Source organism: Cellulomonas composti, assembly GCF_007990245.1.
Lineage (GTDB): Bacteria > Actinomycetota > Actinomycetes > Actinomycetales > Cellulomonadaceae > Cellulomonas > Cellulomonas composti.
This window is the reverse complement of record NZ_BJWG01000012.1, coordinates 1-57,025: the sequence shown is the minus strand read 5'-3', so window position 1 is coordinate 57,025 and position 57,025 is coordinate 1. Positions and strand designations below refer to the sequence as shown.

The window sequence follows — 57,025 nt, the reverse complement described above, 5'->3', positions numbered from 1 at the left end:
CCCGAGCTGGAGCAACCCACCCCAGGCCGCGCCGCCGAGCGTCACTCCGGTCACCGCGGGGGCGTCGCCGCGCAGGGCGATGGCGGGGACCGCCGTCCGCCACAGCGTGGTGCCGTCGACGGGATCCAGCGCGAGCACGTTCGCAGCGGTCACCGCGACGACGTGGTCGCCGTCGGTCGACAGCCGTGGGTACACGTCGGTGTCGACGCTCCAGCGCTCCTCGCCGGTGCGGGCGTCGCGCGCCGTCACCCTGGTCGACGACGCGCTCACGAAGAGCCCGTCGAGCACCATCGCGGAGGTGATGACGTCGGGGCTGGTCCACAGCTCGTTGCCGGTCGCGAGGTCGCGCGCGACGGCACCGCCCGTGCCGCCGGAGTCGGTCAGCAGCAGCACCTCGGGCGCCGACCCGTCGTCGACGACGATCGTCGCGGGGTACTCGTCGGCGTCGCGGACCGTCCCGTCCGGGAGCAGCAGCAGACCGGACGCGTCCTTGTCCCCACGCCGCTCGGCGAACGCCCACATCACGACGCCGGAGCGCACCGGCACGGCCCACCCGGGCGCGGACGGCGTGAGCTGACGCACGACGGTGCCGGTCGCGTCGAGCAGCCACAGCTTGCTGTAGGTGGAGGCCAGGACCAGGTCGCCGACGGCCTGGGTGGAGACCCAGCCCGAGGTCGCGTCGGCTCCTGAGCCGGGGCCGGACTCGAGCGACCGGCGCCAGCGGGTGTCGCCCGTGGCGACGTCGACGAGCACGACCGACGGTGCGGCTCGCGACGAACGCTGGGTGGTGAGCAGCAGCCCGGCGGGCGAGGTGGTCCAGGATCGACCGCTGCCGGCCCCGAAGGTGCGCACGACGGTCCCGTCCCGCGCATCGATCACGCGCACGCCGTCGGGGTCCCAGCGCTCGCCGGTCGACTCCTCGCACACCACGTGCACCGCGTCGAGGGTGTCGGCGCAGGAGATCCACGGTGCCTGCGTCCCGCTCACGGCCGGGTACGGCCGGCGCCAGAGCACCGCGCCGGTCGCGGGGTCGTGGCCCACGACCACGTGCTGGACGACACCGGTCTCGCCCACCACGAGGTAGGGGTTGTCGCCCTGCACGGTGACGGCCACGCCGCCGATCGGTCCCTCACCCACGAGCCACTCGTCGGACGTGGTGCGCCACCGCTCGCCGAGCCTCGGACCGAGTGGTTGCAGCGTCCCGGGCAGTGCCGCGATGGCGGAGCGGCGGGCCTGTTCGCGCCGGTCCAGCACGGACTGCCCGACGACGAGCGCGAGCACCGCGGCCACCGCGACGAACGCGGCCACCCACCGTGCGCGGCGGCGCCACCGGGGGCTCTCGACGGGGCCGTCGAGGGCGTGAGCATCAGGGGCCGGATCGGCGTCGCGGGCGGTGCGCTCGCGGTCGTTCGCGGGCAGCGGCTCGTCCAGGGCGATGATCTGCAGGCCGCCGTTGCCGCGCACACCTTCACGGTACGACGCGTGCGGGCGCGCCGGGAGGCTAACGGGGGGTGAGGGTGGTCAGCGCGTGGACCAGCGACGCCGGGTCGGGGACGCGGTAGCGCGCGCTCGTCGGGCCCGGTCCGACCTTGATCGTCAGGTCGTCGGGGCCCAGCGCGTCGAACGCGTGCTCGTCGGTCACGTCGTCACCCGCGCAGACCACCACGCGGCTGCCGAGCTCGTCGCGCAGTGCGCGCAGCGCCTCACCCTTGCTCGCGTGCAGCACGGAGATCTCGACGACGTCCTTGCCGTGCAGCACGTTGGTGCCCAGGCGTGCGCCGAGGTCGAGCGCGGCGGTCTCGGCGGCGGACGCGTCGGGGCGTTCGGCGAGCCGCGTGTGCACGACGACCGCGGTCGGCTTGGTCTCGACCCACACGCCGTCGCGGCCGCGGGCGATCGCGAGCGCCTGCGCGCCGAGCTCCGCGAGACGGTCCGCCTGCGCGTCGGTGAGCCGGACGACGTCGCGGTCGAGCCCGTGCCGCGTGACCCGGGCGCGTTCGGCGCCGTGCGAGCCGATCAGGTACGTGCCCTCGGGCACCTCGGCGAGCTGGTGCAGGTCGTGCAGCGCGCGCCCCGAGACGAGCGCGAGCGCGACCCCGTCGGCGGCGGCGAGCGCGCGCAGCGTGACCACGCCCGCGGGCAGGATGCGTGACTGCGACGGATCGTCCTGCAGCGGCGCGAGGGTGCCGTCGAAGTCGAGCGCGACGAGCAGCGGGCGTGCGCGGTCGTCCTGCGCGAGCGCGACGAGCGCGGCCTCCAAGGGCTCGGCTCCGAGGGGCTCGGCTGCGAGGGGGTCGGCGCCGAAGTGATCAGCCATGGTCGCTCCGGTGCGGGACGGCCTGCAGCGCCGCGAGGAACTCGCGCGACCAGGCGGCGACGTCGTGACCCAGGACCCGGCGGCGCAGCCGGCGCATGCGCTTGCGCGCCTCGCGGTCGTCCATGTGCACCGCGTACGTGATCGCGTCCTTCATGCCGTCGATGTCGTGCGGGTTCACCAGGACCGCGCCGTGCAGCTCGTCGGCCGCGCCGGTGAACTCCGAGAGCACGAGTGCGCCGCGGTCGTCGGACCGGGCCGCGACGTACTCCTTGGCGACGAGGTTCATGCCGTCACGCAGCGCGGTGACGAGCATGACGTCGGCCGCCAGGTAGAGCGCGGCCATCTCCTCCATGGGGAACGACTGGTGCAGGTACTGCACGGGTGCATGACCGACCTGGCCGTGGTCGCCGTTGATGCGCCCGACGAGCTGCTCGACCTCGTCGCGCAGCTGCACGTACGCGTCGACGTTCTCCCGGCTCGGGCTCGCGACCTGCACGAGCGTGGTCTCCTGCGCCGACAGCCGCCCCTCGGCGAGCAGCTCGCCGTACGCCTTGATGCGGTGCCGGATGCCCTTGGTGTAGTCGAGCCGGTCGACGCCCAGCAGCAGCGTCCTCGGGTCGCCGAGCTCGCGCCGGATGTCGTGCGCGCGCTGCTGGACGGCATCCGTGCGGGCCAGCTCGTCGAACGCGCCCGAGTCGATCGAGATGGGGAACGGGGCCGCGCGCACGTGCCGCTCGACCTTGCCGTGCCGTGTGATCGTCACGACCTGGCCGCGCGTGGTCAGGTCCGTGAGGCGGCGGACCACACGCACGAAGTTCGCCGCGTCACCCGCGCGCTGGAACCCGACGAGGTCCGCGCCGAGTAGCCCCTCGACGACCTGACGCCGCCACGGGAGCTGCGTGAAGATCTCGAGCGGCGGGAACGGGATGTGGTGGAAGTAGCCGATCCGCACGTCGGGCCGCAGCTCGCGCACCAGCCGGGGGACGAGCTGGAGCTGGTAGTCGTGCACCCAGACGGTCCCGCCGTGCGCGACCTGCGCGGCCGCCGCCTCGGCGAACCGGAGGTTGACCCGCTGGTAGGCCTCCCACCAAGCGCGGTGGAACGCCGGCGCGGAGATCACGTCGTGGTAGAGCGGCCACAGGGTGTCGTTCGAGAAGCCCTCGTAGAACGACTCCACGTCGTCGGCGCACAGCGGCACCGGCACGAGCAGGGTGCCGTCGACCTCGAACGGATCCAGGTCGAGGTCGGGCGAACCGCCCCACCCCACCCATGCTCCCTGGGCGCCCGACATCACGGGCGCCATGGCCGTGACGAGCCCGCCCGGCGAACGACTCCAGGTGACCTCCCCGTCGTCGCCGGTGGAGACGTCCACCGGCAGGCGGTTCGCGACGACCACGAGGTCGTAGCCGGTTCGAGGCACGGCGGAGGGCAAGTCGACTCCAGAGGAAGGGTGCCCCCGACCCTAGCCCGTGGGTTCTCGGCCCGCGCCACGAGCCGTGAACGAGCCGCGTCGGGCCGCGGTGGGCGCTACGGTCGGGTCGCATGGAGCGCATCGGTCTGGAACCGGGCGCGCAGATCGGCGGGTACACCGTGGTCGCGCCGCTCGGGTCCGGGGGCATGGGGACCGTCTACCGCGCCGTCGACGACGGCGGTACCGCGGTCGCGCTCAAGCTGCTGCACCCGCAGGTCGGCGCCGACGCGGCCGCACGCGAACGCCTGCGCCGCGAGGTCGTCGCGCTGCAGCGGCTGCGGCACCCTGCCGTGGCGTCGGTGCTCGACGCGGAGGCCGACTCGACCGAGGCGTTCATCGTCACCGAGCTCGTCCACGGCGACACGCTCGCCGAGCACGTGCGCGACCGCGGCGAGCTCGCCCCCGCCGACCTGGCCGAGCTCGCCGCGGGCCTCGCCGACGCGCTCGAGGCCGTGCACGCCGCGGGCGTCGTGCACCGCGACCTCAAGCCCTCGAACGTGCTGGTCACCGACGACGGCCCCGTGCTCATCGACTTCGGGATCGCGCAGGCCGCCGACGACGAGGCGGTCACGTCCACCGGGTTCGTCGTCGGGACGCCCGGCTACCTGGCGCCCGAGCTGCTCGACGGCGCTGACCCGACCGCGGCGACCGACATGTGGGGGTGGGCCGCGCTCGTCGCGTTCGCCGCGACCGGCCGTGCGCCGTTCGGCACGCGTCCGCTCGAGGCCGTGCTCGCGCGGGCCCGGTCCGGCGAACCCGATCTCGCGGGCCTCGGGCCGCTCACCGCGGGCGCCCTGCGCCGCGCGCTCGACCCCGACCCTGCCACGCGGCTCGCACCCGCCGACCTCGTCGCCGCGTTGCGGGTCGCGGCGCTCGACGGCGACCCGCTCGACGGCGACGACTCCGACGACGCCTCCGACGATGCGCCCGACGAGGTGGACGACGATGCCGCGCCCGCGGAGACCGTCGCGATCGCCGCGGGCGGCGCCGCGACCACGGTCGCCGCGGTCTCGGCGCACGACGGCCGGACCGCGGTCATGCCCGTCGACGGACCCGACGAGACCGAGCTGCTTCCCGAGCCCGTTCCCGGCGAACCCGACGAGGCCGACGGGCCCGACGAGACGGCGGTGCTGCCCGCCGACGACCTCGACGCCGAGCTCACCGCTCTCGTCGCCGAGCCGCTGGGCGAGCCGGACGGCGACCTCGACGTCGACCTCGACGACCTCGACGACGAGACGGGCGTCGAGTGGATCGAGGAGGACCTCGACGCCTCCGAGCTCACGGACGAGGGATCGGGATACCAGCGCCCGCCGGCCCGCCGCCGGTGGGGCTCCATGCTCGCGCTCGCGGGTGTGGTCGGGGTCGCCGGCGCGCTCGCGCCGCTGGTGACGCTGATCGTCGTCGGGGTGGTGATCGTGGCCGTGCGCACGTTCGGGACGGCGGTCGAGGCGATGCATGGCCGGCGCGAACGGTCCGGGGTCCGGCCGAGCGACGTGTGGCGGACCGTCGTCGCGTCGCCGTGGTACTTCGTGCGCGCCGTCGTCGCGCAGGTGCCCTCGCTCGTCGTGAGCGCGTGCGTGATGCTCGTCGTCGGTGGCGCGATCGTGTGGCTGGTCGACAACGAGACGTGGACGATCGGCGAGCTCGAGAGCGGCGATCCCATCCAGGGGACGACCGCCGCGGTCGTCGTGGGAGCGCTCGTGCTGCTGGGCGTGTGCGTGGTGTGGTGGGGCCCGCTGTCGGGCATGACCCGCACGGGCGCCCGTCGCGTGCTCGCGATCGTGGCGCCGGGCCGCACGGGTGCGCTCGTGCTGGTGTGCGTGTGCCTGGCGGCGATGTTCGTGATCGTCGCGGTGATCGCGAACGGCGCGCCGATCGTCTGGGCGCCTGTGTCGACACCGACCGTGCCGTAGGCCGTAGGCCGTAGGCCGTAGGTCGTAGGCGCCGCCTGCCGAACCCCCAGGTCCGACCCGTACGCTGTGCACAGCCGACCACCGATCGAGGAGAGCCGTCGTGCCCACGAACGACCCGCGTCCCACCAAGTCGCAGCGCCGCGAGGACGCCCGCATCCAGGCCAAGCTCATGCGCGAGCAGGCCGAGAAGCGCGCGAGGCGCAACCGCATCATCGCCGTCAGTGTCATCGTCGTGGCAGTCCTGGGCGTGGTTGCTGCGGTCTTCTTCACCATGAAGGGGCAGGCCGACCGCGAGGCCGCGAACAGCTCGGTCGCGTACGGCGGCGGTGCCGACGACGTCGTGCCGCCCGCGCTGGCCGACGTCACCGCGCCGTCCACGGCCAACGACTCCGGCGGCATCCCCGTGAGCAACGACGGCACCGGCGTGGCCGGCGACGGCGACGTCGTCGTCACCATCTACTTCGACCCGATGTGCCCCTACTGCGGTCAGTTCGACCAGGCCAACTCGGCCGACCTCGACGCGCTCGTGCAGGAGGACGGCGTCACGATCGACTACCGCCCGCTGTCGTTCCTCGACGGCAACTCGAAGGGCACGCACTACTCGACCCGTGCCGGCAACGCGCTCGCGGTCGTCGCGGACCAGGACGGCGAGCACTTCACCGCGTTCCTCACCGCGCTGTACGCGAACCAGCCCGCCGAGGGCAGCGAGGGCCTGACCGACGACGAGATCGCGGACCTCGCCGTGGGCGTGGGCGTCCCGCAGGACGTCGCCGACCAGTTCCTCTCCGTGGTGGACGGCACGTTCACGACGAGCGGGTCCGACGAGGAGAAGACCGGCACCTGGCGCACCTTCGCACCGTGGATCATGGCCGCGACGAGCCAGGCAGACACCGACCTCGGCGGGATCTCGACGCCGACGGTCCTCATCGACGGCCAGGACTGGCCGGCCGACGGCGAGGACAAGTCGCAGCTCTACGTCGCCGGCCCCCTCAAGGAGGCCGTCGAGGCTGCCCTGGCCGCCCAGGGCTGACCTGATCGACGAACGCCCCGGACCGCACCTGCGGGACCGGGGCGTTCGTCGTTCCAGGGAGCCCCCTGTCGGATTCGAACCGACGACCTGCTGTTTACAAGACAGCTGCTCTGGCCGACTGAGCTAAGGAGGCGTGCGGCGGTCAGCCTACCGATCATCGACCGCGTGGCGGAGTCGTCGTCACGTGGCCGGGCCGGTCCCCTCCAGGAGGCGCAGCGCCGCGCTCACGCGGGGGTTGCGTGCCGGATCGACGTCGATGCCGAGCGTCGAGTAGACGGCGTTCACGTGGTTCTGCACCGACTTCTCGGTGATGCCCAGCCGCTGGCCGATGCCGGCGTTCGACAGGCCGCTGGCCAGCAGGCGCAGCACCTCGTACTGCCGGGCGGTGAGGCGGGCCACGTCGGAACCCGCCCGCGGCGTCACCCGGTCGAGCAGCGCGGGGTCGAGGACGGTCTCGCCCGCCGCAGCGGCGCGCACGGCCGTGAGCAGCGTCTCCTCGCTCGTCGACGAGTTCTTCGACAGGTAGCCCCAGCCGGCGGCGACGTCGAGCGGCAGGTCGAGCAGGAGGTCCATCGCGTCGTGCGCCGAGAGCAGCAGGATGCCGAGATCCGGCTGTCGTCGGCGCAGGCTCACGCCGAGGGCGATGCCGTTGCCGTCCGGCAGGTCGATGTCGAGCAGAGCGACGTCCGCGACGCCCGGCTGCAGTGCCCGGGCGGCCTCGGTGACGGTGCCGACCGACGCGACGACGACCAGGCCGGTGCTCTCGTCGAGCATGCGCTCGAGCATCGACCGAAAGAGCGGCTGGTCCTCGACGACCGCCACGCGCAGAGGGTCGGGCAGTGGGGTGCTCATCATGGCCAGTATCGTCGGGCGCGGCGGATGGCGCGTACCGACGTGGCGCGTGTCGTGCAGGCACGCCGCCGTGGGCGTGCCGTCGGGCGCCCGCCCGTCGGCAGCATGCTCGTCGGGACTGACGCTGTGAACTGCGCCGGAGGAGGGACGTGACCGAGGCCGCGAACGACCGCGAGCTGCGGCCGGGCGACGCAGCGAGAGATCGGCGCGTGCTGACCCGGGCCACGGCGATCGTTGCGCTCGGGTATGCGCTCGGCGCCTCGACGCAGGCCGCCTACATCTACGCGCGGTTCGTGCCGGAGTGGGACACGGTGGACCTGTGGCGTCGGATCGCGGCCAACTTCGCGGGCGTGCTGCTGCTCGTGCTGGCCCTGGCCGTGCTGCGCGTGCACCTGGCGCGGCGCGCGGTCGCCGTCGTCGGCGGGATCGTCGCGGCAGCGCTCGCGTGCACCGTGGCGCGCTATCTCGCGCAGGTCGCGCTGGGGATCTACGCCGCGTCGGATCCGAGCTCGCGCGACTCCGAGCTCATCAGCGGATTCGTCGTCGGCGTGATCTCGACCGCGATCGGCTGGTGGGCCCTGACCTCGCGCCGCCGCACGCGGGTCGCGCTGCGCCGGGCCGAGCGAGAGGCGGTGCACGTCGAGATCGCGGCACGGGCGATCGAGGCCGAGGAGATCCGCGTCCGGCGCGAGGTCGCCGAGGGCCTGCACGGCACGCTGCAGAGCCGGATCGTGCTGCTGGAGGCGAGGATCACCGACCTGATCGCGCGCGGCGAGAGGTCCGGGTGGGAGGGCGCCGGGCTCGACTCGCTGCGCGAGATCCGCGCCGAGCTCGACGAGGTCCGCGAGATCGACGTCCGGCACATGAGCCGACTGCTCTACCCTGACCGGCTCGAGCACGGCGTCGTGCCCGCCGTGCGCGCGCTGCTGGGCCGCGTGCCGGCGTCGATCGCGACGCGGTTCGACGTCGACCCCGCGGTCCGCGAACGTGACGACCCGGAGCGCGGCACGATCGACGTCGCGACGCGACTGCTCGCGGTACGGGTCGTCGAGGAGGGCGTCACCAACGGGCTCAAGAACGGTCCGGCGTCGACCGTCACCGTGGCGCTGCGGCTCGACGGCGAGATTCTCGTCGTGCTCGTCGAGAACGACGGCCCGCTGTACGACGCGGCCACCGCCGGAGCGCTCTCCGGGACGGCGCGGCTGCGCGACCGGGTCGAGCTCGTCGGGGGGACCCTCACGCTCGGGCCCGGCGACGGGGTCGGTGCGCGACTTCAGGCGCGGATCCCGCTGCTGCGGCCCGTGGATCCGGCGGTCGACGACGAATTGTGACTCGCGTCACCCGTTTGCTGTGTCGTCGCAGGTGGGAGGCAGTGGGTCCATTTCTTGGCGAATCTCCGAAATGCGCGTTCCTGGACGGGGTGAAAAAAACGGGCGATTCGGATCGAGGGGGGGCCTGCACCCAAGGGGCCCAGCCTATGCACAGGGAAATTGCTTATGTTCGAACCGCGGCCCGCTTCTTCGGGCCCGGTGCCGCCGGTCGACCGGCGGACGCGACCCCGACACAAGGAGCCCACCATGACCACCAACGTCACGGTCGAGACCGACCGCAAGGACGAGCGCAAGCGTAAGCGCGGCGCGATCGTCAAGTTCTCCCTCGCCGGCGCTGCCCTGCTGGGCATCGCCGCCGCCGCCACCTCCGCCAACTGGTCCGACGACGCGTGGTTCACGGCCGACGCGACCGCCGCCGACGGCATCGAGCTCCAGGGCAGCGTCGATGGCGGCACCACGTGGGAGCTCGCTGACACCGCTCCCGGCATCACCTTCTCGCCCACCGAGCTGGTGAACATGGTCCCGGACAGCACGTACACGTTCGAGGTCCAGCTCTGGAACGACTCGGACGTCCCGCTCGACGTCGTCGCCGCGACCGTCGTCGGCGGGGGGATCCTCGCCGACGTCCAGGACGTCACGGTCTCCGCCGACGACCCCGGCGTGATCGCCGCCGGCGACGACTCGACGGTCGTCGAGGTCACCGTCGTCACCCCCGTCGACTGGGACGAGGTGAACATCGGCGGCACCGGGACGGTCACGCTGCAGTTCACCGGCACGACCCTCTCGAACCCCTGACCAGCCGCACTCCCTCCTGAGGTGACAGACACCCCGTGCGAGTACTGAAGTTCGTCGGCAACACCGTCCTGTGGCTCGTCGCCGCGGTCGGTGTGCTGAGCGTGCTCGCATGGGGTGCCACCCAGCTCGGCTACATCAAGCCGCTGGTCGTCATCTCGGGCTCGATGGAGCCGGGGATCATGACGGGCGACCTGCTGATCGACGTCCGCGCGGACACGGCGGACGTCGAGGTCGGCGAGGTCTCGTCGATCTACAGCGACATGACGGGCAACCTCGTCTCGCACCGCGTCGTGGGGATCGAGCCGGCCGGTGACGGCCGCTGGGCGATCCGCATGAAGGGCGACGCGAACGACAGCGAGGACGGCGGCGAGTACATCGTCGGCGACCACGTCTGGCAGCCCGCGCTGCAGGTCTCGGGCGGCGGCTACGCGGTCGTCTGGCTCACCCGTCCGTCCGTGGCCGTCCCGCTCGGCTTCACGCTCCTGTGCCTGCTGGCTCTCTCGCTCCTGCCGCCGGCCCCGCCGCGCACGGCACGGCGCGAGTCACGGCGGCAGGGCAGGCACGCGCTCGAGGCGGCGCCCGTCGAGGCGGGTGCGGCTCCGTGACGCGCACGCGTGGCGGCAGGTTCGCGGCGCTCGCCCTCGCGTTCGCGGCCCTGCTCGGCCTCGCGTCGGTGGTCGGGGCGACCCGCGCCCAGGCGCTCCCGCTCTCGATCCCGCTCGAGGTGACGTTCCGGGACATGATGCCCGGCGAGTCGGCGAGCCACACCTGGCAGGTCACCGTCCCGGAGCGGGCCGTGGTCTCCGAGGCCCGGCTCGAGGAGTCGGGCCCGGGCGAGGCCACCTGGACCACCGAGCTCTGCCCGGGCGCGGGTGCGTGCCTCGACCTCGGCACCTTGAAGGTCGGGACGCCGCTGCCGGCAGGGTCGTACGACCTGCGGGTCGGCGTCACCGTCCACGAGCTCGACCCGGGCCAGACGCAGTCCATCGAGGGCCGGTACACGCTGGTCGGCGCACCCGGCGACGACGGGCTGGCGAGCACGGGTCTGGGCGCGGGACCGCTGGCGGCCGCAGCCCTCGCGTTCGCGCTGCTCGGCCTGCTCCTGCTGGTCGTCGGCCGTCGTCGTCGGACCGAGCACGACGAGGAACCCGCATGAGCGCCCGCCGGAAGCCGGCTCACCCGCACGACCCCGACTGCCCGACCTCGACCGGAGGATCTCCGATGACGACCCCCGACTCACGCCGCGACCTGCGCGCGCGACCCGCGCGTCGACGCGGCACCGTCCTCAAGCTCGTGCTCGCCTCCGGCGCGCTGCTGGGCATCGGCGCGGCCGCGACGTCGGCGGCCTGGACCAACTCGGCGTTCTTCACGAGCACGGCGAGCTCGGGGAGCGTCGATCTCAAGGCGTGCTCGAGCGCCAACCCGGCCGCGACCACGCCGACGTGGACCTGCGCGGCGGCCGACACCTCCGGCACCGCGCACGCGATCCTGTCCAGCAGCGCATTCGCGCTGATGGTGCCGGGCAACACGTACACGACGACCGTGCGGATCCAGAACGACGGCAACGTGCCGCTGTCGGTGACCAGCACCATCACCGCGCTCGCCCAGCCCCTCACGGGCACCGCCCCCAACGCGACGCTCGGCGTCTCGCCGGCCGGCCCGATCACGCTCGCCGCGGGTGCGAGCCAGAACCTCACGGTCACCGTCACCACACCGGCCAACTGGGACGTGAGCCACGCGAACCAGACCAGCTCCGCCGCGTTGCAGGTCGCAGCCGTCGGGAGCACGGTGCCGTGACCCGATCCCGTCGGCTGCTCACCGCGATCGTCGCGCTTGCGGCGGCGGTGCTCGTCGTCGCGCCCGCGGCACTGCGTGCGGACGAGACGAGCGCGGCGTGGACGAACTCGGCGTACGCGGTGAGCGGTGCGAGCAGCGGGAGCTGGTCGTCGGGCCCGACCTCGTCGTGCGTCGTGCTCACCGCCGCCGGGGTCGAGAAGCCGGGCGCGACGTGCACCGTGACGGGCGTGACGGGGCAGGACTGGGGCGACGGGGCCGTCCGGCCACACCGGCGGAGCCACGTGACCGTGAGCTACACCCTGACCGGCTACGTGTGGACCGACTACGTCCGGTTCACGGGGTCGCTCGCGCCGGCCGTCGCGGCCGACTGGCTGTGGTCCACGACCGCGGTCACCAACGAGTCCGGCGCGGTCTCGGTCGACGCGACGGCCCGACCGGTCGTCACGTTGCGCTCGGAGTCGTGGGCGACTGCGTCGATGATGGTCGTCGTCGACGAGGACGGCTGACCGAGGCGACGTTCGGTCGCGTCGTCAGTCGGCGGACGTCGGGACCAGCTCGACGGGAGTCGGCTCGGGTCGCTTCGGCATGCGCAGGTCGCCCGACGAGCGACCGTGCAGCCGCCGCGTCGCCCACGGGTACACGTGGTCGCGCAGCCACTGCGCGTCGCCGCGCCAGCGCTCGATCCGCGGCGCGGGGGGCAGCGGTGCGAGCGGGTCGTCCCAGTTCTCCTGGTCGGGCTGCAGGCCCAGCCCGACGAGCGCCGCCTGCGCGACGCGCGTGTGGCCGTCGGTGGTCAGGTGGATGCGGTCCTCGGACCACATCCGCCAGTCGCCGAGCGAGCGCACGCCCCAGACGTCGACGACGGACGCCCCGTGACGCCGCGCCATCGACCAGATGTGGTTGTTGTAGACCGCGATGCGGGCGCGCGTGGCGCGCACGAGCGGGCTTCCGGCGGTGTCGTAGCCCGTCGAGAGCAGCACGTCGATGCCGGCCGTGCGCAGCCGTACGAGCGCGGCCTCGAGGTTGCGGGCCAGTCGGTCCACGTCGGCGGTCGGGCGCAGGATGTCGTTCCCGCCGCCGGCCAGGCTGACCAGGTCGGGTTGCATCGCGAGCGCGGCCGGGACCTGCTCGGCGAGGATCGGGCGCAGCCGCCGCCCGCGGATCGCGAGGTTCGCGTACTCCAGTGGCGTCCCACCGGCGGCGACCCGCCGGGCGGACAGGTGCGCGGCGAGCTGGTCCGCCCAACCACGCTGGGGTGCCGTCGGGTCGTGCAGCCCGTCGGGCGAGTCCCACAGCCCTTCGGTGAAGGAGTCGCCGATCGCGACGTAGCGGGTCCAGGGCACAGAGTTCGAGCGTTCGGTCACCCGAGCATTCTGGCCGACGAGCGCCGTGCCTTCCGGTCGACGAGCGCAACGCGTTCCGGCCGACGAGCGTCGCGTCCGGCCGATGCCGTCACAGCCGCCAGTCGACGGGTTCGGCGCCCTGCTGCTCGAGCAGCGCGTTGACGCGCGAGAAGGGCCGCGAGCCGAAGAACCCCCGGCTCGCGGACAGCGGGCTGGGATGCACCGACTCGACGACCGGCACCGCGCCGAGCGCCGGCTTGAGGGACTGCGCGTCGCGCCCCCATAGCACCGCGACCAGCGGGCCGCCGCGCTCGACGAGCGCCTCGATCGCGCGCGCCGTGACGACCTCCCAGCCCTTGCCGCGGTGCGACGCCGGCGCACCCGGGCGCACGGTGAGGACCCTGTTGAGCAGCATGACCCCCTGGTCCGCCCACGGCGTCAGGTCGCCGTTCGTCGGGACCGGGACGCCCACGTCCGCGACGAGCTCGCGGAAGATGTTGTCGAGCGAGCGCGGCAGCGGGCGCACGTCGGGCTGCACCGAGAACGACAGGCCCATCGCGTGCCCGGGCGTCGGGTACGGGTCCTGCCCGACGACGAGCACGCGGACCTCCGCGAGCGGGCGCCGGAAGGCGCGCAGGACCGCATCACCGGCCGGGAGGTAGCCGCGGCCGGCTGCGAGCTCGTCGCGCAGGAACCGGCCGGTGGCGTGCACCTGCTCCTCGACGGGGGCCAGGGCGCGGGCCCAGTCCGGGGCGACGAGGTCGACGAGCGGGGCGGCGGTCACGGGAGCCGAGACTAGCGACGGAACGGAATGACACGGGTGTCATTCCGGGCCTACGATGACTGCCGTCGGCCACCGGTCGGCACGCCCGCAGCAGGACCCCGCCGTTGGACCAGGAGGACGCATGGACGCCGCCACGATGTCGCTGGCACCGCAGCCCGGCGCCCCGGTCGACGGTCTGACCGAGCGGGACGCGGCGATCCTCGCGTTCGAGCGGCAGTGGTGGAAGTACGCCGGCGCCAAGGAGCAGGCGATCCGCGAGCTGTTCGACCTGTCGGCCACGCGCTACTACCAGGTGGTCAACGCGCTCATCGACGAGCCCGCGGCCCTCGCGCACGACCCGATGCTCGTCAAGCGCCTGCGCCGGATGCGCACGTCGCGCCAACGTGCGCGCACGGCTCGTCGCCTCGGCGTGGACGCCTGATCTGCCCCAGGACGGGCGCGCCGCGCGCCGCGCTGGCGTGGATCGCGGGTTGCGCCAGATAGCCTTCGTGCCGTGAGCAAGGCCGACTACCCCTACCCCGACGACGAGTTCGACGCCGCCGCCGACCCGAGCGCACCCCGTGGCGTGCACCGGTCGCCGCGTTCCGCATGGAGCCGTTGGTGGCCGTTCCTCGCCGTGCTCGTCCTCGCGCCGTTGCTGGCGTACTCGCTCGTGACGTACATGTCGCGGGACACCGGGTCGTCGGGCGACGACGACGTCACGACGTCGAGCGCGACGCCTACTCCTGGCTCGAGCGCCACGGCCGCCCCGACGGACGGTGCCACCGAGCCGACGGGTGAGGCCACCCAGGCGGAGTCGCCGACGCCCACGGCCGAGCCGACGATCGCCCCGGTCATGTCGACGCCGGTCGCGGTGCTCAACGGCGCCGGCATCCAGGGGCTGGCCGGCCAGGGTGCCGAGAAGCTCACGGACGCGGGCTTCACGTCCGTGACGAGCGACAACTTCTCCGGCACGAAGCCCGCGTCGTCGACCGTCTACTACGCGTCCGACGACCTGCGCAGCACGGCCGACCTCGTCGCCGCAACGCTCGGCCTGACCACCGTGACGCTCGACGCCGGCCAGGCCGGTGACGGCATCACGGTCGTCCTCGTGTCCGCCCTGCCCTGATCGTCGGACCTGGTCGTCGGCAGGATCCGTCGCGCATCGCCCCTGGTGGCGGTGGTGCGCAGGCCGTTAGGCTCGCCCCACCTCGCCACCTCGTGCGGGGATCCCGATCGAGGAGCGACGGCATGGCTCAGGGCACGGTGAAGTGGTTCAACGCGGAGAAGGGCTACGGGTTCATCACGCCGGACAACGGCGGCGCGGACCTGTTCGTGCACTTCAGCGCCATCCAGACGGACGGCTACCGCTCCCTCGAGGAGGGCCAGCAGGTCGAGTTCGAGGTCGGTCAGGGTCAGAAGGGCCCGCAGGCCGAGCAGGTACGTCCGGCCTGATCCCGGGCCGTCAGCCCTCGAGCGCGTCGAGGGCGAGCAGGACGTTCGCCGCACTCCACGTCAGCGGGGCGACCGCGGCGGGCCGACCGTCGGCCAGCACCTTCTCCGGGATCGCACCCGTCGTCGTGCGGTGCGCGTCGATCGTCGCGAGCCAGGCGAGTGCAGCATCGTCGTCGCCGTTCTCTGCGGCGACCCACGCGTACAGGGACGTCTGCGGCGTCCAGGCGATGCCGTCGTCGCGCCACGCGCCCGCGGGCGCGAGGCCGGCGGGGCGGCGCATCGCCGTCACCGACTGCTCCCACGCCTGTCGGCCACCCTGGGGAGCGCGGGACCAGAACGGCGCGAGGACGAACGCGCTCGCCGCGTCGTGCGAACCGCCCTCCGCGTAGCGCGTCCAGCCGACCGGGGCGAACCGCCGAACGGCGGCGGTCCGCAGGTCGGCGGCGGCCTGTGCGAGCTCGTCGGCCCGGGTGCCCGTCCGGGGCTCGTCGGACGGCGCCTGCTCGCCCGCCGTGCGCAGGACGACGGCCGCCTGCTCGAGGCCGGCGACGATCGGGGCGACCGTGCCGAGCGTGAGGTCGTCCTCGTCGCGCTCCCAGAAGTCGGGCGAGGCGGGCGGCAGCCCGTCCGCGTCGAGCTGTGCGAGGACGCCGTCGGCCGCCGCGGTGACGAGCGGCACGAGCTGCTGCGCGGCGGCCTCGCGCTGCGCCCCGGCCGGCAGGCGTTCCAGGACGAGCCCGGAGGCCCACATGACCCACCCGCCGCCGTCGAGCTGGCGCCCGCGGTCGTCGGGCGGTCCGGAGCCGTCGGGGAGGTAGCGGGCCTCGAACGTGCCGTCGGGTTCCTGGACCGACGCGAGGAAGTCGAGCACCGCCAGCCCGTCGCGCGCGTGCCCAGTCCGGGCGAGTGCGACCGCGACGAACGACGCGTCGCGCGGCCAGACGTACCGCCAGTACGACGACCAGCCCGCGACCGTGGCGCCGCCGTCCAGGGTGAGGGTGTGCAGGTCGAGCAGCGCGGTGCGGGCCATGTCCTCGTACGGTCCGCCCGCGCCGGGCACCGAACCGCTCGCGAGCCAGCGGCGTTGTTCGTCGGCCAGGCGCTGGGCGGCCGGGGAGCCGCCGACCGCGGCGTCGCCACGCAGGACGGCCGCGACGTCCCGCGCGACGGGGTCGATCACGCGGGTGCCGGGCAGCAGGGTCACGTCACTGCCGGTCGGCAGCTCGACGAGTGAGCCGTCGGGTGCGAGCGCGACGCCCTCCTGCTGGAGCGGGACGTCCGTCTCGCTCGTCGCGACCGGGGCGGGGCGGGCGGCGGCGGGTGCCGTCGGGCCGACCGTCGGCATGAGCACGAGCGCGGCGGTGACCGTGGCGGAAGCGAGCGTGACGAGCACCACCCGTCGACGCTGACGGGTGGTGCGGGCGTCGTCACCGGGCACGGCGGCACTGTACGCCGGACGTGAACCTGACGGGGCTCGCTTGCACTCGGGGGGGTCGAGTGCTAACCATTGGCTTAGCACTCTCCGGTGGAGAGTGACAGAAGTTCCTCAGGCCGTCCGGGTGAGGCTTCGAGCGCGCGGGACATGACCGCGGGCTCGTCGTCGGCCGTCGCGGGCGCTCGACGGCCGACCCGAACCGAGTGAAGGATCGCTAGCCACATGGCCAAGATCATTGCCTTCAACGAGGAGGCCCGTCGCGGCATCGAGCGGGGCCTGAACGTCCTCGCCGACACCGTCAAGGTCACCCTCGGCCCGAAGGGCCGCAACGTCGTGCTGGACAAGAAGTGGGGCGCCCCCACGATCACCAACGACGGCGTCTCCATCGCCAAGGAGATCGACCTCGAGGACCCCTTCGAGAAGATCGGCGCGGAGCTCGTCAAGGAGGTCGCCAAGAAGACCGACGACGTCGCGGGTGACGGCACCACGACCGCCACCGTGCTCGCCCAGGCGCTCGTGCGCGAGGGCCTGCGCAACGTCGCCGCCGGCGCCAACCCGATCGCGCTCAAGCGCGGCATCGAGAAGGCCGTCGAGGCGGTCACCGTCGCGCTGCTCGCGCAGGCGAAGGACGTCGAGACGAAGGAGGAGATCGCCGCCACGGCCGCCATCTCCGCCGGCGACCAGGCGATCGGCGACCTCATCGCCGAGGCGCTCGACAAGGTCGGCAAGGAAGGCGTCATCACCGTCGAGGAGTCCAACGCGCTCGGCCTCGAGCTCGAGCTCACCGAGGGCATGCGCTTCGACAAGGGCTTCCTGTCGGCGTACTTCGTGACCGACCCGGAGCGTCAGGAGGCCGTCCTCGAGGACGCGTACGTCCTGCTCGTCGAGTCGAAGATCTCGAACGTCAAGGACCTGCTGCCGCTGCTGGAGAAGGTCATCCAGTCCGGCAAGCCGCTGTTCATCGTCGCCGAGGACGTCGAGGGTGAGGCCCTCGCGACCCTCGTCGTGAACAAGATCCGTGGCCTGTTCAAGTCCGTCGCCGTCAAGGCGCCGGGCTTCGGCGACCGCCGCAAGGCGATGCTGCAGGACATGGCGATCCTCACGGGTGGCCAGGTCGTCAGCGAGACCGTCGGCCTCAAGCTCGACACGGTGGGCCTCGAGGTCCTCGGCACGGCGCGCAAGATCGTCGTGACGAAGGACGAGACCACGATCGTCGAGGGTTCCGGCGACGCCGCGCAGATCGCCGGTCGCGTCTCGCAGATCCGTGCCGAGATCGAGAACTCCGACTCGGACTACGACCGCGAGAAGCTGCAGGAGCGCCTCGCCAAGCTCGCCGGCGGCGTGGCCGTCATCAAGGCGGGCGCGGCCACCGAGGTCGAGCTCAAGGAGCGCAAGCACCGCATCGAGGACGCCGTTCGCAACGCGAAGGCGGCCGTCGAGGAGGGCATCGTCGCCGGTGGCGGCGTGGCGCTCATCCAGGCCGGCAAGACGGCGTTCGAGAACCTCGTGCTCGAGGGTGACGAGGCCACCGGTGCCGCGATCGTCAAGCTCGCGATCGAGGCTCCGCTCAAGCAGATCGCGATCAACGCCGGTCTCGAGGGCGGCGTCGTGGCCGAGAAGGTGCGCAACCTGCCGACGGGCCACGGCCTGAACGCGGCGACGAACACCTACGAGGACCTGCTGGCCGCCGGCGTCAACGACCCGGTCAAGGTCACGCGCTCGGCGCTGCAGAACGCCGCGTCGATCGCGGCGCTGTTCCTCACCACCGAGGCCGTTGTGGCCGACAAGCCGGAGAAGGCCTCCGCGGCCCCCGCCGGCGGTGGCGACGACTTCGGCGGCGGTTTCTGACCCGCTGACGTGAGTCACGCGGCCTGACCGCCGCATCAGCTGGACGGTGAGGGCCGGTCACCACTCGGTGACCGGCCCTCACCGCGTCCTGTGCACGTCTGCGTCCCGCGTCGCGCATCCGTGTCGAGCGTCTCGTGTCGAGACGGCGTCGCTGTCGCCGGCTCAGTAGCCGCGGATCACGATGTCCGGGCCTGGGTCGTGGACCTCGTCCGGGTCGGGGACCAGCCTGGTCTCGACCCCGACCGTCGTGTCCGCCAGCCGCACAGGCTCCGGCAGCACGGCGTACTCGCCACCGGCCTCCCGGTTCACGCCGCCCGCGGCGTCCCCCGCACCTGCCTCCGCGCCCTCCACGCCCTCCACAGCCTCCACGCCGCCATCCTCACCCACGCCCTCCCGTCCCGCCACCCTCGCCACCCGCGTCGATGCACCGATCGATGCAGCTCTCGCCGGGTCCACCCGCCCACACCTGCCTTCATCCCTGCATCGACGCTGAGCCCCGTCGGGTCCGCCACCCCCGGCTCCGGCGCCCATCCCCACGGAGCCTCCGCCCGGCGATGCAGGAGTCGATGCAGGTCTTGGCGGGTCCACCCGCCCGGACCTGCTTTCATCCCTGCATCGCCGCTGATCCCGGTCGGGTCGGCCACTCCCGGCTTCGGCGCCCATCCCCACGGGGCCTCCGCCCGGCGATGCAGGAGTCGATGCAGGTCTTGGCGGGTCTGGCCGCCGAGACCTGCACTCATCGCTGCATCGACGCCGGGAGGGGGCGTTGGTGGCGGCCGGCCGGTCGAGGGTCCGTGCGGCAGCGGTGGGTGTGCCGGGGCGGGGTGCCGTGGCGGCGGGTGCCCCGGCGGCCGCCTCGACCTGCGTTGGCGGCAGGGATGGGTGCAGGGGTCGGCGGGTCGAGCCGCCGGGAGCTGCATCCACGGCTGCGTTCAGGGGGAGTTACTGGTGGTAGGTGGTGAGGAAGGTGCCTAGGCGGGTGATGGCTTCGGCCAGGACGCGGGACTCGGGGAGGGTGACGATGCGCAGGTGGTCGGGCGACGGCCAGTTGAAGCCCGTGCCCTGGACCAGCAGGATGTGCTCGCTGACCAGGAGGTCGTAGACGAGCTTGGCGTCGTCGCGGATCTCGTACACGTCCGGGTCGAGGCGCGGGAACATGTAGAGCGCACCGGCGGGCTTCACGCAGGTCACGCCGGGGATCGCGGTCAGCGCCTGCCACGCGACCTCGCGCTGGTCGTGGAGCCGGCCGCCGGGGGCGACGAGGCCCTCGATGGACTGCACGCCGCCGAGTGCGGCCTGCAGCGCGTGCTGCGCGGGGACGTTGGCGCACAGGCGGGTCGACGCGAGCAGCTGGATGCCCTCGAGGAACCCGGTCGCATGGTCGCGCGGACCGGTGATGACCATCCAGCCCGAGCGGTAGCCGGCGACGCGGTAGGTCTTCGAGAGGCCGTTGAAGGTGAGGCACAGCAGGTCCGGGGCGACGGTCGCCATCGGGATGTGGACCGCGCCGTCGAACAGGATCCGGTCGTAGATCTCGTCGGCCAGCAGCAGGAGCGAGTGCCGCCGCGCGATGTCCGCGAGCGCGGTGAGCGTCTCGTGCGAGTAGACGGCGCCGGTCGGGTTGTTCGGGTTGATCACGACGAGCGCCTTGGTGCGCGGGGTGATCAGGGACTCGAGGTGCTCGAGGTCGGGCTGCCAGCCGTTCGACTCGTCGCACCGGTAGTGCACCGGGCGGCCGTCGGACAGCGACGTCATCGCGGTCCACAGCGGGTAGTCCGGGGACGGGATGAGCACCTCGTCGCCCTCGTCGAGCAGGGCCTGCATGACCATCGTGATGAGCTCGGAGACGCCGTTGCCGAGGTAGACGTCCTCGACGTCGAACACGGGGAAGCCGGGCGAGGTCTCGTAGCGCGTGACGACGGCCCGTCGCGCGGACAGGATGCCCTGCGACTCGCTGTACCCGTGCGCGGACGGGATCGCCGCGATCATGTCCCGCACGATCTGGTGCGGGGCCTCGAACCCGAAGGCCGCCGGGTTGCCGGTGTTGAGCTTGAGCACCGCGTAGCCCTCGGCCTCGAGGCGTGCTGCCTCGACGAGCGTCGCCCCGCGGATCTCGTAGAGGACGTCCTTCAGCTTCGACGACTGATCGAGGGTGCGCGGGTGCATGACCGGCAGCGTAGGCGCCCCGCCCGCCCGGACCCCAGCCGGACGGCTCAGATGCCGAACGCGCGCCGGCTCGCCGCAAGCACCGCGGCGACGCGTGTCACACGTTCGTGTTTCACCCGGCGTACACCTGTCCCGTTTGTCCGGGTTTCGCGACACTCAGGTCAGCGCAGGGGTGCAGCGACGACACGCGGCCGTCCACGGCGGCCGATGCCTGGAGGCGACGATGCACTCACGGCACGCACACCGACCCGTTCGTGCGCTCCTCGCAGTGGGGGTCGTCGTCGGGGTGCTCCTCGCCACCGTCGGGGCGGGCGCTCCAGCGGGCGCGACGGCGCCTGCGGCCAAGGTCGCGACGAGCCTCACCGCGACGATCAGCGCGTCGACCGTGGCGTACGACGGCACCATCAAGCTCACCGGCAAGCTGACCCGCTCGTCGGGCGCGGCGCTGTCCGGCAAGAAGGTCAGCCTGTACGGCCGAGCCCCGCTCACGACGACCTGGAAGCTCGTCACCTCCGCCACGACGAGCTCGACCGGCACCTACTCGTTCACGCGGTCCGCGCTCCGCGCGGCACAGCAGTTCAGGACGACGTTCGCAGGCGACACGGGGTTCACCGCGGCGACCTCGCCGACCCGCATGGTCCGGGTGACCGCCCCGTTCCTCTCGAGCACGGTCACCCCGTCGGACGCGACCGTCCGCCTGGGGAGCACCGTCACGTGGACCGTGCGGACGGCGACCGCGCTCTCCGGCTCGTCCGCGGAGGTCCAGGCGTACTCGGGAGGGTCCTGGGGGACGGTCGCCAGCGCCCCGGTGCGGCCGAACGGTTCCGTCGCGATCCCCTTCACCGTGTACTACCCGAAGGCGACGCCGTACCGCGTCAGGCTCCCCGAGGTGTACGGAGTGCTGGAGACGGCCGCGTCGCCGAGCCGCAAGATCGCCGCGAAGACCGCGACGATCACCACGACGAGCCTGCCGACCGCGACGATGCACGCGCCGTACACGGCGACGGTCAAGGCGTCGTACGTCCTCGCGCCGCTGACCTGGAGCGTCGAGGGCGACCTTCCGCCGGGTCTCACGTTCTCGAAGGGCAAGCTGACCGGCACCCCGACGAGCGCCGGCACCTGGCCGATCACGGTCACGCTGGGGGACTCGAGCGGGTACACCGACTCCGCACAGCTGGACGTCGTCGTGGTCGAGCCCGCCACTCCTGTGATCCTCGACGCCGACCTGCCGCAGGCCGTGCGCGGGCTCCAGCTCGCCTACCCCGTGCAGGCGGTCGGCGGCCACGGCGCCCGCACGTGGTCGAGGACGGCCGGCACGCTACCCGCGGGCATCACGCTGCGCCCCGACGGCACGCTCGTCGGCACGCCGACCGCCGACGGGACGAGCACGTTCACGCTGCGGGTCGAGGACGCCGAGGGCGCGAGCGCGTCGGCCGCCCTGAGCCTGACGGTGGTGGCGCCGGTCGACTGGCTGCACCCCGAGGTCGGCCCTGCCGGGGCGTCCACGACGACCGACGGGGTGATCCGTCCGAGCGACCTGGCCCGACTGCGCGTCGAGCAGACCCGCGCGCCGTCGGCGGCCACGGCTGTCGCGGGCGGCGTCCTGTACACCTCGGGCCAGTTCGAGACGTCGCAGGTGTACGGGCTGATCGCTTCCTCGCTGTCGACGGGCGAGGAGCTGTGGCGAGCCCCGGTGCTGACGACGTACGGCCAGTCGGTCGACTGCACGGAGATCTTCGTGACCGCCGCGCTCGTGATCTGCCAGACGCAGGGCGCCGTCGTGGCGTTCGACCGCGGCGGCGACCACGACGTCGCCTGGAGCACGCTGGACACCGAGGAGCTCACCACCCAGACGGCCGTCGTGGTGGGCGACCGCCTGATCGCCGCGCACGGCGCGGGCAGCACGTGGTCGCTGCGCGCCTGGTCGCTCGCGACCGGCGTCCAGCTGTGGCAGCGTCCGCTGGGCGACATGTACCCGAGCGACATCGCCAGCGACGGGACGCGCGTGTTCGTCTCGTTCTGGGACGCGCCGATGCGGACGTTCGCCGTCGGCGGCACCGGCACACCGGGCTGGACCGCCGGGACCGACGTGCAGCAGGTGCTGGTCGTCGGGGGCGATGTGATCACCTCCGAGCAGCTACCGAGCGGCGCGACGTCGGTCGTCCGGCGGTCCGCGGCGACCGGCGCCGTCGTGTGGTCGACCACACCGAGCCGCCCCGTCTACCTGGACCTCGCCGCGGACGCGACGAACGTGTACGTACCCACGGCGCAGTTCTCCGAGTGGGGCGGCGCGTACGACACGGGCGTGATCGCGTTGCGGCTCACCGACGGGACCCAGCGGTGGGTCATGGACACCTGGCAGCAGGTCTGGGGCGGCATCACCGTCGCGCCGGGCGTGGTGTGGGTGCACACGAGCGGCCTGATCCGCGAGCAGGGCGAGAGCCAGCTCTACGCAGTGGACCCGGCGACCGGCGCCGTCCTGAGGCAGATCGCGATCCCCGGCCCCACCTACCTGCAGCCGATCGTCGCCGACGGCAAGGTGCTCGCGCGCTACTGGTCGGGCATGCAGGTGCTGAGCATCAACGCGCCGCTCCCGGTGCTGCCGCTGCAGCTCCTGAGCCCGGCCTGGACGGGCACGGCGTACTCGACCGACCTGGCCGCGTCCGGCGGGACGGGCTCCCGCACCTGGGCGCTCACCTCCGGCTCGCTGCCGGCCGGTCTGACCCTGACGAGCGGCGGCCGGATCAGCGGTACGCCCGCCACGGCCGGCTCGTCGTCCTTCGTCGTGCGCGTGACGGACGCGGCCGGACGGACCGCGAGCCGTCCGATGGCGCTCGCCGTGCGCACCGCCGCGACGAGCACGTGGGTCACCGGCGGCGGCGGCGCGACCCGGAGCGGGTTCGCCGCGAGCGAGGCCGCGGTGAACGTCGACGCCATGGCGGGCTTCGCGCAGCGTTGGCGGTCGCAGGCCTTCGAGCAGCCGTCCGGCAACCCGCACGGCTGGCGCGGTGGCGAGGTGGTGGTCGATGCGACGCGCGTCCTCGACCTGGGTCAGGACGGCAGCCTGCGGCTGTTCCCGACGAGCGGGACCGGGGCCGTCGCCCCCACGTGGACCGCATCGGTGCCCGGCGGTCTCGACGGCGAGATCTTCGCCGGCACGCCCACGCTGAGCGGCAGCAGCGTGATCGCGCTGACGAACCGCAGCCGGGTCGTCGTGCTCGACGCCGCGACGGGCGCCTCGTCGTGGTCGACGCTGCTCCCGGCGGAGTCCCCGGCGGACGGCACCGGCTCGGTGCTGCCGGTCGGCGGCCGGCTCGTCGTGCACGTGGGCAAGAACGTGTACGCGCTGAGCGCCGGCACGCACGCCGTCGTGTGGACCGCACCGGTCCCCGCGAACTCGGGCTACGACGGCTTCGACCTCGCGACCGACGGCACACGGCTGTTCGGCTACGACAAGTGCGACCTCGTCGCGCTCGACGCCGCGACCGGTGCCCGTGTGTGGACGAAGCGCTTCGGCTACCCCGGCTCGTCGTGCACGAGCGCCGGGTACGAGAGCCCGTACGTCGCACCGGTCGTCGCCGACGGCGTGGTCTACGGCACCGGGCTCGAGGGCATCACCGCGTTCGACCCGGCCACCGGCGCGGTGCTGTGGCAGACGCGTGAGCCGACCTTCTTCGCGCCTGCCGTCAGTGAGCGGTGGATCGCGCTGACGTCGATCGACGGCGGCGTCGTGCTCGTGGACCGCACCACCGGCGCGAGCGTCCTGCGGTCGGCCACGTCGCTCGGCGCCAGTACGGCACCCGTGCTGGTCGGCGACGCCGTGGTGGTCCGGGACAACTCGGGCCGGCTCGTCGCGCTCGACATCGCGACCCTGCAGACGCAGTGGTCGTCCCCCGCGCTGCCGGCCGGGCTCTGGGGTCAGTCGGCCTCACATTCACGCCCGTCGGTGGCCGGCGGCCGGATCTGGGCGTACGCGAACGACGGATCCATCCGCGCGTACGGCGGCTGACACCGCATCGGGCGGTTACGTGCCGACCGTCAGCGCTGCACGGTGCTCTTTCCGCGGTCGCGGGCCGGGACACGCAGGCCGCTGGCGCGCAGGCGGCGGATGAGCTCGTGCGCGTCGACCGGCACCGCCCCGGCGGCGACCAACGCGTCGTAGCGCTCGTCGGGCACGTCGTAGTGGTCCAGGTCGAAGCCGCGTGCGGGGATTCCGGCGCGCGCGGCGAAGTCGTGCAGCTCGTCGAACGAGGCGTCGCTGACCAGGTGCGACCACATCCGGCCGTGGTTCGGCCACAGCGGCGGGTCGAGGAGGATCACGGCTGCGCGTCGCCCGCGCCGGTGTCGTCCGACGAGACGGCGGCGGCCGCCTCGTCCAGCTTCGCGAGCTCCTTCTCGAGGCGCTGCAGCTCGGCCGAGACGTTCTGGCGGGCGGGTTCCTCCCAGGCCGCGCCGAGCGGCGAGGAGAACAGCGTCTTGCGGGCGAGGAGCTTGCGCAGGATCCGGACGCGCGCGCGGACGTAGTCCTCGGCGGGCAGGTGTGCGTACTCGGCGCGCACGTCGTGCAGGTAGGCCTTGTAGCGCTGCGGCTCGGTGGCGAGCACGGCCAGGTCGGCGTCGCACAGCACGGCGCAGTCCGGGTCGGTCGGGTCGGGGCTGTGCCGGACGAGCGCCGCGACGAGGTCGTGGACACGGCGGGCGCTCGCCTCGGGCACGCCCAGCTCGGTCAGGTCCGTGTAGGCGACCGCCGCGCTCGCGGTCTCGTCCTCGCCGCCGCGGCTCTCGTACGCCTTGCGGTCGGCCGCGTCGAACACCGCGCCGTGGTACCACGCGGCGAGCCGCACGAGGTCGGGCTCGTGGGTCTCCTCGTCGAGCTCGTCGACCCGCACGAGCACGTCAGCCAGGTGCTTGAGGTTGTGGAACTCGCGACCGGGCGAGGTCCAGCGCTCCTCCAGCCGGCGGCCGGCAGCCTTGATGTCGTCGACCGACGCGGTGGCGCCGGCCCCCACGACGTGGCGGACGTAGGCGGGCAGCAGCCACGCCGGTGCGTCGACGACGCCCATGGACAGACCTCACGCAGGGGACTCAGGACGCGTCATCGTAGCCCGCGGGGCCGTGGGCCACCGCTGGGAGCGTGACACGGACGGTCGTCCCGCCGCCGGGGGTCTGCTCGAGGCCCACCTGACCTGCGTGCGCGTCGACGATCGCGGCGACGATCGCCATGCCGAGGCCCGCTCCGCCCGAGTCGCGGCCGCGCGAGGCGTCGACCCGGTAGAACCGCTCGAACACGCGCGCCGCGTGCTGCGGATCGATGCCCGGGCCGTGGTCACGCACCTCGACCACGCCCGCGCGCGTGCCGTCCGCGGCACTCGTCATCCCGACCGCGATCTCGACGGGCGTCCCGGCCGGCGTGTGCTGCACGACGTTCCCGACGAGGTTCGCGACGACCTGGCGCAGCCGCGCCTCGTCACCGGGCACAACGACGGGGCCGGAGCCGGCGCCGTCGAGCAGCGGCAGCAGGCGGGTTCGACGCGTCGGGTCGAGCGCGTGCAGGTCGCTGACGGCATCGGCCGCCAGCACGGTGAGGTCGACGGGCGCCGAGCGCATCGGCCGCCGCTCGTCGAGCCGCGCGAGGGAGAGCAGGTCCTGGACGAGCCCGCCCATCCGGGTCGCGGACGACTCGATGCGCTGCATGGTGTCGGCCAGCTGCTCGGGCTCGCGCAGCGCGCCCATCCGGTAGAGCTCGCCGTAGCCGCGGATCGTCGCCAGCGGTGTGCGCAGCTCGTGCGACGCGTCCGCGACGAACCGGCGCATCCGCGCCTCGGAGGCCGTGCGGACCGCGAACGCCTGCTCGATCTGGGCGAGCATGCCGTTGAGCGCGGCGCCGAGCCGGCCCACCTCGGTGCTGGTCGGGGCCGTGGGGACACGCTGCGAGAAGTCACCCGCGGCGAACGCCTCGGCCGTGGTCTCGATCTCGCGCAGGGGGCGCAGCGAACGGCGCACCGCCCAGCGCCCCGTCAAGGCCCCGACGAGCAGGATGACCAGCCCCGACGCGACGAGCACGCCGGCCATCGCGGTGACCGTGTCCTGCACGTCGTCGAGCGGCAGCGCGACCGCGACCACCGCATCCTGGCCGTCGGTGGTCCGGGCCGGGTACACGATGGCGCGCCAGCGCTCGCCCGACCTGCTCGAGCTCACGGTGAAGGGCTCGCCCGCGCGCTCGGCGGCCTGGGTCGCCGTGAGCTCGGGGAACTGCGGCGTGCCGTAGGCCTTGAGCGTGTCGGGGCGCGGCGCGAACATCACCTGGGTCTCGCCGCTCGCGGTCGTGAACTGGCCGTAGTAGTCCGTGGGCAGGTTGCGTCCCGGCTCGGTCGTGCCGGCCTGGTTGGCGAGCCAGAGGCCCTCGGTGACGAGCTTGTCGTCGACCTGCTGGATCAGGGTGCGGTAGAGCAGCGTCCCGGCCAGCACGCCCGCGGCGATCAGGCCGATCGCGAGCAGGGAGCTGATGATCCCGACGAGCCGCGCCGTGAGCGGCACACCCGCCCACCGGGCGCGCAGACCGCGGGTGGACCCGGCCTGCGCAGCGAGAGGCGTCGCGTCGTCGTCGGGCCCGGTGCCGTTCTCGTCGGACGCCGTGAGCGCAGGCTCGACGACAGGCTCGACGACCCGCGCGACCGGCGACGCGGGCGGCGGCGGAGGCGGGGGAGGCGGCGGTGGGACGGGGCGCGCCGACGGTGTCGTCACGTCGCCGCCCGCAGGAGGTACCCGACGCCGCGCTTGGTGTGGATGAGCGCGGGCAGCCGCTGACCGTCCGGCCCGTCGAGCGAGTCGACCTTGCGGCGCAGGTAGGAGATGTAGGACTCGACGATGTTGGCGTCGCCGCCCCAGTCGTACTGCCAGACGTGGTCGAGGATCTGCACCTTGGACAGCACGCGGCCGGGGTTGAGCATGAGGTAGCGCAGCAGCTTGAACTCGGTGGGGGACAGGTCGATCTCCTGGCCCGCGCGGTGCACCTCGTGCGAGTCCTCGTCGAGCTCGAGGTCGGCGTAGCGCAGGACGTTCGCCTCGTCGTCGACGACGGGCGCGGTGCGGCGCAGGATCGCGCGGATGCGGGCGACGACCTCCTCGAGCGAGAACGGCTTGGTCACGTAGTCGTCGCCGCCGACGGTCAGGCCCTGCACCTTGTCGGCGGTGTCGTCGCGCGCGGTGAGGAACAGCACGGGGATGTGCTGACCCTTCTCGCGCATGCGGCGCGTGACGGTGAAGCCGTCCATGTCCGGGAGCATCACGTCGAGCACGACGAGGTCCGGCTGCAGGTCACGCGCGAGGCGCAGGGCTGCGCCGCCGTCGGCCGCGGCGTGCACGTCGAAGCCGGCGAACCGCAGGCTCGTGGCCAGCAGCTCGCGGATGTTCGGTTCGTCGTCGACGACGAGCAGTCGGGCCTCGTGCTCAGTCGGGTGCGCGCTCATGGTGTGATCCTGACGCGGATCGCTGGACGTTGCCTGGGAACGGGCTGGACGGACGCTCCGGTGCTCCGGCGCGCCGACCGATCCCGGCGTTTCGGACGTCCGTCCGGTAGCAGGTACCGTCGGTGGACGTGAGCATTCGTCTGACCGTGATCCAGAGCTCCTCCGACGTCCCCCTCGACCGGCTGGCCGGGTGGTGGTCCGGGGTGGAGACCGTCCTCGTGCGCGCCGATCTGGGCGAGCCGATCCCCGCCGCCTCCGAGGTCGCAGATGCACTCGTGGTCCTCGGCGGCCACATGAGCGCCTACGACGACGAGGGCGCCGCGTGGCTGCCGGCGCTGCGCACCCTCCTGGCCGACGCGGCCCGCAGCGGCGTCCCGACGCTCGGCATCTGCCTGGGCGCGCAGCTGCTCGCCGTCGCGACCGGGGGCCGGGTGCAGGTCGCCGCGCCCCCCGGACCCGAGGCCGGCGTCGTCAACGTGTTCTGGCGCCCCGAGGCGCTCGACGACGCGTTCGTCGGGCCGTTCGTCGCGAACCTGCCCGAGCGCCGCGTGACCGCGGTCCCGACGCTGCACTCCGACGCGGTCGTCGACCTGCCGCCGGGGGCCGTCTGGCTCGCGTCGTCGAACCAGTACCCGTACCAGGCGTTCCGCGTCGGGTCCGCGTGGGGCCTGCAGTTCCACCCCGAGGCCTCCACGACGACGATGCGTGACTGGGCGCGCTGGGACGGCACGGTCGACACCGACGCGATCCTGGCCGACTACGCGGCCCGCGAGGACGAGCTGGTCGAGACGGGCGCCGCGCTCGCGGCCGGCTTCCTGACGGTCGTGCGCGAGCACGCCGCCCGGCGCGTCGAGGCCTGAGCCGCCGGGCGTGCCGTCGTACCGGGTCCGCGCGTTCGTCGGGCTCCTGCGGCCCGGCACCGCGGCGCCCGACCTGCTGCCCGGTGCGGTCGCGTTCGCGCGCACGCTGGTCACGGTCGAGGCGTCCGACCTCGAGGTGGTCCGCGGCCGCGCGCGCGTGACGATCCGTTACCAGGCCGACGACGACGCGTCCGCGCGCCGGGCCGGCTGGGCGGTGCTGCACCACCTCGACGACCGCGCCGAGATCGAGGGCCGCTCGCTCACCCGCCGCTTCGGCGCCCGCTGGTACGCCGTGCGACCGTGAGTCACGCGTCCGCGGGGATCTCCGTGACCTGGCCGGCCTCGACGTGCCAGCGGCGGGTCAGGCGGACCGTCTCGAGCATGCGGCGGTCGTGCGTGACCAGCAGGACCGTGCCGTCGTAGGACTCCATGGCCTGCTCGAGCTGCTCGATCGCCGGCAGGTCGAGGTGGTTCGTCGGCTCGTCGAGCACGAGCAGGTTCACACCGCGGGCCTGGAGCAGCGCGAGTGCGGCGCGGGTGCGCTCGCCCGGTGAGAGCGTCGCCGCGGGCCGGTGCACCTGGTGGCCCGCGAGCCCGAACTTGGCGAGCAGCGTCCGCACGTCCGCGGTCGGCCAGTCGGGGACCTCGCGGGCGAACGCGTCGCCCAGGGCCTCGTCGCCTTCGAACAAGGCCCTGGCCTGGTCCACCTCGCCGACGAGCACGCCCGAACCGAGCGTCGCGGCACCCTCGTCGGGCGTGAGGCGACCCAGCAGCAGCGCCAGGAGGGTCGACTTGCCCGAACCGTTCGGCCCGGTGACGGCGACCCGGTCCTGCCGGTCGAGCTGCAGGTCCACCGGGCCGAGCGTGAACGACCCGCGCCGCACGACGGCTGCCCGGGCCGTCGCGACGACCTCGCCCGAGCGCGGCGCCGCCCCGATGCTCATCTGGAGCTGCCACTCCTTGCGCGGCTCGACGACCTGCTCCAGCCGCTCGATCGCGCGGTCGGTCTGGCGCGCCTTGGACGCCTGCTTCTCCGAGGTCTCGCCGCGGAAGTGCTTGACGTGCTTGTCCGGGTCGGTGGCCTTGCGCCGCGCGTTGCGCACGCCCTTCTCCATCCAGGCCCGCTGACGCCGGGCACGCTCCTGCAGCGTCGAGAGCCGGTCCGCGTACTCGTCGTACGCCTCCCGCGCGCGGGTGCGGGTGATCGAACGTTCGTCGAGGTACGCGTCGTACGTCCCGCCGTACACGACGACGCGCTGCAGGCTCCGGTCGATCTCGACGACGCTCGTCACGGTGCGGCTGAGGAACTCGCGGTCGTGGCTCACGACGACGACGGGCGCCTCGAGCTGCCCGACGAACTGCTCGAGGCGGCGCAGGCCGTCGGCGTCGAGGTCGTTGGTCGGCTCGTCGAGCAGGTACACGTCGAACCGGGACAGCAGCAGCGCCGCGAGCCCCACGCGTGCGGCCTGCCCGCCGGACAGCGCCGTCATCGGCAGGTCGAGGTCCACGTCGAGCGCCAGGTCCTTGGCGACGACCCCGATCCGCGGGTCGAGGTCCGCCCCGCCGAGCGCGAGCCAGTGCTCGAGGGCGTGCGCGTACGCGTCGTCAGCTCCGTCCGCACCCGCGCCGAAGGCGTCGGCGGCCGCGTCGAGGGCCGCCTGCGCGGCCGTCACGCCCGTGCGTCGTTCGAGGTGCTGGGTCACCGTCTCGTCGGGAACCCGCTCGACCTCCTGGGCGAGCAGCCCGACCGCCGCGTCCGTCGGCGTGACGCCCACGCGTCCCGCGTCGGGCGCGCGCAGCCCGGCGAGCAGGTGCAGCAGCGTCGACTTGCCGGCCCCGTTGGGTCCGACGAGCCCGACGACGTCTCCCGGCGCCACCACCAGGTCCACCCCGGCGAACAGCTCCCGGTCCCCGAACCCCGCACCGACCCCCTGCGCCACCACGGTCCCGGACATCCCACCATCCTCCCCCGAACCCACCCCCCACTGTCACCCCGATTCCCGCCCCTACCCCTGCTCCGCCCCCGCTCCGCCCCCGCTCCGCCCCCGCTCCGCCCCTCAAAGCACACATGGATGCAGCTCTCGCGGGCTCCACCCGCCCAGACCTGCACCCACCGCTGCATCGACGGGTACCCGGTGCTGCTCACCGCCCCACCCCCGCCCCGGTCACGCCCGCCCCCGCCCGCCCCGCCCCGGTCGCGCCCACCCCCGTCGATGCAGGGATGGATGCAGGTGTCGCGGGCTGGACCCGCCCAGACCTGCACTGATCCCTGCATCAACGCGGCCCGGAGCTCGGCGCAGCCCCGACCCCCTGGCGCCCCCTGCGTGCCGACCCGGTGTGCCAACCGCCGGCGCCCGTCCCCGCGCCGGTTACCCGTGACGGCAGGGATGGGTGCAGGTGTCGCGGGCTGGACCCGCCCGGACCTGCACTGATCCCTGCATCAACGCGGCCCGGAGCTCGGCGCAGCTCCGCCCCCGACCCCCCGGCACCCCCTGTGCGCCCATCCGGTGTGCCAACCGCCGGCGCCCGTCCCCGCGCGCCTGTTACCCGTGACGGCAGGGATGGGTGCAGGTGTCGCGGGCTGGACCCGCCCAGACCTGCACTGATCCCTGCATCAACGCGGCCCGGAGCTCGGCGCAGCCCCGACCCCCTGGCGTTCCCTGCGTGCCGACCCGGCGTGCCAACCGCCGGCGCCCGTCCCCGCGCGCCGGCTACCCGTGACAGCAGGGATGGATGCAGGTGTCGCGGGCTGGACCCGCCCAGACCTGCATCCATCCCTGCATCGACGGATGGGGGCGACGGCGACGGGGTGACGGGAGGGGGCGACGGCGACGGCGACGGGGTGACGGGGAGGGGGCGACGGGGGAGGGGGTTAGGGGGTGGGGAGGTCTTCGGCGTCCAGGATCGTGTAGGCGTAGCCCTGCTCCGCCAGGAAGCGCTGACGGTGGGCGGCGAACTCCTGGTCGACCGTGTCGCGCGCGACGACCGTGTAGAAGTGGGCGGTGCGGCCGCTCGCCTTGGGACGCATGATCCGGCCGAGGCGCTGCGCCTCCTCCTGCCGGGAGCCGAACGAGCCGGACACCTGGATCGCGACCGACGCCTCGGGCAGGTCGATCGAGAAGTTGGCGACCTTGGACACGACGAGCCGGCTGATCTCGCCGGTGCGGAACGCGTCGTACAGCCGCTGCCGCTCGCGGACGGTCGTCTCGCCGGTGATGAGGTCGGCGCCCAGGTGCTCGGCCAGCTCGTGCAGCTGGTCGAGGTACTGGCCGATCACGAGGGTCGGCTCACCGTCGTGCTGCGCGACGAGCTGCTCGACGACCCGGTTCTTGCCCGCAGCGGTGGCGGCCAGCCGGTACTTCTCCTCGGGCTCGGCCGTCGCGTAGGTCATGCGCTCGGCGTCGGGCAGCGTCAGACGTACCTCGACGCACTCCGCGGGCGCGATGTAGCCCTGCGCCTCGATGTCCTTCCACGGCGCGTCGAACCGCTTGGGCCCGATCAGCGAGAACACCTCGTCCTCACGCCCGTCCTCGCGCACGAGCGTCGCGGTCAGCCCCAGGCGCCGACGCGCCTGCAGGTCCGCGGTCATGCGGAAGATCGGCGCGGGCAGCAGGTGCACCTCGTCGTACACGACGAGGCCCCAGTCGCGTGCGTCGAGCAGCTCGAGGTGCGTGTAGGAGCCGTTGCGGCGCGTGGTGAGCACCTGGTACGTCGCGATCGTGACCGGTCGGATCTCCTTGCGGGCGCCCGAGTACTCGCCGATCTCGTCCTCGGTCAGCGACGTGCGTCGCACGAGCTCGTCGCGCCACTGCCGGGCGCTGACGGTGTTGGTCACCAGGATGAGCGTCGTCGTCGAGCTCTTGGCCATGGCCGCGGCGCCCACGATCGTCTTGCCCGCCCCGCAGGGCAGCACGACGACCCCGGACCCGCCGTGCCAGAACCCGTCGACCGCGTGCTGCTGGTAGGGCCGCATGGCCCAGCCGTCCTGCTCGAGCGCGATCGGGTGCGCCTCGCCGTCCACGTAGCCCGCGAGGTCCTCGGCAGGCCAGCCGAGCTTGAGCAGCACCTGCTTGAGGTGGCCGCGCTCGGACGCGTGCACGACGACGTCGGTCGCGTCGAGCCGCGCGCCCAGCAGGCCCGCGGTCCGCTTGGAGCGCATGACCTCGGCGAGCACTGCCGGGTCCAGCGCGTGCAGGACGAGCCCGTGCACCGGGTCCTGCACGAGCTGCAGGCGCCCGTAGCGGGCCATGATCTCCGCGACGTCGACGAGCAACGCGTGCGGCACCGGGTAGCGGCTGTACTCGAGCAGCACGTCGACGACCTGCTCGGCGTCGTGGCCCGCGGCGCGCGCGTTCCACAGCCCGAGCGGTGTGAGCCGGTAGGTGTGCACGTGCTCGGGCGCGCGCTCGAGCTCCGCGAACGGCGCTATCGCGCGGCGGCAGGCGTCCGCCTGGTCGTGGTCGACCTCCAGCAGCAGCGTCTTGTCGCTCTGCACGATGAGCGGTCCGCTCACACGTCCTCCTTCTCGTCGTCGGCGCGCGTGACGGTGGCGATGCGGTGCACCGCGACCGACAGCTCGGACTCACGCAGTGCGTCCGCCGCCCGCAGCCGACCGCCCTCGACCCGCAGGGGCCGCAGCAGCCGGCGCTCGTGCTGACCCGTCGGGCCGACGAGCTCGACCCACACCTGGGTCCGGTCGGCGGCCGCCTCGCGCAGCAGGGCCAACGCTTCGGCAGGGTCGGCTGTTCCGCGTCGGCCCGGCGCGAGTGCGGTGCCCGACGACGACGCGGAGCCCGACGACGACGCGGTGTCCGACGACGACACGGAGCCCGACGACGGCACGGGGCTCGGCGTGGGCGCGGTGCTCGCGGCTCCGGTGCGCAGGCGACGCACGAGCGCGGCGAGCTCGCTCGGCGGGGCGCCCGGTTCGGTGCGGCGGTGCCGCCGGCGCGCGCGCCGGACCGGGCGCTCCAGGTGCAGCACCAGCCCGTCCGGGGTCTCCGCGACGGGCGCCAGCCCGTGCTCGCGCAGCGTCTCGACGACCTCACGCGTCGGCGCCTGCGCCGCCAGCACGGTCGGCGCGAGCTGCAGCAGGCCGAGCGAGGCGAGCCGCGGGTCGTCCGCGAGGCCCGCGAGCAGCGCGGGGTCGTCGGCCCGCAGGTACGACGAGGCCGTCCCCGCGCGCAGCCGGCCGTGCCGCCGCGCGGCGTCCCGCACGAGGTAGTCGAGCGGCTGCGGCACGGGTCCGCGCGCGAACGCCCCCAGCTCGGCGAGCAGCTCGTCGGCGGTGCGTCCCTCGTCGAGCGCGGCCCGTACCGAGTCGGGGGTGAACCGGACCGTCAGCGCGCCGCCGCGGGACTCGACCACGGTCGCCACGTCGAGCAGCGCCTCGAGCGTCGCGCCCGGACGCCCCGGGACGATGCCGGTGAGGTCGCCCTGCAGCAGCAGGTCGTCGACCTCGGGCGGCAGGCCGGCCGCGAACCTCGTCGTGGCCCCGTCGACGTCGTCCGCGAGCACGGCGCGGCCGGCCTCGGACAGCGCGCCCGCCCCGAGGATGCCGAGCCACCCGGCCTCGGCCAGGACCGCGGCCACCGCCGCGCGTGGCGGCACCGAGCGCGGCGTGGCCCAGGTCAGCAGCGCGAGCACGTCGTCGACGTCCGGCGCCGACCCGGCGGGTGCGTCCGCGAACGCGCCGAGCACGGAGCGTCGCAGCCGGGGCGCCCACGGCCGTCGCAGCTCCGGGTCGAGCGCCGCGCGCACCGTGCCCTTCTCGTCGCGGCTGCCGACCAGCCAGGGCGTACGCGTCGTCGTCAGCCACGCGCGCGCCAGCGCGACCCACCGCGCGGGCAGGTCGAGCGCGAGCCACGGATCGAGCTCCGTGGTCGGGACGAACACGGGCGGCTCGCCCTCGTCCGGCCCGACCAGCCCCGCCGCACCCGCGAGCTCGACGACGAACGCGGCCTGCGCGTCGTCGACCTCCAGCTCCGCGGCGACCCGCTTGAGCTCGCGCACCGCGAGCCCGCCCGCGCGCAGCACCCCCGGGGGCTGCGCCTCCCATCGCCGCGCGAGCCGCGCGACGAGCCGTGCGCACCGTTCGCCCGCTCCCGCCGACTCCGCCGTGACGGTCGCGGCGGGCCGCACGCTGCCGGTGTCGAGGTCGGGGATCGTGGCGACGCCGCGGTGCGTGCGTCCCCCGCGCAGCACGAGCGCGACCGCCCCGGGGAGAAGCACGTGCCGTCCCTGGCCGCGGACGAGGAGCCCCTGCTCCACGAGCCGCAGCACCGCGTCCCCGGCCGATGTCCCCACCGCCGGCGCGAGCCCGACCGGTGGCCCCCAGGTCAGCGCGTCGAGGATCGCCCGCCCGGCGAGCGAGCTCTCGTCCTCGCCGGCGAGCACGGTCTCGAGCGCCGCGGCGAGCCCGGGCGGGAGCGACTGGTCGGCACCGGCAGCCGCGGCGCTCGTCGGGCTGCTCGTCGGGCTGCTCGTCGGGTCGGGGGTGCGGCTCCTCGTGCTCCCGCGGTCGATCGTGGGGCGGCTCGTCCTGCTCGTCGGGGCGTTCGTCCGGCTCGTCGAGGCCGCCGGCGCATGCGACGGCACGTCGGTCGCGAGCCCGGCGGGGTGCGCACCGAGCACCTCGACGAGTCCCGGTGCGGCCCGGAGCAGCCCGTCGCCGCGGCCCTCGCCGTGCTGCGTGTCGCCGGACTGCGTGTCGCCGGACTGCGTGTCGCCGGACTGCTTGTCGCCGGACCGTTCGTCGTCGGGCGTGGCGTCGTCGACGAAGAGCAGCGCGAGGGTGAGGGCGTCGTCGAGCGCGCGGGCGACCTCCGGGTCGTGGCCGCCCGCGACCGCCTGCGCGACCTGCGCACGCGTCGCGCCGTCGAGCACGACGACGGCCTCGAGGACCTGCAGCACCACCGCATCGACGCCCGCGAGCGCCCGCTCGAGGCTGCCCCGCCCGGTCGCGCGCACAGCGAGCGACGTGAGGTTGCCGGGCGACGGCGACGCCAGATCGGGGCGTCGACCCAGGAGCGCCACGAGCTGCTCGTCGGACGACGAGCGCAGGTACCCGGAGAACGTGGCCATCCGCACCACGATACGGGCCCCACCGAACCCGCGACCCCCGGGTCCACAAGTCACCCCACGGCCACGCGAGGCCTGCGCCTCAGCGCACCTCGTGGGTGAGCCGGCGCCAGGTGCCGACGACGAGCGCGGCGACGAGCCAGATCGTCGCCGAGGACGGCACGGCGTCGGGGGAGCCGTCGCAGGCTCCAAGCTGAGCCCGCTCGTCGTGACGAGGACACCGAGGACGGGTACGAGTAGTGCGAACGGCAGGACCACGGGCCCGACGAGGTCGGCATGCGCGTCGTCGTCGGCGCCACGGAGGCGGGCGAACGGCGCGCTCGACACGACCTCGTGCCGGCCCGGGGGGCGGGGGTACCGTCGCCGGGTGAGCCTTCTCGACGACGCGCGCGTCCTGCTGCCCGAGCTTGCCGAGCTACGACACGCGCTGCACCGCACGCCCGAGCTCGGTCTCGAGCTGCCTCGCACGCAGGCCCTGGTGCTCGAGGCGCTCGCCGGGCTCGGCCTCGAGGTGAGCACGGGGGCCGGGTTGGACTCGGTCACGGCGGTGCTGCGCGGCGGTAGGCCGGGGCCGGCGGTGCTGCTGCGCGGGGACATGGACGCGCTGCCCGTCACGGAGCTCACGGGCGAGCCGTTCTCGTCCCAGAACGAAGGCCTGATGCACGCGTGCGGGCACGACATGCACGTCGCAGGTCTCGTCGGAGCCGCTCGGCTGCTCGCGGCGCGGCGCGACGACCTGCCCGGCTCGGTCGTCTTCATGTTCCAGCCGGGCGAGGAGGGCGACGGCGGCGCGCAGATCATGATCGACGAAGGCGTGCTCGACGCGGCCGGTGAGCGCGTGGTCGCCGCGTACGGGGTGCACGTCTCCGCCGGGCTGCTGCCGCAGGGCGTGGTCGCGGGGCGGCCCGGCACCCTCATGGCGGCCACGGACTCCGCGGTGGTGACGGTGCAGGGCGCGGGTGGTCACGGCTCGGCGCCGCATCGTGCGCTCGACCCGGTGCCGGTGGCTGCGGAGATCGTGCTCGCGCTGCAGGCGATGGTGACGCGGCGGTTCGACGCGTTCGACCCGATCGTCGTGACGGTCGGCGCGATCCACGCGGGCACGGCGAACAACATCATCCCGGCGACCGCGACGCTCGAGATCACGATCCGCACCTTCTCGGACGCGACGTGGCAGGCGGCACCCGAGCGACTGCGCGAGGTGTGCGAGCACGTCGCCGCGGCGCACGGCCTGACGGCGGACGTCGACTACCGCCGCGGCTACCCGGTCACGGTCAACGACCCGCACGAGCTCGAGCGCACGGCCCGGCTGACCCGGGAGCTGCTCGGTGAGCACGCCTGGGTGACGATGCCGCAGCCGCTCGCGGGCGGTGAGGACTTCTCGTTCGTCCTGCAGGAGGCGCCGGGCGCGTTCGTCTTCGTCAGCGCGCTGCTGCCGGGAGAGGATCCCGCGACCGCGCCGTACAACCACTCACCGCATGCGCGGTTCCATGACGACGCGCTCGCGACGAGCGCGTCGCTGCTGGCCGCGCTCGCGCTGGACCGGCTCGCCGAGGGCTGACCGGCGGGCGACGTCAGCTGCTACGGCGTCGGTGCGGCAGGCGCAGGTGCGACGTGTGGTGCACCACGCGGACGGCCGACGAGGGGTAGCGGCTGCGTGCCTCCTCTCGGGCGAGCCGGAGCTCGAGCGCCTGCGAGACGAGCCGGTAGTTCCTGAGCGACTGTTCCGGGAACTGGTAGTCCCTGACGAACTGCTCTGACTGCACGGGGTCCTCCTGCACATCGTCGTGCGGTGACAGGGTGTGTCACACGTCTGTTCGCGGGAGCGGGGGTGTGCTCCCGTCGGACCGGTGCAGCGGCCTGCTGCTCCACTCTCACTGTCGGCCACAGAGGCGCCGGCTGAAGGGACCTTCGTCCGGGCTCGTGGCGCCGGGGCACCCGGCTCCGGCGCGATGCGACGAACTGTGTGGACGCGCCCGGTAACCTTGACCCGACGTACGTTCTTCTCACGACAGGGGTCTGCCGTGCCTACCGGCAAGGTCAAGTGGTTCGACACCGAGCGCGGGTTCGGGTTCATCGCCGGCGACGACGGCGGCGAGGTGTTCCTGCACGCCTCGGCGCTGCCCGCGGGCGTCACGGCTCCGAAGCCCGGCGCCAAGGTCGACTTCGGCGTCGCCGACGGCAAGCGCGGCCCGCAGGCGCTGTCCGTCAAGATGCTCGACCCGGTCCCGTCCGTGGCCAAGTCGCAGCGCCGCAAGCCCGACGAGATGGTCGTCGTGGTCGAGGACCTCATCAAGCTGCTCGACCGCGCGAGCGGTGACCTGCGCCGCGGTCGCTACCCCGAGCCGGCCCGTGGCAAGGCGTACGCGCAGATGCTGCGCGCCGTCGCCGACGAGTTCGAGGGCTGATCGTGGCCGTCGCGACGAAGGACGCCGTCCTGGGCTCCGCCGTCGACCTCGCGCGCGAGGTCGCGGTCGAGCTGGCGCAGGACCCGTCCGACGTCGGCGAGCACCTGGGCGTCGTCGTCGAGGGTGAGCGGCTCGTCTCGCACCGGTTCGCGTGCCTGGCGCGCGGCTACCGCGGCTGGGAGTGGACCGTCACGGTGGCGCGCGTGCCGCGCGGCCGCACGGCGACGGTCTGCGAGGCCGAGCTCCTGCCGGGCGACGACGCGATCCTCGGCCGCGCATGGGTGCCGTGGGCGGAGCGCCTGCGGCCCGGCGACATCGGCCCGGGTGACGTGCTCCCGTTCCGCTCCGACGACCCGCGCCTCGAGCCGGGCTGGACGCCCACGGGCGACGACGAGCTCGACTCCGTGGCGATCGACGAGCTCGCCCTGGCGCGTGCGCGCGTGCTGTCCACCGACGGGATCGCCGAGGCGGCCGAGCGTTGGTACCGCGGTTCGCAGGGCCCGACGAGCGCCGGCGCGCTCGCATCCGCGGCCGCGTGCCAGACGTGCGGGTTCCTCGTCCCGTTGCAGGGTGCGCTCGGCACGCTGTTCGGCGTGTGCGTCAACGAGTGGTCGCCCGACGACGGTCGCGTGGTCTCCTACGACCACGGGTGCGGTGCGCACTCGGAGACCGACGCCGAGACGCCGCCCTCCGAGTGGCCTGACGCGGACCCTCTGATCGACGAGCTGCGCGTCGAGTCGGTCGACCGCTCCGCCGCGCCCACGGCCGACGAGCCTGCGTTCGACGAGCCGGTGACGGACGAGGCCGCGTCCGACGAGGCCGCGTCCGACGAGACCGAGCACGACGAGGCTGCGTCCGACGAGGCCGTGCACGACGAGGCTGCGTCCGACGAGACCGAGCACGACGAGGCTGCGTCCGACGAGGCCGTGCACGACGAGCCTGCGTCCGACGACGCAGTGGCGATCGACGCGGCGGACGACGAGGCTGTGCCGGTCGAGCAGGCCGACGCGGGGCAGTGACGGTCGACCCGTTCGACACGGCCGCGCTGCGGTCGGCAGTCCTGCGGGCCTGGCGCGAGTCCCCGGCGCGACTGCGCGAGGACGCGAACGTCGAGGAGGACCACGCACGCGGCTACTACCGCGACCGCGTGCTCGTCGAGCTCGCGCAGAACGCCGCCGACGCGGCGGTGCGGGCGGGCGTGCCCGGCAGGCTCCTGCTGCGGCTCACGGAGCTCGACGGCGGCCCGGTCCTCGTCGCGGCCAACACCGGCGCACCGCTGGACGCGCCGGGCGTGGCTGCGCTCGCGGCGATGCGCGCATCGGCCAAGCGCGAGGGGCACGGCCCGGCCGTGGTGGGCCGGTTCGGCGTCGGGTTCGCCGCGGTGCGCGCCGTGGCCGACGAGATCGCGGTGCTCTCGACCACCGGCGCGGTGCGCTTCTCGCTCGCGGACACGACGGACGAGCTCGCGGCCGCGAGCGCGGCGGGCCCCGCGCTCGCCGAGGAGGTGCGGCGCCGTGACGGGTCGCTGCCGGCGCTGCGGCTGCCGTTCGCGGCGTCGGGTCGCCCGCCCGAGGGCTTCGACACCGCGGTCGTGCTGCAGCTGCGCGACGAGGTCGCGGCCGACGAGGTCCGCACGCTCCTGCGCGGCGTCGACGACGCGCTGCTGCTTGCGCTGCCCGGGCTCGTCGAGGTCATGATCGAGGACGAGACGGGCGAGGGTCCGCCGCTGCGTCGGCTGACGGATCCGCACCAGCGGTGGCTCGTGGTCTCGGCCGAGGGTGAGGTCGCGCCCGCGCTGCTCGCGGACCGGCCGGTCGAGGAGCGCGCGGCGACCGGATGGCGCGTCACGTGGGCGTTGCCCCGGACGGCCGAGGCGCGGGTCCCGGCGGCCGGCGCGCGCGTGGTGCATGCCCCCACGCCCACCGACGAGCCGCTCGACCTGCCCGCGGTGCTGATCGCGACGTTCCCGCTCGACCCGACGCGGCGGCACGTCAGCACCGGCCCGCTCACCGACGCGCTGGTCGAGCACGCCGCGGACGCGTACGCGACCCTCGCGCGGACGGTCGCAGCCGACGGCGGCGACGTCCTCGGACTCGTCCCGACGTCGCTCGCCGCCGGCCCGCTCGACGGTGCGCTGCGCCGCGCGCTCGTCGAACGTCTGGCCCGCACCCCGCTGCTCGTCCCGGCCGGCACGGCCGCGACCGACGGCCCGGCGCGCGAGGCGGAGCACGACGACCGGCCCGCGCACGAGCGCACCGAGGGGCTCGTGGCTCCGGCGCGGGCGGTCGCGGTCGTCACGACGAGCACCGCTGCGCTCGCGGTGCTCGGGCGCCGGATCGCGAGCCTGGTGGCGGTCGCGCCCGACCGGCTCGCGCACGCGCGCACGCTGGGCGTCGAGCTGCGTACGCTCACCGACCTCGTCGAGGACCTCCCGAGCACCGGCCCGGCCGACGACTGGGCCGAGCTGTACGACGCGCTGGACGCGCTCGGCGCGGGCGAGCGTGACCGCGCCGAGGCGTTGGCCGCGCTGCCGGTCCCGCTCGCCGACGGCCGGGTCGTGCGCGGTGCGCGCGGGACGTGCGTGCTCGACGCGGACCTCGCCGAACGGGTTGCCGGCGTGCTGCCGGCGCTCGCCTCCTGGGGTGTGCGCGTCGTGGACCCCGCGGCGGCGCACCCGCTGCTGGAACGGCTCGGCGCGCAGACCCCGGACGCGACCGGCCTGCTGCGCCTCCCGCCCGTCCGCGCCGCGGTCCTCGCCTGGGACGACGAGCACGCGGACGACGAGCACGCGGACGACGAGCGCACCGACGACGAGCGCGCGGACGACGAGCGCACCGACGACGAGCGCACCGACGACGGGCGCGTGGACGACGACGGGGCGGACGTCGCGGGCTCGTCGGACCTGACGACCGCGGTCCTCACGCTGGTCGCGGCCGCGCTGCCCCCGCGCGACCCGGGACGCTGGCGTGCGCTCGCGGGCACGTCCGACGCGCTGCCCGACGACGTGCGCGAGTGGCTCGCCCTGGTCCCGCTGCGGTCCGCGACGGGTGAGCGGGTGCCCGCGGACGGGCTGGTGCTGCCGGGCACGCCCGCGCACCGGCTGCTCGACGAGCGCGTGCTCGGTGCGGTCGCGCGCAGCGAGGTCGACCGGTGGGGCGCGGCGACGCTCGTCGCGGCCGGTGTGCGGGAGGACCTGGTGAGCTTCACGGTCCCGGACGTGCTCACGGACCAGGCCGAGCCGGCGGCCGACGAGCCCGGGGCGCTGCTGGTGCAGGCGCTCGACGGCTGGGACGAGTTCCTCGACGAGCTGACGCGGCGCTGCGGGGCGGGCACGTACGTGGGTGACGTGGTGGCGGTCGCGGACCTCGACGCGGTCGCGCCGGACGCGTGGCCGGAGACGCTCGAGCGCCTGTGCGCCGAACTGGGCCTGCGCCGCGCGCTGCTCGAGCCGGTGCGCAGCGACCGGGGCGTGCTCGCGTCGTCGTACACCGCGTGGTGGCTGCGCAACCGGGCGCCGCTGGGGCTGGACGGGCCGTTCGTCGTGCCCGGTACGGGCCGCGCGCTCGCGGGGCTGCTGCCGCCCGCGCCGGAGGCCGTCGCGGGGCTGGACGTCGACGTGCTGCGCGCTCTGGGTGGCGTGCGCGGACCGCGCGACGTGGCTCGGGCCGACTGGACGAACCTGCTCGACGGGTGGCCGCTCGGCGCCGCGGTGGAGGTACGGGTGGCGGCGACGCTGTGGCGGTTCGCCGCGCCCGACGAGCCGCCGGACCGGGTCCCGGCGTTCGTCGCCGCCGGTCAGGTCGCGGTCGTCGCGGCGCACGACGCCGCCGTCGCGCCGAGCCCGATGTGGTGGCAGCGCACGGACGTCGCGGCGCTGGTGCCGGCGCCGGACGACGACGAGGCCCATCGGCTTGCCCGCGCGCTCGACCTGCCGAGCGTCGCCGAGCTCGCCGCCGGGCGCGTCACGCGCGACGACGGCAGCACGCTCGAGGTCGCGGCCGCGGTGCGCGCGTTGCTGCCGGACGTGCCTCAGGTGTGGTGCGAGCACGAGGAGCTGCGGGTCGACCACGTCCCGGTCGAGTGGTGGGTCGACGGCGCCGGCCCGGATGCGCGACTGCATGCGACCACGCTCGCGGGGCTGGCCGCGGCGATCGCCCAGACGACGGGCCGCTGGTCGTTGCGGCACGCGATCGAGGCGGTCCTCGCGGACGAGTCGCGTGCGGGGGACGTCGTGCTGGACGTGGCCTGGGCGGAGCCCGAACCGGAGGCCTAGTGCCGCGGTGCTGGTGCCGCGGGCTAGTGCCGGCGGGTCCAGGCGAGCGCGGCGAACCCGATCGCGATGCCGGCGCCGCACGTCGCGGCGGGCACCCAGTCGGTGACGTCGGTCAGCGCGAGCCCCACGGTCACGACGAGCCCGATCGCCCAGAGTGCGAGGCCGACCTGCACCACGCGCGCGAGATCGACCGCGACCGGCGGCGGCGGGGCGTGGGTGGGGGACGGCACGCGAGGAGCCTACGACGCGGGCGCGGCGGGGACGGGAGCGGGCACCGGACCGGGCACTGGCGCAGGCTCGGGGTCGCGCACGGCGTCGGCGAGCGCGCGCACGGCCGCACAGATCGCGACGTGGCTCTCGAGGTATGTCGCGGCGCCGCGACCGTAGGGGTCGACGACGTCGTCGTCGTCGGGCCGGTGCGCCGCGCGCCGTCTCGGCGCGAGCAGCTCGGGCAGGGCGACGAGCCGCGTCGCGACGTCGGGGCCGGTCGCGCGCACCTCGTCGGGTCGGGCGCCTGCGACGAGACGTGCGAGCTCGCGCAGCGTGAACGTGCGCCGCACGGCGGCGGGCTGCAGCGCGACGACCTCGCTGCGGTGCGCGCGGGTCAGCGCGAGCACGAGATCGGCCTGGGCGACCAGGTCGGCGGTCAGCCGACGGGCCGTGAACCCGGCGGGGGACGCCCCGTCGGCGGCGACCAGCGCCGCCATCTCGTCGGTCATGGCGTACCCGACGAGCGCGCGCGTGCCGGCCGAGCCGACCTCGACCCCGCCGAGCGGGGCGGCTCCGCGGTGGGCGACGCCGAGCGCGGCGGCGAGCAGGCGTTCGGTCGCGGGTGAGCGGCAGATGTTGCCGGTGCACACCGCGAGCACGCGCACGGGACCGTCAGGAGCGGGCATGGCGCCCATTGTGGCCGACGCGAAGTCACCCGCGCCCCCGGCCCGCGCGGGGCGTCCGGACCGCCACACTGGTGCTCCGCGAACCGGGACGAGAGGGGCAGGCCGGATGGGTGTGGAGCCGCTGGCGGTGGCGGGGGCCTTCGTCGTCGAGAACCCGACGTTCGGTGACGCGCGGGGACGGTTCCAGGAGTGGTTCCGCGGCGCCGACCTCGCGGCGGCGATCGGGCACCGGTTCGACCTGCACCAGGCGAACGTGTCGGTCTCGGCGGCCGGCGTGCTGCGCGGCGTGCACTTCGCGGACGTGCCGCCGGGGCAGGCGAAGTACGTGACGTGCGTCGCCGGTGCGGTCCTGGACGTGGTGGTCGACCTGCGGGTCGGCTCGCCGACGTTCGGACGCTGGGACTCGGTGCTGCTCGACGACGTCGGGCATCGCGCGGTGTACCTCTCCGAGGGGCTCGGGCACGCGTTCCTGTCGCTCGCCGACGGCTCGACCGTGGTCTATCTGTGCTCGGCCCCGTACGCGCCGACCGGTGAGCACGGCGTGCACCCGCTCGACCCGGATCTCGCGATCGACTGGCCGACGACCGGGCGCGACGGCAGCCCGCTCGTCCCGGTGCTCTCGGACAAGGACAGGGACGCGCCCTCGCTCGCCGACGCGCTCGCGGCGGGTCTGCTGCCGCGAGCCGACGAGGTCGCGGCGTACGTCGCGGAGCGCTCTGCTCGCTCGTGAGCTCGAGCCGGCTGCCTCAGCGGCTCTGCTGCGCGTAGCGCTCCTCGGTCGCGGCCTTGGCGGGCCGCCACCACGCCTCGTTGTCGACGTACCACGCGACGGTCGACTCGAGTCCGCTGCGGAAGTCGGTGTACCGCGGCCGCCAGCCGAGCTCGGTGCGCAGGAGCGTCGGGTCGATCGCGTAGCGCAGGTCGTGACCCGGGCGCTCGGCGACGAACTCGATGTCGTCGGCCGGGCGTCCGAAGATCTCCAGGAGCGTGCGCACGACCGTCAGGTTGTCGGCCTCGCCGTCCGCGCCGACGAGGTAGGTCCGCCCGGGAGCGCCGTCCTCGAGGATCCGCCAGACCGCGCTGTTGTGGTCCTCGACGTGGATCCAGTCCCGGACGTTGGCGCCCGTGCCGTAGACCTTCGGCCGGGCGCCGTCGACGAGCTGGGTGATCTGGCGCGGGATGAACTTCTCCACGTGCTGGTACGGGCCGTAGTTGTTGGAGCAGTTCGAGATCGTCGCGCGCACGCCGAAGGAGCGCGCCCAGGCGCGGACCAGCAGGTCGGAGCCGGCCTTGGTCGACGAGTAGGGCGATGAGGGGTTGTACGGCGTGCTCTCGTCGAAGCGCGCCGGGTCGTCGAGCTCGAGGTCGCCGTACACCTCGTCGGTCGAGATGTGGTGGTAGCGCACGCCGTGCCGGCGGACGGCCTCGAGCAGCGTGTAGGTGCCGACGAGGTTCGTCCGCACGAACGGCCACGGCTCGGCGAGCGAGTTGTCGTTGTGCGACTCGGCGGCGAAGTGCACGACGACGTCGCTGCGGGCGACCAACGCGTCGACGAGGGCCGCGTCCGCGACGTCGCCCTCGACGAGCTCGACGTCGTCGGCGACGGGTTCGAGCGAGCGCCGGTCGCCCGCGTAGGTGAGCAGGTCGAGCACGGTGACGCGCACGTCGGGATGCTCACGCACGCTCTGGTGCACGAAGTTCGAGCCGATGAAGCCCGCACCGCCGGTCACGAGGAGTCGCATGGCCGCAGCCTAGGTCGGTCCCCGTCGCGGTCGTGGCGGTATGTCCGGGTGAAACGCCGTCGCCGGGGCGTGGCGCACGGGTGACACCGCGGCGTTCACCGTTCGCCCGCCGGGGCCGGCCCCTACGCTGGCGACGGACGAGGGAACCCGAAAGGAGCGGCATGCGCTGGGTCGTCGTGGGTGCGGGCGGGATGTTGGGCCAGGACCTCGTCGCGCGGCTCGCCGGCGGGGGCGACGAGGTCGTCGCGGTCGGTCACGACGAGCTCGACGTGCGTGACGCGCGGCGGTGCGCCCAGGTCGCGTCGGGCGCCGACGTCGTCGTGAACTGCGCCGCGTACACCCGGGTCGACGACGCCGAGGCCGCCGAGGCGGAGGCCTTCGACGTCAACGCGGTCGGCGCCGCCAACCTCGCGCGCGCCGCCGTGGCGGCGGGTGCCCGGCTCGTGCACCTCTCCACCGACTACGTGTTCGACGGCACCGGGAGCACCCCGTACGACGAGCGCGCCCCGATCGCGCCGGCGTCGGCGTACGGCCGCACCAAGGCGGCCGGGGAGTGGGCGGTGACCGCCTCGGGCGGCGACCACCTGGTGGTGCGCACCGCGTGGCTCTACGGCGCGCACGGCTCGTGCTTCCCGCGCACGATCGCCCGGGTCGCCGCCGAACGCGGCTCCGTCGACGTCGTCGAGGACCAACGCGGTCAGCCGACGTGGACGGTGGACGTCGCCGACCTCGTCGTGCGGCTCGTGGCGGCCCGGGTGCCGTCCGGGATCTACCACGCGACCTCGTCGGGCGAGACGACCTGGTACGACTTCGCGCGGGAGGTGGTGGGGGCCGCGGGCCTGAGCCCGGACGTGGTGCACCGCACGACGTCGGACGCCTTCGTGCGCCCTGCGCCCCGGCCCGCGTACTCGGTGCTCGGCCACGCCGCGCTGCGGGCAGCCGGGCTCGACCCGATCGGCGACTGGCGTTCGCGGTGGGCGCTCGCTGCGGCGGGAGTGCTGGCGGGCTGACGGTCGGCGGGGCTGCCGGGCAGCGGGCGCCGGACGCGGTTCAGCGCGCGGTCGGGTCCTCGAGCAGCCCGAGCAGGTAGGTGCCGTAGCCGGACTTGCCCAGCGCGACGGCACGCGTGCGCAGCTCGTCGTCGGACAAGAGCCCGCGACGCCACGCGACCTCCTCGGGTGCACCGATCTTGAGGCCTTGCCGCTGCTCGATCGCCCGCACGTAGTCGCTCGCGGCGAGCAGCGACTCGAACGTCCCGGTGTCGAGCCACGCGGTGCCGCGCGGGAGCACCTCGACGTGCAGCCGGCCCGCCTCGAGGTAGGCGCGGTTCACGTCGGTGATCTCGTACTCACCGCGCGCCGAGGGCGCCAGGTCGCGTGCGATCCCGACGACGTCGTTGTCGTAGAAGTACAGGCCGGGGATCGCGTACGACGAGCGGGGCCGCACGGGCTTCTCCTCGATCGACAGCGCCTGCCCGTGCTCGTCGAACTCGACCACGCCGTACGCCGTGGGGTCCGCGACCCGGTAGGCGAACACCGCGGCACCCTCGACGTCCCCGAACCGCGCGAGCTGGTCGCCCAGCCCGGTGCCGTAGAAGATGTTGTCGCCGAGGACGAGCGCGACCTTCTCGTCGCGCACGAAGTCGGCGCCGATGACGAAGGCCTGCGCGAGGCCGTTCGGCTCCGACTGCACGGCGTAGGAGATCGCGATGCCGAACTGGCTGCCGTCGCCCAGCAGACGGTGGAACTGCTCCGCGTCGTGCGGCGTGGTGATGATCAGGACGTCCTGGATGCCGGCGAGCAGCAGCGTCGAGAGCGGGTAGTAGATCATCGGCTTGTCCCACACGGGGACGAGCTGCTTGCTCACGCCGAGCGTGATGGGGTGCAACCGCGTCCCGGAGCCGCCCGCGAGGATGATCCCGTGCATGGTCCGTCAGTATGGTCCAGGCGGCGGATCGGGGCAGGTCGGTGGGACGTCCGACCCCCATCGGAGCCCGATCTTCACCCCTGGGGGGAGTGTGCGGCCGCGGAATCGGCCTCCCGAATGCACAGAACGCTCCCGGTGCCTTCACGCCTCTGACACACTGCGCGCATGTCTTCGACCGACGCGGCTCCCACGGAGCGCACCGATCCTCCCGTGCCCAGGAACGGGCTCGACCGCTACTTCGAGATCACGGCCCGCGGCTCGACCGTCGGCACCGAGATCCGCGGCGGCCTCGTCACGTTCTTCACGATGGCCTACATCATCGTCCTCAACCCCAACATCCTCGGCGGCACCGACGGGACCGGTGCCGAGCTCGCCAGCAAGAGCACGATCGCGGCGACGACCGCCCTGGTCGCCGGCGTCCTGACGATCCTCATGGGGGTCGTCGCGCGGTTCCCGCTCGCGCTCGCGGCCGGCCTCGGCATCAACGCGGTCGTCGCGTTCTCCATCGCGGTGCTGCCCGACATGACGTGGGCCGACGCGATGGGCATCGTCGTCCTCGAGGGCCTCATCATCCTGGTGCTGGTGTTCACCGGGTTCCGGCAGGCGGTCTTCAACGCCGTCCCGGTGTGGCTCAAGACCGCGATCAGCGTCGGCATCGGTCTGTTCATCGCGTTCATCGGCTTCTTCGACGCGGGCTTCGTGACCGCGCCGTGGAGCCCGGACTTCCCGCCGGCGGTGCCCGTCACGCTCGGCGTGAACGGTTCGATCGCGACCTGGCCCGTGGCCGTGTTCGCGTTCGGTCTGATCCTCACCGTCGTCCTGCTCGTCAAGAAGGTGCGCGGCGCGATCCTCATCTCGATCCTCGTGACGACCGTCCTCGCGATCGTCGTGAACGCGATCGCCGACATCGACTCGTGGGGCCTGACGGAGCCCGGGATCCCGGACAAGATCGTCTCGACGCCGAACTTCTCGTTGCTCGGCCACTTCTCGCTGTTCGGCGCGTTCGGCAAGATCGGCGCGATCTCCGTCGTGCTGCTCGTGTTCTCGCTGCTCCTCGCGGACTTCTTCGACACGATGGGCACGATGGTCGCGGTCGGTGGCGAGGCGGGCCTGCTCGACGCGAAGGGCAACCCGCCGCGCTCGCAGCAGATCCTCGTCGTCGACTCGATCGCCGCCGCCGCGGGCGGTGCCGCCGGCGTCTCGAGCAACACGTCCTACATCGAGTCGGCCGCGGGCGTCGGCGACGGCGCGCGCACGGGCCTCGCGTCGGTCGTCACCGGCGTGGCCTTCCTGCTCGCGACGTTCCTCGCGCCGCTCGTCGCCGTGATCCCGTCGCAGGCGGCCGCCCCGGCGCTCGTCGTCGTCGGTTTCCTCATGGTGACGCAGGTGCTGGACATCGACTGGAAGGACTACACGATCGCCATCCCGGCGTTCTTCACGATGGTCCTCATGCCGTTCACGTACTCGATCACCGCGGGTATCGGCGGCGGCGTGATCATGTACGTGATCCTGCAGGTCGTGGTCGGCAAGGCGCGCAAGGTGCACCCCCTCATGTGGCTCATCGCGGGCCTGTTCGTCCTGTACTTCGTCCGGGCGCCGATCGAGCAGCTCGTCGGCTGATCCCGTCCTGCCGCGGCGGGCCGTCCCCTCGGGGGCGGCCCGCCGTTCGTTCGCGGGACCTCCGACGACGAGCGTGGCGCGGGCCGCCGGTAGAGTCGTCGCGGCAGTCCGCATCGTCGAGAAGGTGGGTCCATGCGCGTCAGCGTCATCGGCTGTGGCTATCTGGGTGCGGTGCACGCCGCCGCGATGGCGTCGCTCGGCCACGAGGTGGTCGGGATCGACGTCGACGAGGCGAAGGTCGCGCTGCTGCGGGCCGGACGCGCACCGTTCTTCGAGCCGGGCCTGCCCGAGCTGCTGACCGAGGCCGGCGCGGCCGGCGGGCTGACCTTCGGCACCGACATCGCCGCTGTCGCGGGCGCCAAGGTGCACTTCGTGTGCGTGGGCACGCCGCAGATGGCCGGTGAGTTCCGCGCCGACCTCACGTACGTGGACGCGTCGGTCACGGCGCTCCTGCCGTACCTGCGCCCGGGTGACGTCGTCGCCGGCAAGTCGACGGTGCCGGTCGGTACCGCGGAGCGCCTGGCGCAGCTCGTCGAGCCGACGGGCGCGACGCTGGTCTGGAACCCCGAGTTCCTGCGCGAGGGGTTCGCGGTGAACGACACGCTGCACCCCGACCGGCTGGTGTACGGCCTGCCGACCGACGACGACGGGGTGGTCACCCCGGCCGGCGAGGCCGCCCGCGCGGCGCTCGACGAGGTGTACGCGACTCCGCTGGCCGACGAGACGCCGCTCGTCGTGACGGACTACGCGACCGCGCAGCTCGTGAAGGTCGCCGCGAACTCCTTCCTCGCGACGAAGATCTCGTTCATCAACGCGATGGCCGAGCTGTGCGAGGCGACCGGCGCCGACGTCACCCGGCTCGCCGACGCGATCGGCTACGACAACCGCATCGGCCGGCGCTTCCTCAACGCGGGCCTCGGCTTCGGCGGCGGCTGCCTGCCCAAGGACATCCGCGCGTTCATGGCGCGCGCCGGCGAGCTCGGCGTGGACCAGGCGCTCACGTTCCTGCGCGAGGTCGACTCGATCAACATCCGGCGGCGCGAGCGGATGGTCGAGCTCGCACGCGAGGTCGTCGGCGGGTCGCTCACGGGCAAGCGCGTCGCGGTGCTGGGTGCCACGTTCAAGCCTGACTCCGACGACATCCGCGACTCCCCGGCGCTGTCCGTCGCGGACGGCCTCGAGAAGCAGGGCGCGCACGTCGTCGTCACGGACCCGCAGGGTGTGGCGAACGCGCGCGCGAAGTGGCCGAACCTGCACTACGCCGACGACGTGCTGACGGCGGCGCAGGACGCCGACGTCGTGCTGCTCGCGACCGAGTGGGCGCAGTACCGCGCGCTCGAGCCCGACGCGCTGGCCGCCGTGGTGGCGCACCGCAACCTGCTCGACGGCCGCAACGTGCTGGACCCCGCGCACTGGCGCGCGGCCGGCTGGACGTACCGCGCGCTCGGGCGGCCGTGAGGTCCGCACCGGCCCGACGACCGTGACCGAGATCCCATCTCATTACTTCAGGTAATGATGTAGGGTAACGACCATGTCGTCCACCCCCGCCGGCCCCGCACCGTCGCCGTCGTCGACCTCCGACGCCGCGGTGCTCGAGCTGGCGGGCGAGCTGCGCGGGGCGATCGCCGTCGCGTCGCGCCGGATCCGCGCCGAGCGCGGCAGCGCGGCGCTCAGCGACCCGCAGTACAGCGCGCTGATGTGGCTGTCCAAGCACGGCTCGCTCACGCCGGGTCAGCTCGCCGAGCTCGAACGGATCCAGCCGCCCGCGATGACGCGGACGGTCGGCTGCCTCGTCGAGCGTGGCCTGGTCCGCAAGGACGACCACCCGACCGACGGACGCGCCGTCGTCGTCTCGCTCACCCAGGCCGGGGTGGAGGAGGTCGCCGAGACGCGGCACCGCCGTCTCGTCTGGCTCGCGGCCCGCCTCGAGACCCTCACGCCCGACGAGAAGGCGCTGCTCGTCGAGGCCGCCGCGCTGCTGCGCAGGATCGCGACCTCGTGACGACGTTCGCCTCGCTCCGCCTCTTCAACTACCGGCTGTGGTTCGCCGGCGCGCTCGTCGCGAACGTCGGCACCTGGATGCAGCGCGTCGCGCAGGACTGGCTCGTGCTCACGCAGCTGTCCGACCAGTCGGGCGTCGCGGTCGGCATCACGACAGCGCTGCAGTTCGCGCCGGTGCTCTTCCTGTCCGCGTGGGCGGGCGTGCTCGCCGACCGGCTCGACCGGCGCAAGCTGCTGATGGCGACGCAGGTCGCGCAGGGCGTGCTCGCGGCGGGCCTCGGCGCGCTCGTGCTCTCCGGCCATGCGCAGCTGTGGCACGTGTACGTCTTCGCGCTGGCGCTCGGCTGCGTGACCGCGATCGACGGACCGGTCCGCCAGACGTTCGTCGCCGAGCTGGTGCCGCCGGAACGGCTGTCGAACGCCGTCGGCCTCAACAGCGCGTCGTTCAACGCGGCGCGGCTGATCGGCCCCGGTGTCGCGGGCCTGCTCATCGCGGCCGTCGGCACCGGCTGGGTCTTCCTCATCAACGCCGTGACGTTCGGTGCGACGATCTTCGCGCTCACGCAGATGCGCGCCTCCGAGCTGCAGCGGATGCCGAGCGCGCCCCGCGCCAAGGGACAGATCCGCGAGGGCATGCGCTACGTGCGGCACCGCACGGACATCATCGTGATCATGGTGGTGGTCGGCGTCGTGTCGACCTTCGGCCTCAACTTCCAGCTCACGAGCGCCATGATGGCGAGCACCGAGTTCGGCAAGGGTGCGGGGGAGTACGGGATCCTCGGGTCGGTGCTCGCGATCGGCTCGCTCGCGGGTGCGCTGCTCGCCGCCCGGCGGGAGCAGCCGCGCGTGCGGCTCGTCATCGGTGCGGCGTTCGGGTTCGGCATCGCGACGGGCGTCATGGCGCTCATGCCCACGTACCCGTCGTTCGCGATCGCGTGCATCCCCGTCGGGCTCGCCTCGCTCACGATGATGACCGCGGCGAACGCGACCATCCAGCTCACCACGTCGCCCGAGATGCGCGGCCGCGTCATGGCGCTCTACATGATGGTCTTCCTCGGTGCGACCCCCGTGGGTTCGCCGATCGTCGGCTGGATCGGTGAGACGTTCGGCGCCCGGTGGGCGATCGGCGTCGGCTCGATCTCCGCGCTGCTCGTCGCGACCGGAGCCGCGATCTGGGCCCGGCGGGCCTGGGACGTGCGCGTGCGCTACCACCTGAGCCGGCCGCACCTCGAGGTCGTGCACCCCGTGGTCGAGCGGGAGGCCGCGCTCGCGCGGGCCGGCGCGCAGGAGGCGTCGGACGCCCTCACCGCGGCCTGATCCGCCGGCCACGGTGCCGCCGAGCGGGTGAACCGTGAGCGGGGGACCAGGGTGAATCACGTGCGCGAGCGCGGATGCGCAGTGTCCGGTATGTCACGATCGCCGCATGACGACCGGGGTGGAGTCTGCGCCGGCGGCACCGGACGCGCCCGAGGCGCCCGCGGCCGCGGCACCCCGCCCGCGCCGCCGACGGGGGCGTGCGGTCGCGCTCGGGTTCGTGCTCGTCGTCGTCGCACTGGTGGCGGCGCTCGCCTGGGTGGGCTACCGCGCGTACGGCGCGGTGAACGCGCTCCAGGACGCCCGGGTCCAGCTCGACGACGTCACGGCCGAGCACGGGCTCGCGCAGCTCCAGGCCATCGACGAGCGGCTGCCGGCGGTGCAGGACGCCACCGCGCGGGCCCGTGAGCGCGTGGAGGACCCGGTCTGGAGCCTTGCCGAGCACGCGCCGTGGCTCGGCGCGCAGCTCGTCGCGGTCCGAACCGTCGCGCAGTCGCTCGACGACGTCGCCGTCGGCGCCCTGCCGGCCGCGGAGGACGCGGGCGCGCTGCTCACGGGCGACGGATTGCGCGGCGCCGACGGCCGCATCGACCTCGCGGCGATGAGCGCCGTGCAGGCGCCGCTCGCGTCCTCGGCGCAGATCGCCACCGACGCGGCGGGCCGGGTCGCTGCGATCGACCGCGGCCCCCTCGTCGGACCCCTGCGTGACGCGGTCGTGACGGTCGACGACGCCCTCGACGAGGCGTCCTCGACGCTGACCTCGGCCGCGACGACCGCGGCCCTGATGCCGGGGATGCTGGGCGCCGACGAACCGCGCACGTACCTCGTGCTCGCGCTCAACTCGGCCGAGCTGCGCAGCGCGGGCGGCATCGTCGGGAGCGCGCTCGTCGTCCGGGTGGACGACGGGGAGGTGACGCTCGTGCAGCAGAAGGCGGCGCGGCACGTCGCGCACCCCGACGAGCCCGTGGTCGCGCTCACCGCCGACGAGGTCGACGTCCAGGGCGAGAACGTGGGCCGCTGGATCCAGGACACCGTCATGACGCCGGACTTCCCGCGCACCGCTCAGCTCGCGCGTGAGCTGTGGCTCGCGGACGGCGGGCCCGACGTCGACGCGGTGCTCGCGCTCGACCCCGTGGCGGTGCAGCTCATGCTCGAGGCGACCGGTCCGCTCGCGCTGCCCGACGGGACGGTCGTGGACAGCAAGGACTTCCTGCAGCGCACGCTGCGCGGTGTGTACCTCGAGGCCCCTGACGACGCCGCGGCCGACGAGTACTTCGCGTCCGTGGCCGCCGGGTTGCTCGCCGCGGTCGCGAGCGGCGCGGGCGAGTCCGACGAGGTCGTGAGCGCCGCGCTCGAGGCGACCGACCAGCGCCGCGTGCGGGTGTGGTCGGCCGATCCCGACGAGCAGGCGACGCTCGCCGCGACGACGCTCGGCGGCGCGTTCCTGTCCGGGCAGGACGGCGCGAGCGTGGGCGTGTTCCTCGACGACGCGACCGCCGGCAAGCTGGACTACGACCTCACCGCCGATGTCACGGTCGAGGATCTGGAGTGCTCGGGCGCGGCACCGACGGCGACCGTGCGGATCGCGTTGGCGTACGACCCGCCCGCGGACCTGCTGACGTGGCGCGACGAGATCCTCGGGACGCGTGAGGAGAGCGTCCCGCGCGGCTGGCTCGCCACGCGGGTGACCGTGTTCGGCCCGCAGGGCACCGAGCTGCCGACGCTGCGCACGGGCGACGGCTTCGCCGGACGGGCGGCGTCCGAGGCGGGCCGACCGGTCCAGCAGGTGTCGTCGTTGCTCGCACCGGGCGAGTCCGTGACCTACCTCGCCACCGTCCCGGTGGTCGACGGCCGGGTCGACGTGTGGACGACGCCGACCGCCGATCGCCCGGGGCATGTGGCCGTCACCTGTCAGTAGGACGCGTGCGAGCGACACGTTCACCCGAACGGCGTCCGAAATCACCCGATCTGTCGCTGTCTGCGGGGTTGCGCACGGGGCAAGATGGGCCCATCCGATATGTCCGAATCATCCTGAGGTGGTGCTTGTCCGATGAGCCGTTTCGTCAAGGCGCTTCTCGTCGTGGTCTTCGCGGCGTGGACGATCCTGGGCGGCGCCACCGTAGCGACGTCCGCGACGCCGTCCCCCAGTCCGTCCCAGGAGTACGGATGCCTGCAGGACTCGGACGACTACGGCCCCCCAGGGCCGTGTGAGCTGCAGATCCAGCTCCTCAAGCCCTTCTGCGACAACGACGTGCCGAAGCTCAGCTACGCGGTCAAGGCGATCGGGTCGCCGAACACGACCGTCACGATCACCTGGATCAACCCGGGCGGCGCCGACTTCGTGCAGTCCGACCTGCCGCTGACCGGCACGGTGCTGTGGCCCGGCGCCGTGGTCGACGACAACGGGAACGCCGTCGACTGGCCGGGCTGGACGCTGCTGCCCGACGGCACCTGGGTCGAGGGTGACCAGTGGGACTGGGTGCGCCCCGACACCCAGGTGAAGTTCGAGGTCAACCCTGAGATGACCGTCGACGTCACCTACCCGCCGTCCTCGCCGCAGTGCCTCACGAGCCCGCTCAACGCGGCGCCGCCGGCGCCGGAGCTGTCCTCGACCGGTAGCAACACGATGCCGATCGTGATCGCCGGCGCGGGTCTGGTCGCCGTGGGTGGCCTCCTGATGTTCCTCGCCCGCCGCCGCCACCAGGCGTCCTGAGGCTGAACGACGAAGGTCCGGACCGTGGGTCCGGACCTTCGTCGTGTGCGGGCGAGGCGCGTCAGACGAGGTGCGCGACCACGTGGTCGATGCACGCCGTGAGCGCGACGACGTCCTGCGGGTCCACCGCCGGGTAGACCGCGATGCGCAGCTGGTTGCGTCCCAGCTTGCGGTAGGGCTCGACGTCGACGACCCCGTGCGCGCGCAGCACGCTCGCGACCGTGGGCGCGGAGACCTCGGGTGCGAGGTCGATCGTCGCGACGACGGCCGAGCGGTCAGCCGGGTCCGGGACGAACGGCGTGGCCCACTCGCGCTCCTGGGCCCAGCGGTAGACGTGCCCCGACGACTGCGCGCTGCGGCCGGCCGCCCACGCCAGACCGCCGTTCTCGAGCATCCAGTCGAGCTGCTCGGCGAGCAGCACGAGCGTCGCGATGGCCGGCGTGTTGAGGGTCTGGTCGAGGCGTGAGTTGGTGATCGCGGTCGTCAGCGAGAGGCTCTCGGGCACCCAGCGGGTCGGCTCGACCCGGGCGGCACGCTCGACCGCCGCGGGGGACAGCGCGGCGAGCCACAGCCCGCCGTCCGATGCGAAGGACTTCTGCGGAGCGAAGTAGTAGACGTCGGTCTGCGCCACCTCGACGTCCAGGCCGCCCGCGGCAGAGGTCGCGTCGACCACGACGAGCCCGTTGTCCGCGACACGGCTCACGGGCGCCATGGTGCCGGTCGAGGTCTCGTTCTGCGGCCACGCGTAGACGTCGACGTCGTCGTGCGGTGCCGGCACCGCGACGCCACCGGGCGGTGCGGACGTGACGACCGACTCGTCGAGGAACGGCGCCGCGGTGGTCGCGGCCGCGAACTTCGCGCTGAACTCGCCGAACACGCCGTGCGCGGCCCGCCGCTCGACGAGGCAGCAGGTCGCCACGTCCCAGAACAGCGTCGAGCCGCCGTTGCCCAGCGCGATCTCGTAGCCGTCGGGCAGGCCGAGCAGCTCGGTCAGGCCGGCGCGGACACGCGCGACGACGCCGCGCACGGGCGCCTGGCGGTGGGAGGTCCCCAGCAGCGTGCGGCCGACGGACGCGAGCGCGTCGACCTGCTCGGGACGGATCTTGGAGGGGCCAGAACCGAAGCGCCCGTCCACGGGCAGCAGGTCGGCGGGGATGGTGATCGGCACGTCGCGAGGATAGGGCCCCACATCGTCCAGGGCGAGCAACTAACCTGGGCCCGTGCGGTCGCGGGGTGTGCGGCCGGCAGCGGACCAGGAGGCAGTGCGGTGAGCGACCTGATCGACACGACGGAGATGTACCTCAAGACGGTCTACGAGCTCACTGAGGAAGGCATCACGCCCTTGCGCGCTCGGATCGCGGAGCGACTGGGGCACTCGGGCCCGACCGTCTCGCAGACCGTCGCGCGCATGGAACGCGACGGCCTCGTCGTCGTGACGGGCGACCGGCACCTCGAGCTCACGGACCTCGGCCGTGCGAAGGCGACGCGCGTCATGCGCAAGCATCGGCTCGCGGAGCGGCTCCTCACGGACGTCGTCGGGCTCGAGTGGCCCTACGTCCACGAGGAGGCGTGCCGCTGGGAGCACGTGATGAGCGAGCGCGTCGAGAAGCGGCTCGCGGCACTGCTCGGCCACCCGCACTTCGACCCGTACGGCAACCCGATCCCCGGCCTCGGCGAGATCGGCGAGGAGCAGACACGCGTCAGCTTCCTCGACGGCGTGGTCGCGCTGGTCGACATGAGCGTCGACGGCCGGGCGGTCGTCGCGCGCATCGCCGAGCCCCTGCAGGTGGACGTCGAGCTGCTGACGCGGCTCGACGACGCCGGCGTGCTCCCGGGCGTCGAGATCACGATCGAGCGCTCCGCGGGCACCACGACGGTCGGCACCGTCGGCGGCGCCACGGTCCTGGACCTCCCCGACGAGGTGGCGCGGCACATCTTCGTCCGCACCGCCTGACCCGCCCCGCCCGCCCACGCCGCACCCGGAGCCCGCTGCGGGTAGACCTCCCGCCGCCACGCGACGAGAACCCCACCCGCGTAGCGCGGATCGGTTGCGGTGGGTGGAGATCCCGCCGCCACGCGACGGGATCTCCACCCACGCGGCGCGCAGCCACCGCCGGCCCACCAGGCCGCGCGCCGGCCGGCCGCTGCGGGTAGACCGCCCGCCGCCACGCGACGAGAACCCCACCCGCGCGGCGGGGATCGGTCGT

At 73.8% G+C, this 57,025-nt stretch carries 50 protein-coding genes and 1 tRNA gene (1 of these 51 cut by a window edge); 28 read left to right on the top strand and 23 right to left on the bottom strand.

Going from position 1 to position 57,025, the window contains the following annotated elements; genetic code table 11:
* The 3 genes in view from CCO02nite_RS12645 to CCO02nite_RS12635 are tightly spaced (at most 37 nt apart) and all read right to left on the bottom strand, a layout consistent with a single transcriptional unit that may run on beyond the window.
* Positions 1 to 1,464, bottom strand: partial view of an outer membrane protein assembly factor BamB family protein gene (locus tag CCO02nite_RS12645; RefSeq protein WP_146843519.1) — the 5' portion only. 48 nt of this gene lie to the left of the window's left edge; the window shows 1,464 of its 1,512 coding nt (coding positions 1-1,464); its start codon is at positions 1,462 to 1,464; its stop codon lies beyond the left edge, outside the window.
* A 37-nt stretch (positions 1,465 to 1,501) separates the two neighbouring features.
* Positions 1,502 to 2,317, bottom strand: a complete 816-nt coding sequence (gene otsB / locus CCO02nite_RS12640) for a trehalose-phosphatase (protein ID WP_146843518.1) — start codon at positions 2,315 to 2,317, stop codon at positions 1,502 to 1,504.
* A complete protein-coding gene (locus CCO02nite_RS12635) occupies positions 2,310 to 3,737 on the bottom strand; it encodes an alpha,alpha-trehalose-phosphate synthase (UDP-forming) (protein ID WP_186812693.1) in 1,428 nt (475 codons plus the stop codon). Before CCO02nite_RS12635 ends, otsB begins: the two co-directional genes overlap by 8 nt.
* A gap of 122 nt (positions 3,738 to 3,859) precedes the next feature.
* On the opposite strand from CCO02nite_RS12635, the gene CCO02nite_RS12630 reads away from it, so the two are divergent.
* Both CCO02nite_RS12630 and CCO02nite_RS12625 read left to right on the top strand, forming a co-directional pair.
* The gene (locus tag CCO02nite_RS12630; protein WP_146843516.1) at positions 3,860 to 5,701 is read left to right on the top strand and encodes a serine/threonine-protein kinase; all 1,842 of its coding nucleotides are present in this window, start codon (positions 3,860 to 3,862) and stop codon (positions 5,699 to 5,701) included.
* Between the two features lie 100 nt (positions 5,702 to 5,801).
* Positions 5,802 to 6,731 carry a DsbA family protein gene (locus tag CCO02nite_RS12625; protein WP_146843515.1) on the top strand — a complete coding sequence of 310 codons (930 nt, stop codon included), beginning with the start codon at positions 5,802 to 5,804 and terminating at the stop codon, positions 6,729 to 6,731.
* 59 nt (positions 6,732 to 6,790) lie between these two features.
* Here the strand turns inward: CCO02nite_RS12625 and CCO02nite_RS12620 are convergent.
* Positions 6,791 to 6,864 (bottom strand) — tRNA-Thr (locus CCO02nite_RS12620).
* Between the two features lie 47 nt (positions 6,865 to 6,911).
* The gene (locus CCO02nite_RS12615; protein WP_146843514.1) at positions 6,912 to 7,586 is read right to left on the bottom strand and encodes a response regulator; all 675 of its coding nucleotides are present in this window, start codon (positions 7,584 to 7,586) and stop codon (positions 6,912 to 6,914) included.
* A 146-nt stretch (positions 7,587 to 7,732) separates the two neighbouring features.
* Between CCO02nite_RS12615 and CCO02nite_RS12610 the strand changes: the two genes are divergently transcribed.
* The 6 genes from CCO02nite_RS12610 to CCO02nite_RS12585 all read left to right on the top strand — a co-directional run bounded on the left by CCO02nite_RS12610 (position 7,733) and on the right by CCO02nite_RS12585 (position 12,012).
* Entirely contained in the window at positions 7,733 to 8,914 is a 1,182-nt protein-coding gene (locus CCO02nite_RS12610; protein ID WP_146843513.1) for a sensor histidine kinase, read from the top strand.
* 246 nt (positions 8,915 to 9,160) lie between these two features.
* Positions 9,161 to 9,709, top strand: coding sequence for a hypothetical protein (locus CCO02nite_RS12605; protein WP_146843512.1), 549 nt, complete (start codon positions 9,161 to 9,163; stop codon positions 9,707 to 9,709).
* Positions 9,710 to 9,744: 35 nt separating this feature from the next.
* The gene (locus CCO02nite_RS12600; protein ID WP_146843511.1) at positions 9,745 to 10,314 is read left to right on the top strand and encodes a signal peptidase I; all 570 of its coding nucleotides are present in this window, start codon (positions 9,745 to 9,747) and stop codon (positions 10,312 to 10,314) included.
* Positions 10,311 to 10,865, top strand: a complete 555-nt coding sequence (locus CCO02nite_RS12595; protein ID WP_146843510.1) for a hypothetical protein — start codon at positions 10,311 to 10,313, stop codon at positions 10,863 to 10,865. The genes CCO02nite_RS12600 and CCO02nite_RS12595 overlap by 4 nt, the downstream gene beginning before the upstream one ends.
* 65 nt (positions 10,866 to 10,930) lie before the next feature.
* The gene (locus tag CCO02nite_RS12590) at positions 10,931 to 11,506 is read left to right on the top strand and encodes a COG1361 family protein (RefSeq protein ID WP_146843509.1); all 576 of its coding nucleotides are present in this window, start codon (positions 10,931 to 10,933) and stop codon (positions 11,504 to 11,506) included.
* Positions 11,503 to 12,012, top strand: coding sequence for a hypothetical protein (locus CCO02nite_RS12585; RefSeq protein WP_146843508.1), 510 nt, complete (start codon positions 11,503 to 11,505; stop codon positions 12,010 to 12,012). The genes CCO02nite_RS12590 and CCO02nite_RS12585 overlap by 4 nt, the downstream gene beginning before the upstream one ends.
* 24 nt (positions 12,013 to 12,036) lie before the next feature.
* Here CCO02nite_RS12585 and CCO02nite_RS12580 read toward each other — a convergent pair whose 3' ends face one another.
* Together CCO02nite_RS12580 and CCO02nite_RS12575 are read right to left on the bottom strand one after the other, a co-directional pair.
* Positions 12,037 to 12,870 carry an SGNH/GDSL hydrolase family protein gene (locus CCO02nite_RS12580; RefSeq protein WP_146843507.1) on the bottom strand — a complete coding sequence of 278 codons (834 nt, stop codon included), beginning with the start codon at positions 12,868 to 12,870 and terminating at the stop codon, positions 12,037 to 12,039.
* A gap of 88 nt (positions 12,871 to 12,958) precedes the next feature.
* Positions 12,959 to 13,633 carry a uracil-DNA glycosylase gene (locus CCO02nite_RS12575; protein WP_146843506.1) on the bottom strand — a complete coding sequence of 225 codons (675 nt, stop codon included), beginning with the start codon at positions 13,631 to 13,633 and terminating at the stop codon, positions 12,959 to 12,961.
* Between the two features lie 121 nt (positions 13,634 to 13,754).
* Here CCO02nite_RS12575 and CCO02nite_RS12570 point away from each other — a divergent pair, with 121 nt between their 5' ends.
* From CCO02nite_RS12570 to cspE, 3 genes are all read left to right on the top strand, one after another.
* On the top strand, positions 13,755 to 14,054 hold the full coding sequence (locus CCO02nite_RS12570; protein ID WP_146843505.1) for a DUF3263 domain-containing protein: 300 nt from the start codon (positions 13,755 to 13,757) through the stop codon (positions 14,052 to 14,054).
* Positions 14,055 to 14,126: 72 nt separating this feature from the next.
* Positions 14,127 to 14,741: a LytR C-terminal domain-containing protein gene (locus CCO02nite_RS12565; RefSeq protein ID WP_146843504.1), complete on the top strand. Its 615-nt coding sequence runs from the start codon at positions 14,127 to 14,129 to the stop codon at positions 14,739 to 14,741.
* Between the two features lie 122 nt (positions 14,742 to 14,863).
* Positions 14,864 to 15,067: a transcription antiterminator/RNA stability regulator CspE gene (gene cspE / locus CCO02nite_RS12560; protein WP_146843503.1), complete on the top strand. Its 204-nt coding sequence runs from the start codon at positions 14,864 to 14,866 to the stop codon at positions 15,065 to 15,067.
* Positions 15,068 to 15,077: 10 nt separating this feature from the next.
* On the opposite strand, the gene CCO02nite_RS12555 is transcribed toward cspE, so the two are convergent.
* Positions 15,078 to 16,505 carry a glycoside hydrolase family 15 protein gene (locus tag CCO02nite_RS12555; protein ID WP_146843502.1) on the bottom strand — a complete coding sequence of 476 codons (1,428 nt, stop codon included), beginning with the start codon at positions 16,503 to 16,505 and terminating at the stop codon, positions 15,078 to 15,080.
* A 219-nt stretch (positions 16,506 to 16,724) separates the two neighbouring features.
* Here CCO02nite_RS12555 and groL point away from each other — a divergent pair, with 219 nt between their 5' ends.
* Positions 16,725 to 18,350, top strand: coding sequence for a chaperonin GroEL (gene groL, locus CCO02nite_RS12550; protein ID WP_146843501.1), 1,626 nt, complete (start codon positions 16,725 to 16,727; stop codon positions 18,348 to 18,350).
* A 162-nt stretch (positions 18,351 to 18,512) separates the two neighbouring features.
* Here groL and CCO02nite_RS12545 read toward each other — a convergent pair whose 3' ends face one another.
* Together CCO02nite_RS12545 and CCO02nite_RS12540 are read right to left on the bottom strand one after the other, a co-directional pair.
* Positions 18,513 to 18,719 (bottom strand): hypothetical protein, encoded by a 207-nt coding sequence (locus CCO02nite_RS12545; protein WP_146843500.1) that lies wholly within the window; start codon positions 18,717 to 18,719, stop codon positions 18,513 to 18,515.
* Positions 18,720 to 19,292: 573 nt separating this feature from the next.
* Positions 19,293 to 20,516 (bottom strand): pyridoxal phosphate-dependent aminotransferase, encoded by a 1,224-nt coding sequence (locus CCO02nite_RS12540; RefSeq protein WP_146843499.1) that lies wholly within the window; start codon positions 20,514 to 20,516, stop codon positions 19,293 to 19,295.
* A 268-nt stretch (positions 20,517 to 20,784) separates the two neighbouring features.
* Here CCO02nite_RS12540 and CCO02nite_RS12535 point away from each other — a divergent pair, with 268 nt between their 5' ends.
* Positions 20,785 to 24,525, top strand: coding sequence for an outer membrane protein assembly factor BamB family protein (locus CCO02nite_RS12535; protein ID WP_146843498.1), 3,741 nt, complete (start codon positions 20,785 to 20,787; stop codon positions 24,523 to 24,525).
* Positions 24,526 to 24,554: 29 nt separating this feature from the next.
* Here CCO02nite_RS12535 and CCO02nite_RS12530 read toward each other — a convergent pair whose 3' ends face one another.
* From CCO02nite_RS12530 to CCO02nite_RS12510, 4 genes are read right to left on the bottom strand one after another with little or no spacing between them, the layout of a single operon-like run.
* Positions 24,555 to 24,836: a DUF4031 domain-containing protein gene (locus tag CCO02nite_RS12530; RefSeq protein ID WP_146843497.1), complete on the bottom strand. Its 282-nt coding sequence runs from the start codon at positions 24,834 to 24,836 to the stop codon at positions 24,555 to 24,557.
* Complete coding sequence (locus CCO02nite_RS12525; RefSeq protein WP_146843496.1) at positions 24,833 to 25,579, bottom strand: HD domain-containing protein; 747 nt, start codon at positions 25,577 to 25,579, stop codon at positions 24,833 to 24,835. The genes CCO02nite_RS12530 and CCO02nite_RS12525 overlap by 4 nt, the downstream gene beginning before the upstream one ends.
* A 22-nt stretch (positions 25,580 to 25,601) precedes the next feature.
* On the bottom strand, positions 25,602 to 27,260 hold the full coding sequence (locus CCO02nite_RS12520) for a sensor histidine kinase (RefSeq protein ID WP_246117534.1): 1,659 nt from the start codon (positions 27,258 to 27,260) through the stop codon (positions 25,602 to 25,604).
* On the bottom strand, positions 27,257 to 27,985 hold the full coding sequence (locus CCO02nite_RS12510; protein ID WP_146843495.1) for a response regulator transcription factor: 729 nt from the start codon (positions 27,983 to 27,985) through the stop codon (positions 27,257 to 27,259). The genes CCO02nite_RS12520 and CCO02nite_RS12510 overlap by 4 nt, the downstream gene beginning before the upstream one ends.
* A 128-nt stretch (positions 27,986 to 28,113) precedes the next feature.
* Between CCO02nite_RS12510 and CCO02nite_RS12505 the strand changes: the two genes are divergently transcribed.
* Positions 28,114 to 28,845 (top strand): type 1 glutamine amidotransferase, encoded by a 732-nt coding sequence (locus tag CCO02nite_RS12505; RefSeq protein WP_246117533.1) that lies wholly within the window; start codon positions 28,114 to 28,116, stop codon positions 28,843 to 28,845.
* A gap of 10 nt (positions 28,846 to 28,855) precedes the next feature.
* Entirely contained in the window at positions 28,856 to 29,149 is a 294-nt protein-coding gene (locus CCO02nite_RS12500) for a hypothetical protein (protein ID WP_146843494.1), read from the top strand.
* A 1-nt stretch (position 29,150) separates the two neighbouring features.
* Here CCO02nite_RS12500 and CCO02nite_RS12495 read toward each other — a convergent pair whose 3' ends face one another.
* The 3 genes from CCO02nite_RS12495 to CCO02nite_RS12485 form a co-directional block, all read right to left on the bottom strand.
* Positions 29,151 to 30,800 (bottom strand): ABC-F family ATP-binding cassette domain-containing protein, encoded by a 1,650-nt coding sequence (locus CCO02nite_RS12495; protein WP_146843493.1) that lies wholly within the window; start codon positions 30,798 to 30,800, stop codon positions 29,151 to 29,153.
* Between the two features lie 917 nt (positions 30,801 to 31,717).
* The gene (locus CCO02nite_RS12490) at positions 31,718 to 33,358 is read right to left on the bottom strand and encodes a DNA repair helicase XPB (RefSeq protein ID WP_146843492.1); all 1,641 of its coding nucleotides are present in this window, start codon (positions 33,356 to 33,358) and stop codon (positions 31,718 to 31,720) included.
* Positions 33,355 to 35,928: a helicase-associated domain-containing protein gene (locus CCO02nite_RS12485; protein ID WP_146843491.1), complete on the bottom strand. Its 2,574-nt coding sequence runs from the start codon at positions 35,926 to 35,928 to the stop codon at positions 33,355 to 33,357. Before CCO02nite_RS12485 ends, CCO02nite_RS12490 begins: the two co-directional genes overlap by 4 nt.
* A 364-nt stretch (positions 35,929 to 36,292) precedes the next feature.
* On the opposite strand from CCO02nite_RS12485, the gene CCO02nite_RS12480 reads away from it, so the two are divergent.
* Positions 36,293 to 37,486 carry a M20 metallopeptidase family protein gene (locus CCO02nite_RS12480; RefSeq protein WP_146843490.1) on the top strand — a complete coding sequence of 398 codons (1,194 nt, stop codon included), beginning with the start codon at positions 36,293 to 36,295 and terminating at the stop codon, positions 37,484 to 37,486.
* 13 nt (positions 37,487 to 37,499) lie between these two features.
* Here CCO02nite_RS12480 and CCO02nite_RS12475 read toward each other — a convergent pair whose 3' ends face one another.
* Positions 37,500 to 37,691, bottom strand: a complete 192-nt coding sequence (locus tag CCO02nite_RS12475) for a hypothetical protein (RefSeq protein WP_146843489.1) — start codon at positions 37,689 to 37,691, stop codon at positions 37,500 to 37,502.
* A 258-nt stretch (positions 37,692 to 37,949) separates the two neighbouring features.
* Here CCO02nite_RS12475 and CCO02nite_RS12470 point away from each other — a divergent pair, with 258 nt between their 5' ends.
* The 3 genes from CCO02nite_RS12470 to CCO02nite_RS12460 are packed head-to-tail and all read left to right on the top strand — an operon-like array spanning position 37,950 to position 42,606.
* Positions 37,950 to 38,333: a cold-shock protein gene (locus CCO02nite_RS12470; RefSeq protein ID WP_146843488.1), complete on the top strand. Its 384-nt coding sequence runs from the start codon at positions 37,950 to 37,952 to the stop codon at positions 38,331 to 38,333.
* Between the two features lie 2 nt (positions 38,334 to 38,335).
* The gene (locus tag CCO02nite_RS12465) at positions 38,336 to 39,352 is read left to right on the top strand and encodes a DUF3027 domain-containing protein (RefSeq protein WP_146843487.1); all 1,017 of its coding nucleotides are present in this window, start codon (positions 38,336 to 38,338) and stop codon (positions 39,350 to 39,352) included.
* Positions 39,349 to 42,606, top strand: coding sequence for a sacsin N-terminal ATP-binding-like domain-containing protein (locus CCO02nite_RS12460; RefSeq protein WP_146843486.1), 3,258 nt, complete (start codon positions 39,349 to 39,351; stop codon positions 42,604 to 42,606). The genes CCO02nite_RS12465 and CCO02nite_RS12460 overlap by 4 nt, the downstream gene beginning before the upstream one ends.
* Positions 42,607 to 42,629: 23 nt before the next feature.
* Here the strand turns inward: CCO02nite_RS12460 and CCO02nite_RS12455 are convergent, their stop codons facing one another.
* Positions 42,630 to 42,836, bottom strand: a complete 207-nt coding sequence (locus CCO02nite_RS12455) for a DUF2530 domain-containing protein (RefSeq protein WP_146843485.1) — start codon at positions 42,834 to 42,836, stop codon at positions 42,630 to 42,632.
* A 9-nt stretch (positions 42,837 to 42,845) separates the two neighbouring features.
* Entirely contained in the window at positions 42,846 to 43,502 is a 657-nt protein-coding gene (locus CCO02nite_RS12450) for an arsenate reductase/protein-tyrosine-phosphatase family protein (RefSeq protein WP_146843484.1), read from the bottom strand.
* 106 nt (positions 43,503 to 43,608) lie between these two features.
* Between CCO02nite_RS12450 and CCO02nite_RS12445 the strand changes: the two genes are divergently transcribed.
* Positions 43,609 to 44,232 (top strand): dTDP-4-dehydrorhamnose 3,5-epimerase family protein, encoded by a 624-nt coding sequence (locus CCO02nite_RS12445; protein ID WP_146843483.1) that lies wholly within the window; start codon positions 43,609 to 43,611, stop codon positions 44,230 to 44,232.
* A 16-nt stretch (positions 44,233 to 44,248) separates the two neighbouring features.
* On the opposite strand, the gene rfbB is transcribed toward CCO02nite_RS12445, so the two are convergent.
* Positions 44,249 to 45,244, bottom strand: coding sequence for a dTDP-glucose 4,6-dehydratase (rfbB, locus tag CCO02nite_RS12440; protein ID WP_146843482.1), 996 nt, complete (start codon positions 45,242 to 45,244; stop codon positions 44,249 to 44,251).
* A gap of 161 nt (positions 45,245 to 45,405) precedes the next feature.
* Here rfbB and rfbD point away from each other — a divergent pair, with 161 nt between their 5' ends.
* On the top strand, positions 45,406 to 46,254 hold the full coding sequence (rfbD, locus tag CCO02nite_RS12435; protein WP_146843481.1) for a dTDP-4-dehydrorhamnose reductase: 849 nt from the start codon (positions 45,406 to 45,408) through the stop codon (positions 46,252 to 46,254).
* Between the two features lie 40 nt (positions 46,255 to 46,294).
* On the opposite strand, the gene rfbA is transcribed toward rfbD, so the two are convergent.
* On the bottom strand, positions 46,295 to 47,170 hold the full coding sequence (gene rfbA, locus CCO02nite_RS12430; protein WP_146843480.1) for a glucose-1-phosphate thymidylyltransferase RfbA: 876 nt from the start codon (positions 47,168 to 47,170) through the stop codon (positions 46,295 to 46,297).
* Between the two features lie 165 nt (positions 47,171 to 47,335).
* Here rfbA and CCO02nite_RS12425 point away from each other — a divergent pair, with 165 nt between their 5' ends.
* The 6 genes from CCO02nite_RS12425 (at position 47,336) to CCO02nite_RS12400 (ending at position 54,818) form a co-directional block, all read left to right on the top strand.
* A complete protein-coding gene (locus CCO02nite_RS12425) occupies positions 47,336 to 48,790 on the top strand; it encodes an NCS2 family permease (RefSeq protein ID WP_146843479.1) in 1,455 nt (484 codons plus the stop codon).
* Positions 48,791 to 48,922: 132 nt separating this feature from the next.
* Positions 48,923 to 50,248: a UDP-glucose dehydrogenase family protein gene (locus tag CCO02nite_RS12420; RefSeq protein WP_146843478.1), complete on the top strand. Its 1,326-nt coding sequence runs from the start codon at positions 48,923 to 48,925 to the stop codon at positions 50,246 to 50,248.
* 73 nt (positions 50,249 to 50,321) lie between these two features.
* Complete coding sequence (locus CCO02nite_RS12415; RefSeq protein ID WP_146843477.1) at positions 50,322 to 50,792, top strand: MarR family winged helix-turn-helix transcriptional regulator; 471 nt, start codon at positions 50,322 to 50,324, stop codon at positions 50,790 to 50,792.
* Positions 50,789 to 52,108: an MFS transporter gene (locus CCO02nite_RS12410; RefSeq protein WP_146843476.1), complete on the top strand. Its 1,320-nt coding sequence runs from the start codon at positions 50,789 to 50,791 to the stop codon at positions 52,106 to 52,108. Before CCO02nite_RS12415 ends, CCO02nite_RS12410 begins: the two co-directional genes overlap by 4 nt.
* Positions 52,109 to 52,214: 106 nt before the next feature.
* On the top strand, positions 52,215 to 54,023 hold the full coding sequence (locus CCO02nite_RS12405) for a DUF4012 domain-containing protein (protein ID WP_146843475.1): 1,809 nt from the start codon (positions 52,215 to 52,217) through the stop codon (positions 54,021 to 54,023).
* A 132-nt stretch (positions 54,024 to 54,155) separates the two neighbouring features.
* The gene (locus CCO02nite_RS12400; protein WP_146843474.1) at positions 54,156 to 54,818 is read left to right on the top strand and encodes an LPXTG cell wall anchor domain-containing protein; all 663 of its coding nucleotides are present in this window, start codon (positions 54,156 to 54,158) and stop codon (positions 54,816 to 54,818) included.
* Between the two features lie 61 nt (positions 54,819 to 54,879).
* Here CCO02nite_RS12400 and serC read toward each other — a convergent pair whose 3' ends face one another.
* The gene (gene serC / locus CCO02nite_RS12395) at positions 54,880 to 55,980 is read right to left on the bottom strand and encodes a phosphoserine transaminase (RefSeq protein ID WP_146843584.1); all 1,101 of its coding nucleotides are present in this window, start codon (positions 55,978 to 55,980) and stop codon (positions 54,880 to 54,882) included.
* A gap of 105 nt (positions 55,981 to 56,085) precedes the next feature.
* Between serC and CCO02nite_RS12390 the strand changes: the two genes are divergently transcribed.
* Positions 56,086 to 56,772 (top strand): iron-dependent transcriptional repressor DtxR, encoded by a 687-nt coding sequence (locus tag CCO02nite_RS12390; protein ID WP_146843473.1) that lies wholly within the window; start codon positions 56,086 to 56,088, stop codon positions 56,770 to 56,772.
* Positions 56,773 to 57,025: the final 253 nt, after the last annotated feature.

Coding starts and splice junctions, on each gene's coding strand:
- otsB (WP_146843518.1), bottom strand. CDS start 2,317: ATGGCTGATCACTTCGGCGCCGACCCCCTCGCAGCCGAGCCCCTCGGA.
- CCO02nite_RS12630 (WP_146843516.1), top strand. CDS start 3,860: ATGGAGCGCATCGGTCTGGAACCGGGCGCGCAGATCGGCGGGTACACC.
- CCO02nite_RS12615 (WP_146843514.1), bottom strand. CDS start 7,586: ATGATGAGCACCCCACTGCCCGACCCTCTGCGCGTGGCGGTCGTCGAG.
- CCO02nite_RS12605 (WP_146843512.1), top strand. CDS start 9,161: ATGACCACCAACGTCACGGTCGAGACCGACCGCAAGGACGAGCGCAAG.
- CCO02nite_RS12590 (WP_146843509.1), top strand. CDS start 10,931: ATGACGACCCCCGACTCACGCCGCGACCTGCGCGCGCGACCCGCGCGT.
- CCO02nite_RS12570 (WP_146843505.1), top strand. CDS start 13,755: ATGGACGCCGCCACGATGTCGCTGGCACCGCAGCCCGGCGCCCCGGTC.
- cspE (WP_146843503.1), top strand. CDS start 14,864: ATGGCTCAGGGCACGGTGAAGTGGTTCAACGCGGAGAAGGGCTACGGG.
- groL (WP_146843501.1), top strand. CDS start 16,725: ATGGCCAAGATCATTGCCTTCAACGAGGAGGCCCGTCGCGGCATCGAG.
- CCO02nite_RS12540 (WP_146843499.1), bottom strand. CDS start 20,516: ATGCACCCGCGCACCCTCGATCAGTCGTCGAAGCTGAAGGACGTCCTC.
- CCO02nite_RS12525 (WP_146843496.1), bottom strand. CDS start 25,579: ATGGGCGTCGTCGACGCACCGGCGTGGCTGCTGCCCGCCTACGTCCGC.
- CCO02nite_RS12510 (WP_146843495.1), bottom strand. CDS start 27,985: ATGAGCGCGCACCCGACTGAGCACGAGGCCCGACTGCTCGTCGTCGAC.
- CCO02nite_RS12495 (WP_146843493.1), bottom strand. CDS start 30,800: ATGTCCGGGACCGTGGTGGCGCAGGGGGTCGGTGCGGGGTTCGGGGAC.
- CCO02nite_RS12485 (WP_146843491.1), bottom strand. CDS start 35,928: ATGGCCACGTTCTCCGGGTACCTGCGCTCGTCGTCCGACGAGCAGCTC.
- CCO02nite_RS12450 (WP_146843484.1), bottom strand. CDS start 43,502: ATGCCCGCTCCTGACGGTCCCGTGCGCGTGCTCGCGGTGTGCACCGGC.
- CCO02nite_RS12445 (WP_146843483.1), top strand. CDS start 43,609: ATGGGTGTGGAGCCGCTGGCGGTGGCGGGGGCCTTCGTCGTCGAGAAC.
- rfbB (WP_146843482.1), bottom strand. CDS start 45,244: ATGCGACTCCTCGTGACCGGCGGTGCGGGCTTCATCGGCTCGAACTTC.
- rfbD (WP_146843481.1), top strand. CDS start 45,406: ATGCGCTGGGTCGTCGTGGGTGCGGGCGGGATGTTGGGCCAGGACCTC.
- rfbA (WP_146843480.1), bottom strand. CDS start 47,170: ATGCACGGGATCATCCTCGCGGGCGGCTCCGGGACGCGGTTGCACCCC.
- CCO02nite_RS12425 (WP_146843479.1), top strand. CDS start 47,336: ATGTCTTCGACCGACGCGGCTCCCACGGAGCGCACCGATCCTCCCGTG.
- CCO02nite_RS12420 (WP_146843478.1), top strand. CDS start 48,923: ATGCGCGTCAGCGTCATCGGCTGTGGCTATCTGGGTGCGGTGCACGCC.
- CCO02nite_RS12415 (WP_146843477.1), top strand. CDS start 50,322: ATGTCGTCCACCCCCGCCGGCCCCGCACCGTCGCCGTCGTCGACCTCC.
- CCO02nite_RS12405 (WP_146843475.1), top strand. CDS start 52,215: ATGACGACCGGGGTGGAGTCTGCGCCGGCGGCACCGGACGCGCCCGAG.
- CCO02nite_RS12400 (WP_146843474.1), top strand. CDS start 54,156: ATGAGCCGTTTCGTCAAGGCGCTTCTCGTCGTGGTCTTCGCGGCGTGG.